This window comes from Streptomyces sp. NPDC038213 (assembly GCF_055600495.1).
In genome coordinates, this window is the sequence record NZ_JBVJYM010000026.1 from 55,337 (window position 1) to 111,902 (window position 56,566).

At 73.6% G+C, this 56,566-nt stretch carries 43 protein-coding genes and 2 pseudogenes (1 of these 45 only partly in view); 21 read left to right on the forward strand and 24 right to left on the reverse strand.

Going from position 1 to position 56,566, the window contains the following annotated elements; translation table 11 throughout:
• On the reverse strand, positions 1–131 hold the 5' end (the start) of the coding sequence (locus ACZ7JZ_RS27745) for a hypothetical protein (RefSeq protein ID WP_470943815.1). The gene continues 244 nt to the left of window position 1, outside the view; 131 of the gene's 375 nt are visible here — the first part of the coding sequence; the start codon lies at positions 129–131; its stop codon lies off the left edge, out of view.
• Between the two features lie 130 nt (positions 132–261).
• Between ACZ7JZ_RS27745 and ACZ7JZ_RS27750 the strand changes: the two genes are divergently transcribed.
• Positions 262–945 (forward strand): class I SAM-dependent methyltransferase, encoded by a 684-nt coding sequence (locus ACZ7JZ_RS27750; protein WP_470943816.1) that lies wholly within the window; start codon positions 262–264, stop codon positions 943–945.
• A gap of 298 nt (positions 946–1,243) precedes the next feature.
• Here the strand turns inward: ACZ7JZ_RS27750 and ACZ7JZ_RS27755 are convergent, their stop codons facing one another.
• A complete protein-coding gene (locus ACZ7JZ_RS27755) occupies positions 1,244–2,245 on the reverse strand; it encodes a PASTA domain-containing protein (RefSeq protein WP_470943817.1) in 1,002 nt (333 codons plus the stop codon).
• A gap of 340 nt (positions 2,246–2,585) precedes the next feature.
• On the opposite strand from ACZ7JZ_RS27755, the gene ACZ7JZ_RS27760 reads away from it, so the two are divergent.
• From ACZ7JZ_RS27760 to ACZ7JZ_RS27785, 6 genes are all read left to right on the forward strand, one after another.
• Positions 2,586–3,182 (forward strand): uracil-DNA glycosylase, encoded by a 597-nt coding sequence (locus ACZ7JZ_RS27760; RefSeq protein WP_470943819.1) that lies wholly within the window; start codon positions 2,586–2,588, stop codon positions 3,180–3,182.
• Positions 3,183–3,622: 440 nt separating this feature from the next.
• Positions 3,623–9,712 carry an RHS repeat-associated core domain-containing protein gene (locus ACZ7JZ_RS27765; protein WP_470943820.1) on the forward strand — a complete coding sequence of 2,030 codons (6,090 nt, stop codon included), beginning with the start codon at positions 3,623–3,625 and terminating at the stop codon, positions 9,710–9,712.
• A 189-nt stretch (positions 9,713–9,901) separates the two neighbouring features.
• Positions 9,902–10,366 (forward strand): hypothetical protein, encoded by a 465-nt coding sequence (locus ACZ7JZ_RS27770; protein ID WP_470943822.1) that lies wholly within the window; start codon positions 9,902–9,904, stop codon positions 10,364–10,366.
• Between the two features lie 72 nt (positions 10,367–10,438).
• Positions 10,439–10,882 (forward strand): DUF4259 domain-containing protein, encoded by a 444-nt coding sequence (locus tag ACZ7JZ_RS27775; protein ID WP_470943823.1) that lies wholly within the window; start codon positions 10,439–10,441, stop codon positions 10,880–10,882.
• The gene (locus ACZ7JZ_RS27780; RefSeq protein WP_470943825.1) at positions 10,879–11,715 is read left to right on the forward strand and encodes a DUF4253 domain-containing protein; all 837 of its coding nucleotides are present in this window, start codon (positions 10,879–10,881) and stop codon (positions 11,713–11,715) included. Before ACZ7JZ_RS27775 ends, ACZ7JZ_RS27780 begins: the two co-directional genes overlap by 4 nt.
• A 202-nt stretch (positions 11,716–11,917) precedes the next feature.
• The gene (locus ACZ7JZ_RS27785) at positions 11,918–13,285 is read left to right on the forward strand and encodes an MFS transporter (protein WP_470943826.1); all 1,368 of its coding nucleotides are present in this window, start codon (positions 11,918–11,920) and stop codon (positions 13,283–13,285) included.
• On the opposite strand, the gene ACZ7JZ_RS27790 is transcribed toward ACZ7JZ_RS27785, so the two are convergent.
• Positions 13,272–14,129: a hypothetical protein gene (locus ACZ7JZ_RS27790; RefSeq protein ID WP_470943828.1), complete on the reverse strand. Its 858-nt coding sequence runs from the start codon at positions 14,127–14,129 to the stop codon at positions 13,272–13,274. The genes ACZ7JZ_RS27785 and ACZ7JZ_RS27790 overlap by 14 nt on opposite strands.
• Before the next feature lie 70 nt (positions 14,130–14,199).
• Positions 14,200–14,838, reverse strand: coding sequence for a hypothetical protein (locus ACZ7JZ_RS27795; protein WP_470943830.1), 639 nt, complete (start codon positions 14,836–14,838; stop codon positions 14,200–14,202).
• 123 nt (positions 14,839–14,961) lie between these two features.
• Here ACZ7JZ_RS27795 and ACZ7JZ_RS27800 point away from each other — a divergent pair, with 123 nt between their 5' ends.
• Both ACZ7JZ_RS27800 and ACZ7JZ_RS27805 read left to right on the forward strand, forming a co-directional pair.
• Positions 14,962–15,660: a hypothetical protein gene (locus ACZ7JZ_RS27800; protein ID WP_470943831.1), complete on the forward strand. Its 699-nt coding sequence runs from the start codon at positions 14,962–14,964 to the stop codon at positions 15,658–15,660.
• Between the two features lie 34 nt (positions 15,661–15,694).
• Positions 15,695–16,273: pseudogene (locus ACZ7JZ_RS27805) on the forward strand (alpha/beta fold hydrolase); the annotation flags it as partial.
• A 137-nt stretch (positions 16,274–16,410) separates the two neighbouring features.
• Here ACZ7JZ_RS27805 and ACZ7JZ_RS27810 read toward each other — a convergent pair.
• On the reverse strand, positions 16,411–17,154 hold the full coding sequence (locus ACZ7JZ_RS27810; RefSeq protein ID WP_470943833.1) for a phosphate/phosphite/phosphonate ABC transporter substrate-binding protein: 744 nt from the start codon (positions 17,152–17,154) through the stop codon (positions 16,411–16,413).
• Between the two features lie 204 nt (positions 17,155–17,358).
• Between ACZ7JZ_RS27810 and ACZ7JZ_RS27815 the strand changes: the two genes are divergently transcribed.
• Entirely contained in the window at positions 17,359–19,947 is a 2,589-nt protein-coding gene (locus ACZ7JZ_RS27815) for a hypothetical protein (RefSeq protein WP_470943834.1), read from the forward strand.
• A 127-nt stretch (positions 19,948–20,074) separates the two neighbouring features.
• The gene (locus ACZ7JZ_RS27820) at positions 20,075–22,339 is read left to right on the forward strand and encodes an FG-GAP repeat domain-containing protein (protein WP_470943836.1); all 2,265 of its coding nucleotides are present in this window, start codon (positions 20,075–20,077) and stop codon (positions 22,337–22,339) included.
• Positions 22,340–22,381: 42 nt separating this feature from the next.
• Here the strand turns inward: ACZ7JZ_RS27820 and ACZ7JZ_RS27825 are convergent, their stop codons facing one another.
• From ACZ7JZ_RS27825 to ACZ7JZ_RS27835, 3 genes are read right to left on the reverse strand one after another with little or no spacing between them, the layout of a single operon-like run.
• Entirely contained in the window at positions 22,382–22,621 is a 240-nt protein-coding gene (locus ACZ7JZ_RS27825; protein ID WP_470943837.1) for a helix-turn-helix domain-containing protein, read from the reverse strand.
• A gap of 4 nt (positions 22,622–22,625) precedes the next feature.
• On the reverse strand, positions 22,626–23,210 hold the full coding sequence (locus ACZ7JZ_RS27830) for a DUF2975 domain-containing protein (RefSeq protein ID WP_470943838.1): 585 nt from the start codon (positions 23,208–23,210) through the stop codon (positions 22,626–22,628).
• A 42-nt stretch (positions 23,211–23,252) separates the two neighbouring features.
• A complete protein-coding gene (locus tag ACZ7JZ_RS27835; RefSeq protein WP_470943839.1) occupies positions 23,253–24,524 on the reverse strand; it encodes an MFS transporter in 1,272 nt (423 codons plus the stop codon).
• 38 nt (positions 24,525–24,562) lie between these two features.
• Between ACZ7JZ_RS27835 and ACZ7JZ_RS27840 the strand changes: the two genes are divergently transcribed.
• Positions 24,563–25,258, forward strand: coding sequence for a CGNR zinc finger domain-containing protein (locus tag ACZ7JZ_RS27840; RefSeq protein WP_470943840.1), 696 nt, complete (start codon positions 24,563–24,565; stop codon positions 25,256–25,258).
• Between the two features lie 3 nt (positions 25,259–25,261).
• Here the strand turns inward: ACZ7JZ_RS27840 and ACZ7JZ_RS27845 are convergent, their stop codons facing one another.
• Positions 25,262–25,519 (reverse strand): hypothetical protein, encoded by a 258-nt coding sequence (locus ACZ7JZ_RS27845; protein ID WP_470943842.1) that lies wholly within the window; start codon positions 25,517–25,519, stop codon positions 25,262–25,264.
• 165 nt (positions 25,520–25,684) lie between these two features.
• Between ACZ7JZ_RS27845 and ACZ7JZ_RS27850 the strand changes: the two genes are divergently transcribed.
• The 3 genes from ACZ7JZ_RS27850 to ACZ7JZ_RS27860 all read left to right on the forward strand — a co-directional run bounded on the left by ACZ7JZ_RS27850 (position 25,685) and on the right by ACZ7JZ_RS27860 (position 28,608).
• Positions 25,685–27,067, forward strand: coding sequence for a BtaA family protein (locus ACZ7JZ_RS27850; protein WP_470943844.1), 1,383 nt, complete (start codon positions 25,685–25,687; stop codon positions 27,065–27,067).
• Positions 27,064–27,873, forward strand: coding sequence for a class I SAM-dependent methyltransferase (locus ACZ7JZ_RS27855; RefSeq protein WP_470943845.1), 810 nt, complete (start codon positions 27,064–27,066; stop codon positions 27,871–27,873). Before ACZ7JZ_RS27850 ends, ACZ7JZ_RS27855 begins: the two co-directional genes overlap by 4 nt.
• A gap of 63 nt (positions 27,874–27,936) precedes the next feature.
• Positions 27,937–28,608, forward strand: coding sequence for a histidine phosphatase family protein (locus tag ACZ7JZ_RS27860; RefSeq protein WP_470943847.1), 672 nt, complete (start codon positions 27,937–27,939; stop codon positions 28,606–28,608).
• Here the strand turns inward: ACZ7JZ_RS27860 and ACZ7JZ_RS27865 are convergent.
• Genes ACZ7JZ_RS27865 through ACZ7JZ_RS27885 form a run of 5 tightly spaced genes read right to left on the reverse strand, consistent with a single transcriptional unit; the run spans position 28,592 to position 34,646 of the window.
• Positions 28,592–30,934: an MMPL family transporter gene (locus ACZ7JZ_RS27865; RefSeq protein WP_470943848.1), complete on the reverse strand. Its 2,343-nt coding sequence runs from the start codon at positions 30,932–30,934 to the stop codon at positions 28,592–28,594. The genes ACZ7JZ_RS27860 and ACZ7JZ_RS27865 overlap by 17 nt on opposite strands.
• Positions 30,931–31,719: a lysophospholipid acyltransferase family protein gene (locus ACZ7JZ_RS27870; RefSeq protein ID WP_470943850.1), complete on the reverse strand. Its 789-nt coding sequence runs from the start codon at positions 31,717–31,719 to the stop codon at positions 30,931–30,933. The genes ACZ7JZ_RS27865 and ACZ7JZ_RS27870 overlap by 4 nt, the downstream gene beginning before the upstream one ends.
• Before the next feature lie 10 nt (positions 31,720–31,729).
• Complete coding sequence (locus ACZ7JZ_RS27875; RefSeq protein WP_470943852.1) at positions 31,730–33,244, reverse strand: condensation/DUF1298 domains-containing protein; 1,515 nt, start codon at positions 33,242–33,244, stop codon at positions 31,730–31,732.
• Between the two features lie 11 nt (positions 33,245–33,255).
• Entirely contained in the window at positions 33,256–34,329 is a 1,074-nt protein-coding gene (locus ACZ7JZ_RS27880) for a beta-ketoacyl-ACP synthase III (protein ID WP_470943853.1), read from the reverse strand.
• The gene (locus ACZ7JZ_RS27885; protein ID WP_470943854.1) at positions 34,326–34,646 is read right to left on the reverse strand and encodes an acyl carrier protein; all 321 of its coding nucleotides are present in this window, start codon (positions 34,644–34,646) and stop codon (positions 34,326–34,328) included. Before ACZ7JZ_RS27885 ends, ACZ7JZ_RS27880 begins: the two co-directional genes overlap by 4 nt.
• Before the next feature lie 321 nt (positions 34,647–34,967).
• On the opposite strand from ACZ7JZ_RS27885, the gene ACZ7JZ_RS27890 reads away from it, so the two are divergent.
• The gene (locus tag ACZ7JZ_RS27890; protein WP_470943856.1) at positions 34,968–35,825 is read left to right on the forward strand and encodes an SDR family oxidoreductase; all 858 of its coding nucleotides are present in this window, start codon (positions 34,968–34,970) and stop codon (positions 35,823–35,825) included.
• Here the strand turns inward: ACZ7JZ_RS27890 and ACZ7JZ_RS27895 are convergent.
• The 6 genes from ACZ7JZ_RS27895 to ACZ7JZ_RS27920 form a co-directional block, all read right to left on the reverse strand.
• On the reverse strand, positions 35,818–36,129 hold the full coding sequence (locus ACZ7JZ_RS27895; protein WP_470943858.1) for a helix-turn-helix domain-containing protein: 312 nt from the start codon (positions 36,127–36,129) through the stop codon (positions 35,818–35,820). The genes ACZ7JZ_RS27890 and ACZ7JZ_RS27895 overlap by 8 nt on opposite strands.
• Positions 36,129–36,626, reverse strand: coding sequence for a DUF2975 domain-containing protein (locus ACZ7JZ_RS27900; protein WP_470943859.1), 498 nt, complete (start codon positions 36,624–36,626; stop codon positions 36,129–36,131). Before ACZ7JZ_RS27900 ends, ACZ7JZ_RS27895 begins: the two co-directional genes overlap by 1 nt.
• A gap of 124 nt (positions 36,627–36,750) precedes the next feature.
• Entirely contained in the window at positions 36,751–37,350 is a 600-nt protein-coding gene (locus ACZ7JZ_RS27905) for a hypothetical protein (RefSeq protein ID WP_470943860.1), read from the reverse strand.
• 318 nt (positions 37,351–37,668) lie between these two features.
• On the reverse strand, positions 37,669–37,953 hold the full coding sequence (locus tag ACZ7JZ_RS27910) for a hypothetical protein (protein WP_470943862.1): 285 nt from the start codon (positions 37,951–37,953) through the stop codon (positions 37,669–37,671).
• Positions 37,954–38,224: 271 nt separating this feature from the next.
• The gene (locus tag ACZ7JZ_RS27915; RefSeq protein WP_470943864.1) at positions 38,225–38,710 is read right to left on the reverse strand and encodes a hypothetical protein; all 486 of its coding nucleotides are present in this window, start codon (positions 38,708–38,710) and stop codon (positions 38,225–38,227) included.
• Positions 38,710–46,113 (reverse strand): ricin-type beta-trefoil lectin domain protein, encoded by a 7,404-nt coding sequence (locus ACZ7JZ_RS27920; RefSeq protein WP_470943867.1) that lies wholly within the window; start codon positions 46,111–46,113, stop codon positions 38,710–38,712. The genes ACZ7JZ_RS27915 and ACZ7JZ_RS27920 overlap by 1 nt, the downstream gene beginning before the upstream one ends.
• A 371-nt stretch (positions 46,114–46,484) precedes the next feature.
• On the opposite strand from ACZ7JZ_RS27920, the gene ACZ7JZ_RS27925 reads away from it, so the two are divergent.
• Positions 46,485–49,754 carry a DNRLRE domain-containing protein gene (locus ACZ7JZ_RS27925; protein ID WP_470943870.1) on the forward strand — a complete coding sequence of 1,090 codons (3,270 nt, stop codon included), beginning with the start codon at positions 46,485–46,487 and terminating at the stop codon, positions 49,752–49,754.
• Between the two features lie 128 nt (positions 49,755–49,882).
• On the opposite strand, the gene ACZ7JZ_RS27930 is transcribed toward ACZ7JZ_RS27925, so the two are convergent.
• Positions 49,883–51,610, reverse strand: coding sequence for an FG-GAP repeat domain-containing protein (locus ACZ7JZ_RS27930; protein WP_470943872.1), 1,728 nt, complete (start codon positions 51,608–51,610; stop codon positions 49,883–49,885).
• Positions 51,611–51,887: 277 nt separating this feature from the next.
• Between ACZ7JZ_RS27930 and ACZ7JZ_RS27935 the strand changes: the two genes are divergently transcribed.
• Positions 51,888–52,352, forward strand: coding sequence for a hypothetical protein (locus ACZ7JZ_RS27935; protein ID WP_470943874.1), 465 nt, complete (start codon positions 51,888–51,890; stop codon positions 52,350–52,352).
• Here ACZ7JZ_RS27935 and ACZ7JZ_RS27940 read toward each other — a convergent pair.
• Positions 52,333–52,791: an Lrp/AsnC family transcriptional regulator gene (locus tag ACZ7JZ_RS27940; protein WP_470943875.1), complete on the reverse strand. Its 459-nt coding sequence runs from the start codon at positions 52,789–52,791 to the stop codon at positions 52,333–52,335. The two genes, ACZ7JZ_RS27935 and ACZ7JZ_RS27940, sit on opposite strands and share 20 nt — an antisense overlap.
• Before the next feature lie 115 nt (positions 52,792–52,906).
• On the opposite strand from ACZ7JZ_RS27940, the gene ACZ7JZ_RS27945 reads away from it, so the two are divergent.
• A complete protein-coding gene (locus ACZ7JZ_RS27945) occupies positions 52,907–53,860 on the forward strand; it encodes an SMP-30/gluconolactonase/LRE family protein (RefSeq protein ID WP_470943886.1) in 954 nt (317 codons plus the stop codon).
• A gap of 11 nt (positions 53,861–53,871) precedes the next feature.
• On the forward strand, positions 53,872–54,396 hold the full coding sequence (locus tag ACZ7JZ_RS27950) for a GNAT family N-acetyltransferase (protein WP_470943877.1): 525 nt from the start codon (positions 53,872–53,874) through the stop codon (positions 54,394–54,396).
• Positions 54,397–54,459: 63 nt separating this feature from the next.
• Here ACZ7JZ_RS27950 and ACZ7JZ_RS27955 read toward each other — a convergent pair whose 3' ends face one another.
• The gene (locus tag ACZ7JZ_RS27955) at positions 54,460–55,041 is read right to left on the reverse strand and encodes a DUF1062 domain-containing protein (protein WP_470943878.1); all 582 of its coding nucleotides are present in this window, start codon (positions 55,039–55,041) and stop codon (positions 54,460–54,462) included.
• 258 nt (positions 55,042–55,299) lie between these two features.
• Positions 55,300–55,963: pseudogene (locus tag ACZ7JZ_RS27960) on the reverse strand (LysE family translocator).
• Between the two features lie 64 nt (positions 55,964–56,027).
• On the opposite strand from ACZ7JZ_RS27960, the gene ACZ7JZ_RS27965 reads away from it, so the two are divergent.
• Positions 56,028–56,444 (forward strand): ankyrin repeat domain-containing protein, encoded by a 417-nt coding sequence (locus tag ACZ7JZ_RS27965; RefSeq protein WP_470943879.1) that lies wholly within the window; start codon positions 56,028–56,030, stop codon positions 56,442–56,444.
• The last annotated feature ends 122 nt before the right edge of the window (positions 56,445–56,566 follow it).

Sequence of the window (56,566 nt, forward strand, 5' to 3'; positions counted from 1 at the left end):
TGCTCGGGCAGGCGCGGCGGCCAGGCCCGCCAGTCGAGCGCGCGTACGAGCTCCAGCTCCACCGGCCCGGTGGGCCGCCACAGGGTGGTGGTGGCGGGCGTCGTCGTCGCCGTCTGCCGGTCGCCGGTCATGGTGTTCGCCTTCTGCTGCTACGGGGAACCGCTGGGGAACCGGGACCTTACCGGCGCATGCCGGACGCGGCCACGGGGTTTCCCCACGGCAGCCCCCACCCGCGTCCGGCGGGACCTCTAAGGTGGCCCGATGCACCCAGACCCCACGCCGACCCCGGCCCCGCACGTAGACCGCCCCGCCGACCTCGACACCGTCCGCGATTCGTACGACCGCGTGGCCGACACCTACGCGCACATGGTGGCGACCACGGGGATCGGGGACATCCGGCGGCACCCGTGGCTGAAGGCCGCCGTGGACGCCTTCGCCGATACCGTGGACGGGCTCGGGCCCGTGCTGGACGTGGGCTGCGGGCCCGGCACGGTGACCGCGTACCTCGCCGGGCGCGGGCTCGACGTGTCCGGGGTCGACCTCTCGCCCCGCATGGTCGAGAACGCCCGGCGGCTGTACCCGCACTGCCGGTTCTCCGTGGCATCCGCCACCGAACTCGACCTGGCCGAGGGCTCCTTGGGCGGGGTGCTCGGCTGGTGGTCGCTGTTCAACCTGCCCCGCGAGGTGCTGCCCCAGGTCCTCGCGCTGTTCGCCCGCGCCCTCAGGCCGGGCGGCCAGTTCCTGACCGCCACCCACGTCGGCGACGGCGACGTCCTGCGCACCGAGGCCTACGGCGAGGTCCCCGTCCGCTGGACCACGCACCGCTGGCGCCCCGAACAGCTCACCGCCCTCATCGAACAGGCCGGCCTCCGCCCGGTCGCCGAACTCCGCCTCCCGGCGGACGAGCACACGGGCCCGGGAGTCGTGATCATGGCCGAGCGCTGAGCACCGCCGGCCGCGGGACACACCTGCCGGACGGTGGGCGGTGGGACGCCCCAGCCTGTCGGATGACCGGGAGGCCTCCTCAGGCGCTACCGCTACGGGCGCCCCCCTCCCCGCATCCTTGACATCCCGGGCTGGGGCATCGCCTACGTCGTCGGCCTCGCCGTCCTCGCCGAGGCGGCCGCCCTGATGACCGCAGTGACCTGGTCGTACACGCAGCAACACGGGGCAGGGGGACGGGCGTAGCGCTCAGTGCGCCACGGCCATCAGCTGCGCCCCGTCCCCTACCGCGGCCGACTCCCTACCGCCGCCAGCGTTCGCGGCCCGGGCCCTGGCAGGTGTAGACGGCGCCCTTCTTGCTGACGCCTGTCGAGCCGGGGGTGGAGCAGTACGCGCCGGGGGTGACGGTCGGGGTGCCGTCGCTGCCGGATGAGGAGGAGTCCGGGTCGGGGGCCTCGCGTGTGGCGGGGGGCGGGGTCGGGTCCGGGGGGAGGCGGGTGTCCGGGGCGGAGGGGCAGGGGGTGCCCGGGGACGCGAGCCACAGGCGGGTGGTCGTGGTGGCGGGGGTGCGGAGTTCCTCGCCCTCCTGGGGGGACTGGAGGCAGACGGTCCAGTCGCCCGGGTCAGCGGGGAGTTCGACGTCCGCGTATGCGCTCTTCGGTTCGAAGGAGCGGAGCCCGGCGGGCTTCAGGGTGTCCTGCGCGCGGTCGTAGCCCCTTCCCGTCACCGCCGGCATCTTCGGGAAGGGGATCGGGGCCCCGTCCTCGGCCGGGCAGGGCCATGCGGTGCGGGTGACCGCGAGGTCGACGGTGGGGCGGCCGCCGGCCCGGCGTTCGGCGAGCGCCTGGAAGCAGACCTTCCAGTTGCCGCGGTCCCATTGGCCCGCGTCCTCGGGACCGGCGTCGTGGGAGACCGCGTCGAACCCGGCGGCGCGGGCGGCGGCGTAGGCGGCCGCGAGGTTCTTGCCGACCAGGTCCGGCGGGGCGGCGGGCGCGCCGGTCAGCGCAGGGGACGGTACGGAGGAGGGAGTGGCGGAGGCTGCGGCGGCCGTCCCGGGCTTGGCGTCGGCTTCCGGCTTGTCCGGCGGCTCGGCCAGGAACGGGGTGATCATCCAGGCCCCGGCCACCAGGGAGCTGACGACCTTCGGGGCGGTCTTCCAGCCGCTCGTCCAGACCAGCACGATCCCCAGGGGCGGCAGCACCACCAGGAGCACAACGATCAGCGCCGGGTGCTGCCACCACCGCCGGACGGGGGCGGGGAAGGGCGGCGGGGGCGGCGGTGCGTACTGCGGCGGGTGGGTCATGGGGCGGCTTCCTCTGGCAATGCGTGTCACGAGCGCGCAGAGCGTACGGAAGATCCGGATATGACTACCCGTGGGTACGAATTCCGAGACGAGCCGCGCACCCCGCCGGCGGGATGCGGCCGGACCGGGGCTCGGAAGCTACCGCCTCCCCGGCCGGTTCTGCGGCCGATTCGGGAGAGTTCGCCCTCCCGGGCACCCGTGCAGCAGATCCGCCTCCGCCTGCCGGGCCCGGCCGCTACAGTCCCGGCATCCATCTCGGGAGCGGGGGCGGGCCATGGCGCGGCGGATGCGGGACGAGGGGTTTCGGGCCGGGCAGGTGCAGGGGCGGTACGCGCCGCACGTGCGCGCGGTGAACGAGCTGGTGGACGGCCTGCGCGAGCCGGAGGGGCGGGGCTGGATGCCGTACGTCGCACCCTGGCACGGGGGTACGGAGGCGCGGGTGCTGTCCGTCCTGCGGGATCCGGGGCCGAAGACGCTCGATGAGGGCGGGACCGGCTCCGGGTTCCTGTGCACGGAGAACGACGATCCGACGGCCGAGCTGCAGGCCCGGATCTTCGAGGAGGCGGGTATCCAGCCGTCCGACGTCACGCCCTGGAACGCGTACCCCTGGTACGTCAACCGTCCGCCGAAGGCCGCCGAACTCCGCGACGGGGCCGAGGTGTTGGCGCGGCTGCTGGGGCTGATGCCCAGGACGGAGGTCGTACTGCTGCAGGGCGGCGAGGCCCGGGACGTGTGGCGGCGGCTGACCAGGGCCCACCCCGACGCGGTCGCGGGGCGGGCACTGGAGGTGGTGGGTACGTACCACCCGGGGCGGCAGGCGCTCTTCGTACGGGACCCGGAGGAGCGGGCCCGGCGGGCCCAGCACCGTGTCGAGTCGTACCGGCGGGTGGGGCAGGTGCTGCGCGGAGGCGCAAGCGGCGCACGGGGACAGGGGTAGCGCCGCGCAGGGGCCGGGGCGGGGGCAACGGGAGGGGCAGGGGCAGCGCGCGACCGTCAGGAATTGTCAGGTCCGCGTCTAATTTCTCGGCACGCCCGCCCAATCACCCCCCTTGATGCACCGTCAATTTAACCGCAATCCAAACCACTTCGCAGTCGGAAATGAATCTTGGACTCTCAGTGACGATCCAAACCATTTCCGCGTGACGCAAGTCACTCACACCGCGAAGTGATTAGATGTCCGGTTTTAGACATCCATGATCGATTCATCCTGTGCCTTTTCTGTGCGCACCCGGGTTAACGTCCTCGCGATCATCAGTTTTTCCTCGTTCTTCGAGGTGTGCGAGTGCGATTGAATCTAGGGGGTGCCCGTTGATCAGCGATACGCATCGGCGCGGCCGTAAAATGCTGCGCTATATATCAGGCGGGCTGGTGCTTGCCATGTCCGTGACCGCGATGGAGGGGATGGCATCCGCCGCCGCCCAGCAGAACGCGGTCAAGGCGGCCGAGAAGGCCGTGGCGGCCGCCGCGCGGAAGGCGCCCGCCGCCGTGGCGCAGGCTGCCGACATCCCGTCGGCGCGGCTCGCGGCGCGGCTGTCAGGCAAGCGGGTGGAGGCGCTGTCGGAGCGCACCGAGTCCTCCACGACCTGGGTCAACAAGGACGGCTCGCTGACCAGCGAGATCTCCGGCGGCCCGATCCGCTTCCGCGACCCCGCCACCGGCGAGTGGCGCAACGTCGACGTCAGCCTGGCGGCCGGCGCGGACGGTTCCGTGGCCTCCAAGGCGCACCCCAGCGGGCTGCGCCTCACCGGCGGTACGGGGACCCGCGCTCCCTCTCTGAAGGCGGCGGCGAAGGCCCCGGCGACGGACCTGGTGACCCTGGGCGAGGGTGAGGACGCGATCACGCTCCAGTGGCGGGGCGGTCTGCCGAAGCCGGAGATCGACGGGACGCGGGCGACGTACGTGAACGCCGTGCCCGGCGCCGATGTGGTGGTCGAGGCCACCCGTACCGGCTTCGAGCAGTTCGTCGAGGTGAAGTCGCTTCCCGCGGCCGGGTTCTCGTACACGCTGCCGCTGCGCACCAAGGGCCTGAAGGTCACCGAGCAGAAGGACGGCAGCCTGCTCTTCACGGACCGCAGGTCCAAGAAGACGGCCACGATGCCCGCCCCGGTGATGTGGGACGCGTCCGTGGACCCGTCCTCCGGCGAGCACACCAACCGCTCCCGCGTCGCCATGAAGGCCGTCAAGGTCAAGGGCGGTGTCGACCTGGTCATCACCCCCGACGCCGAGTTCCTCGCGGACCCGGAGACCAAGTACCCGGTGACGGTCGACCCCTCGACCTCCACCCTCGGCAACCTCTTCGACACCTACGTCCAGCAGGGCGAGACCGTCGACTGGTCCGCCGACACCGAGCTCGACTTCGGCAACCCCGGCACGAAGAACGCCGACGGCACCTGGCGCACCGCCCGGTCCTTCATCACCTGGAACACCGCGCCCGTCGCCGACGCGCTGATCTCGTCCGCGACCCTGTCGCTGTGGAACTTCCACTCCGGCAACGCCCCCGAGTGCACCGGCCAGACCTGGGAGGTGTGGACGGCCAACAACGCCTCCACCTCCTCCCGCTGGACCACCCAGCCCTCGATGGTGACCAAGATGGCCACCTCCACCCAGACCAAGGGCAACCCGAGCTGCACCGCGGCCCCCGACGGCTGGATCACCGCGGACGTCAAGGACCTCGTCCAGCACTGGTCCAACAACAAGTGGGGCCACGCGGGCATGGGCCTGCGCGCCGCGGACGAGAACAACCTGAAGCAGTGGAAGCGGGTCAACTCCGCCAACGCCGCCTCGAACCCGCCCAAGCTGACGGTCACGTACAACTACCGCCCCCGCACGGGAACGAAGCAGGAGGCGGGCGCCCCCTTCTTCTCCTACGGCGGCGCCTACGTCGTGAACTCCACGACCCCGACGCTGCGCGACACCTTCATCGACGCCAACGGCGACAAGGTGCAGGGCGCGTTCCAGATCTTCGACAACGCCACCGGCGCCCAGGTCGGAGAGGTCCTGCGGTCCGGGTTCGTGTCCTCCGGACAGCCCGCCTCCGTCACCGTCCCCGCCGGGGTCCTGACCAACGGCAAGACCTACCGCTTCCGCACCTCCCCCTACGACGGCACCCACTACAACCTGGGCTGGTCCGCGGAGAAGACCTTCACGGTCGACACCACCGCCCCCTCCGCCCCCACCGGCATCACCTCCACCCACTACCCGCCGAACACCTGGGTCAAGGGCGCGGGCCAGGCCGGCACCTTCCAGGTCACCCCGCCCGCCACCGACCACAACTGGCTCGAGTGGTCCCTCGACGGAGTCACCTGGACCAAGGCCGCCACCGGCGGCACCGCCGGCGCCAAGGCCCTCACCGTCACCCCGCCCAAGGACGGCACCCACACCCTCCAGGTCCGCACCGTCGACAAGGCCGACAACAAGTCCGAGGCGATCGACTACACCTTCCACGCCGGACCCGGCGGCTTCGTCCAGCCCACCGAAGGCGAACGCACCGCCCGCCGCCTCCCCCTCACCGCCGAAGCCGACGCCACCAAGTACACCGCCGCCACCTTCTCCTGGCGCCGCTCCGCCGCCGACCCCTGGGTACAGATCCCCGCCGGGCACGTCACCTCCGGCGGCACCCCGCTCGGCTCCTGGCCCGTCCCGATGACCGGCGGCCAGAACACCCCCCTCGTCTGGAACACCACCGACACCGTCGACCCCGACGGCACCGTGCAGATCAAGGCCGACTTCACCGGCCCGAACTCCGCCGCGGGCGCCACCCAGCCGCTCACCGTGGTCGTGGACCGCAACGCCAACGGCGCCGCGTCCAGGGACGTCGGCCCCGGCTCGGTCAACCTCCTGACCGGTGACTACACCCTCTCCGCGAGCGACGTCGACGCGCTCGGCCTCGCCGTGGAGCGCACCGCCTCCTCCCGTACCCCGGGCAAGGGCGGCGCCCTGGAGGGCCAGGCCCCGATCTTCGGCAAGGAGTGGACCAGCGGCATCGTCGCCGAGCTGTCCGGCTCCTCCTACAGCCACGTCCGCAAGGTGTCCGACACGGCCGTGGCCGTGGTCGGCAAGGAGGGCGAGTCCACGCACTTCAGCGCGAACGCCGCCCGGACCGGCTGGATCCCGGAGCCCGGCGCCGAGGAGCTCACCCTCACCGGCTCGGTCGCCGGCACCTTCACGCTGACCGACACCGAGGGCAACTCCACCGTCTTCGCCAAGCCCGCGGGCGCCACCACCTGGCAGGTCAGCAGCAGCCAGAACGACGGCCAGGGCGACTCGGCCTCCGCGGTCGAGTCCGAGACCGTCGCGGTCGGCGGCAAGACCCTCGCCCGTCCGAAGCGCGTCTTCGCGCCGACCTCGGGCGCCACCGTCGCGCAGTGCAGGACCTCGGTCGCGACCAAGGGCTGCCGCGCGGTGGAGTTCGTCTACGCCACCGCCACCACCGCCGCCTCCGGCACCCTCGGCGACGTCTCCGGGCAGGTCAAGGAGATCCGCCTGTGGTCCACCGCGCCCGGCGCGGCCGCGGCCACCTCCAAGGCCGTACGGGCCTACGCGTACGACGCCGACGGCAGGCTCCGCGAGACCTGGAACCCGCTCCTCGGGCAGGCCACGGCCACCAAGTACGGCTACGACGCCGCGGGCCGGGTCACCGGCCTGACCCCCGCGGGCGAACTGCCCTGGACCTTCACCTACGGCCGGGCCGGCTCCGGCAGCACCGCCAGCGACGGCATGCTGCTGAAGGCCTCCCGCTCCGGCCTCAAGCAGGGCACCAAGGACGTCGAGGAGGGCACGGCCGCCACCAGCCTGGTGTACGGCGTCCCGCTCACCGGCTCCGCCGCCCCGCACAAGATGGGCGCCGCCGAGGTCAAGGCCTGGGGCCAGACCGACGCGCCGACCGACGCGACCGCCGTCTTCCCGGCGGACTCCGTCCCCTCCTCGCACGACGGCAGCGCCCTGACCGCCGGGAACTACGCCCGGGCCACGGTCCACTACCTCGGCAGCTCCGCCCGCGAGGTCAACAACGCCGCCCCCGGCGGCGACATCACCACCGCCGAGTACGACCGCTTCGGAAACGCGCTGCGCAAGCTGAGCGCCCGCAACCGCGACGTCGCCGTCGGCACCTCGCCGGCCGCGGCCGCCGCCCGCGCCGAGCTCGGCATCGGCTCCCTGACCGCCGCCGAGCGCGCCGAGCTCCTGTCCGCCCGCAGCGTCTTCGACGAGGACGGCACCCGCGAGCTGCAGGAGTTCGGTCCGCTCAAGCGGGTCGAGCTGACCGCCGACCTGAAGTCCGGCGCGACCACCCTGGTCGCCGCGGGCAGCTCCGTGACCGCCCGCCCGTGGACGGTCAACGAGTACGACGCCGGCCGTCCCACCGACGGCAGCGCCGTGGTCCGGAACCAGGTCACCAAGGTCACCACCGGCGCCCAGGTGCGCGAGCACCCCGGCGTCCAGGGCGAGCCCCGCACCGTCCAGACGGTCTTCGACTGGGCCAAGGGCATGCCGACCCGCACGGTCGAGGACCCGGACGGGCTCGCGGTCACCACGGTCGCCGAGTACGACGCCCAGGGCCGCGAGACCAAGCGGATCCTGCCCGGCGCCACGGCCTCCGAGGCCACCACGAAGGTGACGGCGTACTGGTCCGCGACCGGTACGGGCACCTGCCAGGGCCGCCCCGAGTGGGCCGACCTGGTCTGCTCCACCGGCCCGGCCGGCGCAGTCACCGGCGGCGGCTCCAACCCGTCCGCGCTGCCCGTCAGCACGGTCGAGTACGACTGGTGGGGCAACACCGCCAAGGTGACCGAGACGGCGAACGGCTCGACCCGTACGACCACGTACACGGCCGACGCCGCGGGCCGCCAGGCCACCTCCAAGGTCACCGGCGGGGTCGGCACGGCCAGCCCCGAGGCCGCGTACGAGTACGACGCGGTCACCGGCCGCGACACCAGGACGGTCTCGCCCACCGGCGGCACCCTGACCACGGCCTACGACAAGCTGGGCCGCCCGGTCTCGTACACGGACGCCGACGCCGGCACCACCACCACCGAGTACGACCTGCTGGACCGCCCCGTCAAGAAGGCCAACAGCATCCCGTCCACGGTGACCTACACCTACGACCACGCGGCCGAGCCGCGCGGCCTGGTGACCACGGCCACCGACTCGGTCGCCGGCGCCATCAGCACGGCGTACGACGCCGACGGCTCCGTCAGCAGCGAGCGCCTGCCCGGCGGCTACACCCTCAACCAGGCGCTCGACGCCGAGGGCAACGCCACCAGCCGCGTCTACACCCGCGACAGCGACGGCCTCGTCGTCCAGTCCGACAACGTCGCCCGCTCGATCCACGGGCAGGTGACCGCGGACTCGCAGGCCAGCGCCCAGCGGTACGGGTACGACGGCATCGGCCGCCTGACCTCCGTCGAGGACACGGCCGACGGCATCTGCACCGCGCGCACGTACACCTTCGACGCGCGCTCCAACCGCAAGACGCTCACCACGGCCACCGGCACCGCCGGCGCCGACTGCCCCACCAGCGGCGGCACGGTCACCTCGTACGCGTACGACAGCGCCGACCGGCAGGTGAACGCGGGCTACGCGTACGACGCCTTCGGCCGCACCACGGCCAAGCCCGGTGCGACCCTCGGCTACTACACCAACGACCGGGTCCGCCAGGAGACGGTCGGCAACCAGCGCCAGACCTGGGCGATCGACCCGAGCAAGCGCATCCGCTCCTGGGTCGTCGAGACCGGCGGCGGCTCCACCTGGACCGCCACCCAGTCGAAGACGAACCACTACGACTGCGCCTGCGACAAGCCCAGCTGGGTCGCCGAGGACAGCGCCGGATCCGTCACCCGCTACGTCTCCTCGGCGGACGGCGGCATCGCCGCCACCACCACGAAGACCGGCGGAACGGTCCTCCAGCTGAGCGACATCCACGGCGACGTCGCGGTCCAGCTCCCGCTGGCCGGCGGCACGCCGACCGTCCTCGACACCGACGAGTACGGCAACCTGCGGCCGGGCACCGAACAGGCCCGCTACGGCTGGCTCGGCGTACAGCAGCGCTCCGGGGACACCCTGTCCGGGCTGACCCTGATGGGCGCCCGCCTGTACGACCCGACCACCGGGCGGTTCCTGCAGAGCGACCCGCTCCCGGGCGGCGGCGCGAACGCGTACGGCTACCCGGCCGACCCGATCACCATGTACGACCTCACCGGCGAGTTCTGGGGCCGGGCGTGGAAGATCACGGTGTGTGCGGGTGCCGTGGCCTGGGTGCTCGGCACGGCGTACTTCGCCGCGGCCAAGGTGCGCGCGATCTGGCGGGCCATCAGGCGGATCGGCGGCATCCGGGCGGCGGTGAGCCGCGTGATGAGCGCGCCGAGCCGCTACCTGAAGATGCAGCGCATGGCGACGATCCTCATCACGACGGGTTCGGCCATCCTCGGCCTGGACTCCGTGTACGAGAAGTGCATCAAGGTGAAGTGGTAGCGGCCCCGGGCCGCACCTGCTGCACCTGCTGCACCTGCTGCACCTGCTGAATCGCAGCACCGCAGCACCACGGCCCCTGCCCCGTACGGCACACCCGTTCCGTACGGGGCAGGTGCCACCCCCGCCCCGGCCGCTCACCCCGGCCGGGGCGGGCCCGTACCCGCACCACAGGAGACGAGGCCACACGAGATGACCCACACGAGCGCCGCGGCCGCGGCAGCGGCCGGCAGCACGGCCGACCTGAACCCCGTACTGGTGAGCCTGCTGATGCTGTGGATGCTGGTCGGGCTGTCCTGCGTCGTGGCCGCCATCACCGTCTCCGTGCGCCGCAACCGGGCCGCGGCCCGGGACGGCCGGGCGCCCGCAACCGCCCCGCCTGCTGCGCCCGCGCCCTCGCCCGCGCCTGCGTGGAACCCCTTCCGCAAGCCGTTCTTCGAGGCGGCGGGGCTCGCGGCCCTCGTACACCTCGCGGTGGCCTGGCCGACCGGCCACCTCAGCGCCGGGTCCCTGACCTCCAGCGTGCTGCCCGTGGCCATGTGCGCCTCGGCCCTGGCCTACCTGCTGGCCATCCGGACCACCCCCGAGCGCGCGCTGCTCACCGCGTGCCTCTTCGCCGCCGCGGGCGCGGCCCTGAGCGGCGCGCTGCCCTCCTGAACCCGGGCTGGAAGGCCGTTGTCAGTCCCCTCTGCCACTCTGCCTGCATCGGCACCACGATGCGGAGAAACCATGGGCACTTGGGACATCGGTCCTTTCGACAACGACACCGCTGCGGACTTCTGCGGGCAGCTCGACGATGCGGCGCCCGACGCGCGCGAGGGCATCATCCGTGACGTCCTGTCCGTCGTCACGTCCACCACGGACTTCCTGGACTCGTACGACGCGGAGAAGGCCGTGGCGGCCGCGGCGCTGATCGCCTCGCAGTGCCCGGGCGGGGCGCCGGCCACCTCCGCGTACGCACCGGACGGCGGCCTCCCCGACCTGACCGGCCTGCGCGAACCGGCCCACCGGGCGCTGGAGCGCGTCCTCACCGAGCCCTCCGAGCTGTTGGAGCTGTGGGAGGAGGGCGACGCGGGCCCCTGGCGCGCGGGCATCCGCGAACTGCAGCGCGTCTGCGGGCAGCAGATACCGGTACCGGCCGAGTCCCCGCGGGCGGGCGGAGCCCCCCGGTGACCACGGACACAAGCACGGACGCGGGGGCGCGCGCGGACACGAGCACGGGCGCGGACGTCCGGCCGCCCCTGCGGCTGGGCGGCGGTCCGGCCACGGCCGGGGAGTGGCTGCGGGCGCTCGGGGAGCACGGGCACACGGGCCTGCTGCCGCTCCTGCTCGACGCCCTGGACCCGGACGACGAGGAGTTCCGCCCCTGGGGTTCGGGGGAGCTGATGCCCGACCGGATGTCCTCCCCCGCGGACCACGACCCGGCGGCCGTCCTCTCCGACTGGTGGACCGCGACGACCTCCGACGACACGGGCGAGCCGGGCGAGCCGGGCGAGCCGGACGAGCCGGACCACACGAACCACCCGGACCACTCAGCCGCCCCCGATCCCGAGACCGCCCCCTTCGGCCGTGCCTGGCCCGGTCCCGCACCCGCCGGGGAGCCTTCGGCCGACCCCGACCGGATAGCCGCCGAGTATGCGCGGGCCTTCCTCTCCTTCCGGCCCCGGACCCGTATGGGCCTGGTCCCCGCGGCCTCCGGCGCCGAGGCACTGGCCGCCGCGGGCTGGACCGGTCCGCTCAACCACGACAACGACACGGGCAGGATCGCCGCGGTCGTCCGGGACTGGGAGCACCGCTTCGGCGCCCGCGTGGTCGCCGTCGGGTTCGCCACGCTGCACCTCAGCGTGGCGGCGCCGCCGACCGGGGAGCGCGAGGCGCTGCTGGTAGCGGCGGAGCACTTCGCCTTCTGCCCGGACAACGTGCGCCAGGGCCAGGCCCCTTACACCCTCGCCGCGTACGCGGAGCGGATCCGGGGCGCGCACCAGTGGGACTTCTGGTGGGACTGAACCCGCCGTCCGCGGGCGGGGGTTCCTGCATCGGGCCGCACGGCGTCCCGGCGGCGGCCCACGGCGTGCAGGCCGTCTCCACCAGGCAGGCCGAAAGGCCCTCCCGGCCTGTCCGCGTGGTGCCTTCCCAAGCCCCCCTCCTGCGGGCAACGCTCTACGGAGGCCGAGCCGCAAGCCCTCGCCCCGCAGGAGGCGGATCCCGATGGTGCACCCCGGAATCCAGCCCGGCGCGCAGCCCGCAGGACCGCCCGGAGCCCTGGACGGGGCCGCCGCAACGGTTGCGGGGGCGGCGGCCCACCGGCGCCTGCGGCCCCTCGCCGCCGTGCTCGCGGCGCTGCTGGTGGCGCAGAGCGGTACGAGGATCTCGGGGATCGCGATCCCGTGGTTCGTCCTGGTCACGACCGGCAGCGCCACCCAGACCGGCCTGATCGCCTTCTGCGAGATGGGCCCGTACGTCGCCCTCAAGGCCTTCGCCGGACCGCTGGTCGACCGGGCCGGGCCGCGCCGGATCTCCTGGATCGCGGACGTGGTCAGCGCGGCCGCCGTGCTCCTGATCCCCCTGCTGCACGCGGGCGGTCGGCTGTCCTTCACCACCCTGGCCGTGCTGGTCGCGGTGATCGGGGCGGTGCGCAGTCCCGGGGACCTGGCGAAGGACGTGATGATCCCGGAGGCCGCGGCCCGCAGCCGCGTCCCCCTGGAGCGGGCCACCGGACTGGAGGGCGTGGTCGAACGCCTCTCCGGCACCGTGGGCCCCGCGGCCGGCGGCGCCCTGGTCGCCCTCGTGGGCCCGATGGCCGGCCTGGTGGTCAACGCGGCCTGCTTCACCCTGGGCACCCTGATCATCGCGACCGCCCTCCCCCGCGACATGGCCCGCCGCCCCCACAAGCCCACGTCCGCGGGCGCCGGCCACGAGGGCTACTGGCAGAGCCTCCGCCAGGGCCTCGCCTTCCTCCGCAGGGAGCCCCTGCTCCTCACCCTCAGCGCGATGATCTGCGTCACGAACGTCCTCGACGCGGCCTGCGCAGCCGTGTTCGTGCCCGTCTGGGCCAAGGAGTCGGGGCACGGGCCCGCCGCGATCGGCCTGGTGTGGGCGACGTTCAGCATCGCGGCCACGGTCGGCAGCCTCACCGCCGCGGCCCTCGCCCACCGGCTGCGCCGCCGACCGGTCTTCTTCCTCGGCTGGCTGGTCACGGGCGCACCCCGCTTCCTCATCCTCGCCACGGACGCCCCGCTGTGGCTGGTCGCGGCGGTCATCGCCGTCGGCGGCCTGGGCGGCGGCTTCATCAACCCGATCGTCGGCGCGGTGATGTACGAGCGGATCCCCCCGGACATGGTCGGCCGGATCCGCGGCCTCACCCAGGGCATCACCTGGTCCGGCATCCCCCTGGGCGGCCTACTGGGCGGCGCAGCGGTAGCCGCCGCAGGCCTGCCCCCGGTCCTCCTGACCGCCGCAGCCGTCTACTTCCTCACCACCAACCTCGCCTCTCTACGCCCGGAATGGCAACAAATGGACCTCCACCGCCGCCGTCCGGAACACCCCGCCCCAGCAGCTCCGGTCAGATCCCGATGACGGGGCGGACGCTCAGGCCCTCGCAGTCGCCGTCGCCCGTGTGTCCGTACACGAACTCGGTCATGGCGGGGTTCGTGTGGGCGGTGGCCAGGGGGAGCCAGGCGAGGAGGGTGCCGTAGCCCCCGCAGACGGACTCGCCGCCGTCGCCGCCGTGGACGGCCGTGCGGTCGCTCGTCACCTCCGCGCTGTACGTGTCGTACGCGATGCGCAGGCCCAGGGCGTTGGGGCGGGAGTGGGGGCCGGAGCGGTCCCCGTACGGGATGCGGTCGAGGGGGCAGGCGTCGCCCCAGTGGAACAGGGTGTCCGCCCCGGCCCCGCAGGCGTGCTCCCACTCGTCGGAGGTGGGCATCCGCAGTCCGCGGCCGGCCAGCACCTCCGGCATCACCGCGGGCTCGTCCGTGAGCTCCTCGTCCTCCACCGCCATCAGGACCGCAGGGAGCCGGACCCGCCGCCGCGGGCTCAGCACCTCGGCCAGGTGCTCCCGGAGCGTCGCCGCCTGCCCGAACCCGTTCGCCGCGCTCGCCGCGTAGTCCGCCTCCTGCCCGGGCTCCGGCCGCCACGCCTCCGCATCGAAGCCCAGCACGACCTCACCGCCCGGTACGAGTGCGAACTCCTGCCCCGCACGCTCGATCCGGACCCGGTGCAGCGCCCCGCCGCCCTCCTCCGGTCCCTCGACGGCCGCCACCTGCCCGCCCACGGCCCGAGCCGCCTCCTCCGCGAGGCGCCGGGCACCGGCCAGGTCGACGGTCCGCCACTGTTCGAGGGTCAGGCAGGAGAGCCGGGTGCCGGAGGGGAGGGATGAGGGCGAGGGCGAGTACGGGGAGAGGGGTGCGGAAGAGGTCATGGGGCGCAGTGTTGCAGGGGGGACTGACAACTCCCCCGCCACCGCTGCCGTTTCCGGCCGACGGCCCGGGTCAGGGGCGGATGAGGCGGGTCCGGGCGAGGATCGGCGGGGAGGTGGGATCGTCCGGCAGGACGACGAGGTACCTCCAGCCCCCGCCTCCCGCCCCCGCTTCCGATTCCGATTCCACCCCCGACTCGGCCTCCGCCACGTCGACTTCTGCCAGCCCGACGGGCCGGGCCCCGGCGGCTGCGAGGGCCTCCAGGGCCTCGTCCGCGGACCCGGCCCGGGTTCCGGAACCGGTGCCGGCGACCGGTCCGCCGAGCTTCGCCGCGTACGAGGCGGCAAGCCCCGCCCCCGGCCCGCTGACCCACGTACGCACCTCCGCGCCCCGGTGCAGCGCGGCGAGCAGGTCGTCCCGTACGGCTCCGGGTTCCGCGGACAGCAGCAGGCCGTACAGCCGTTCCGCCGCACCCGGCAGCGGGGGCGCAGCCTGCGCCGCCGCCCGGCAACGGCGGCACGCGTGCAGCGCTTCGGGAGTGAAGGCGTGCAGGTAGGCGGTGGTGCTCCGGGCCGAGATCCCGCACAGCGTCCCGCGCCGCGGCCCGACCGCGTGCTCGACCCCGGGCGCACCGGCCACCTCGCAGGCCCCGAACCGGGCGGGCTCCCGGCGTGCCGCGAAGGGCCCGCCGTCATCAGGGGAGTCGTTCACGGAGAGGAGGGTGCCACACCGCGTACGCGCCGAAGGCACTTGGGTACGGTGGGCGGACCCCTACCGCCCCGCCGATCCGCCGCTGCCTGTACCAGGGCCCGGCCCCACGACAGGAGTCCGCCCGTGCGCCGTCGTCCGCTGCTGCTCATACTCGCCCTGGCCGTTCTGGCGGGCGCGGCGGCCGCTGTGGCCGTATGGGACACGGGTCCCACGCGCGCGAGCGGGAAGCCGCTCACCATGGCGCAGCTGATGGCCGTTCTTCCGCGCGGAAAGGACGTTCCCGGCTACAGGGCGAAGTTCGAGCTCCCGGGTGTCGGGCGGGAACCCACCCCCACCCACCACTGCGGAAAGGTCTCGTTCGCCCTCTGGGCGCACGACCGGATGCCCCTCGCGTCCACCCGCGTCGTACTGACACCGGTCGAGACCGGTCAGGGCGACCTGCACGCGGCGGAGTCGTACAGCTACGCCCCGGCCGACGCACAACGGATCATGTCGGAGCTGCGGGCCTCGATCCCCGCATGCGCGCACTACAACACCTTCTACGCGGACAACTACCTGCGGTTCGGAACCCGCCCGGCGCAGCCGCAGTTCGACGTGGGCGACGATGTGGTCAGCTACCGCTTCCTGACGCCGCCGGAGGGGCACTTGGACCTCACCGGCTCGGGCGTCCCCCTGCCGCCGGGCCCGCTCCAGTCACCGGGCTTTCTGAGGACGTTCGTCCGGACGGGAGGTGTGATCACCTTCTACGGGGGCACGGTCCCGAAGGCGATCGCGGAGGAGTTCGACGAGCGGCTGCGGAAAGCGGCCAGCACCGGCGGCTGAGGACCGTCCCGGGGAGGTCCCTTAGGGTGCAGCCATGGCTAACTATGTGCTGGTTGCAGGTGCAAGGCTCGGGGCGTGGGCGTGGGATGACGTGGTGCCGCATCTGACGGCGGCCGGACACGGTGTCCACCCTCTGACGCTGTCCGGTCTCGCCGAGAAGCAGGGCGTGCCCGCAACGCAGCAGACCCACGTCCAGGACGTCGTCGACGAGGTCGAACGCCGGGACCTGCGCGATGTCGTCCTGGTGGGCCACAGCTACTCGGGCATTCCGGTGGGCCAGGCCGCGGAGCGGGTCGTGGACCGTCTGGCGGGCGTGGTCTTCGTCGACTCCAGCGTGCCGGCCGACGGCGAGCCGTTCGTCGCCTCCTGGCCGGACGGCGGGGTGATGATGAGGGCGTCGATCGCGGAGAACGGGGGGGGTCTGGCCGGTCGCGTCCGCGACCCACTTCCAGGACCACGGTCTCAGCGAGGAGCAGATCGACCGGATCGTCCGCGGCTCGACGCCGCACCCGGGCGCCACGCTGACCGAACCGGCGCGGCTGGAGCGGCCGCTCGGCGACCTCCCGGCCACGTACGTCAAGTGCACGCTCGGCGACCCCGAGCCGAGCGAGGACGTGGCAGAGCTGCTGGTGGGCGGGAACTGGCGGCTGGTCGAGCTGGACACCGGCCACTGGCCGATGTTCTCCCGGCCGCGCGAACTGGCGCAGATCCTCCTCGACGCCGTCGGGAAGTGACCCCGGTCCCCGCGGTTCAGCCGGTGAGCGCTTCCTCGGCGGCGCGGAAGGACGCCTCGACCGTCTCGGCGTCGTACGGTACGAAACCGGAGAAGAGGACCGGGGCGTCCCTCGCGGGCCGGTAGCCCAGCAGGAGGTCCAGGGCGGCCGTGCGGAGCCGGGCCGGAGCCTCGGTGGCGGCGATGAACAGCGGTGTCGGCAGGTGGTCCCGCCGGGCGATCACGCGGGTGCTTCCGGCGTTGGCCGGGTCCTTCAGCCAGACGTCCTCCTGGATGAACGTCGCATCCGCCGCACCGGCCACCACCGCCTGCACCTGCCCCTCGTAGGGCGGTGTGACGACGATGTCACCGAAGAACTCGTCGACGCGTCCTCCCAGGTCGTGGACCAGCAGGGTCGGCGCGAGGAAGCTCGTGGTGCAGAAGCGGTGGGCGATGGCGAGCCTCCGGCCGCGCAGTTCCGCCGGGGCGTCGACCCCGCTGTCCGCGGCGACGATCAGCACGCTCGGGATGCCGGTCGTGCCGTCCGCCGCGTACACGGCACTGGCGATTGGCTCGTAGGCGGGGTCGTTGCGCAGGTAGAAGTAGTTGAGTACGGGGAGGTACGAGAAGGTCGCCCGGTGCTCTTCGAGCGCCTCGGTCAGGGGAGCCATGTCGCCGTGGAATCCGGTGACGTCGATGCCGTTCTCCCCGATGAATGCGGACCATTGCGGCGAGTCGGTCTCCAGCCTCAGATTCGCGTCGTACAAGAAGGTCGCATTCATGGGTCCTCCCGCGGAGCTGGAGCGCGCGACTCACCCCTCCCGTCCAGTCTTGCCCGGCGCGAGAGGGCCTGCACGTCCTCGGCGGGGGCCGGTCCTCGGGGCGGGCGGGAAGAAGCGCGAACTGCCGTACAACCGTCCGGGCCCCTCGCAGGTCCAACCCCGTGATCGACAGCAGTTCACAGGGGAGAAGAGGTGTCCCGTTCCATGGGCGCACACACGCACGTACACGGCCGCAACCGCAGGCGCGGCCGTCCCGCGGCCGCGATGACCGTCGCCGCACTGATCGCCTCCGGCGGCCTCGCGCAGCCGGTGCTGGCCGCCACCGGCCCGGCCCTGACGAGCAGCGCGTCCGCGGGGGCCGCGCTGCCGCCCTGGAACCGGCCCGTCGCCCTGCCTGGCCACACCTCGGAGGCGTGGAAGACCCGGATCGCGATCGCGGCCGACGGAACCGCGGTCGCGACCTGGATGGCCAGCGGCAATGACCTCGCGGACTACATGTACGCCTCCATCAGGCCGCCCCACGCACGGAAGTGGAGCGCGCCGCAGAAACTCAACGACCAGGCCGTCACGTCCATCGACCTCGTGGCGGGCACCGACGGCAGCGTGACGCTGCTGTGGGCGGAGGGTTTCGACGACCCGGTCGGCTACTCCGGCCCCGACAGCCTGACCGCCGCCACCCTGCTGCCCGGCTCGACGACCTGGGCAAAGCACACGCTCCTGGAGCCCGGCAGCACGGGGGAAGACGACAACATCCAGTCCGCCCGGCTCGCAGCCGGTCCGCAGGGCACCGTGACGGCCGTGTGGGAGCGGGGCCGGCACCTGGACGACATGGGAAACACGGACTCCCACCGGACGATCAGCACCGCGAGCCGTACCGCCGACGGCACCTGGTCGGCCCCCGTCGACGTCGCCAGCGCGCCGGACCACGGGGTGGGTTCCCCGGACGTCGCGGTGGACACCCGCGGCACCGCCGTGATCGCCTACCTGGCCGACGGCGCCGCAGGCCGGTACACCGTCAAGACCGTCACCCGCCCCGGTCCGGCCGCCCCCTGGGGCGCCCCCGTGGCGGTGACGGCACCCGGCACGGTCACCGCCGCCCCCAGCATCGGGTCGGGCCCCGACGGCTCCCTCGCGCTGACCTGGCTGGAGGGCAACCCCAACGAGACCGCCAAGCGGGGTATCCGCGCCACCGTCCGCAAGCCGGGGGCGGCGGCCTGGGGCCCGGTCCTGAACGTCCCGTCGAACGCCCTCTTCGAGTCGGTTCCGTCGCCGGAGCCGCTGATCGCGCCGGACGGCGACGTGACGCTGGTGTGGCAGGACTGGGCCGGCGACCGGGACCGGGTCACCTCGGGCTTGTACACCGCCAGCCTGCGCGCCGGCTCCGCCGCCTGGGCCAAGGAGGCCTACCTCGATCTCGGCGGCCGCGACACCCGGCTGCAGAACGCCGCGATCGGCCCGGACGGCACCGTGCGCGTCCTGTGGGAGGAGGACATCACCGCGGGCGGCACCACCCAGCGCGTCCTGGGCCACGCGGCCCGCACCACCGCCGGCAACGCCTGGACCGCCCCCGGCACCGTCCCCGGCTCCGCCCGGCCCGCCGAGCCGCGGTCCCGCTTCTGGCAGGAGGGTGCCGTCGCCGCCGGCCCCGGCGGATCGGCCGCAGCGATGTGGGAGCACGACTGGAAGACCCTCCACTCCTCCGACACCCTCAGCGCGTCCCTCGCGGTGACGCAGGCCGCCGTCCCCGCTGCGGCCGTACTCGGGGGCAAGACCGCCGCCTGGGCCCCGGTCTGGACGCTGAACCGGCCCGCGGCCTCGTGGTCGGTCACCCTCACCGACCCCGTGACCCGCAAGGCCGTCCGCACCTACCAGGGCAGCGCCCAGGGGAACAAGGTCACGGCCGCCTGGAACGGCCGCACGGACGAAGGACCCCTGGCCCCGAACGGCCGGCTCGGCTGGACCCTCGAGGCCACCCCGGCCGACGGCGGCACACCCGTCTTCCTGGCCGCGGGCGAGGTCGCAGTGACAGGTGGTGCAGCGGTGCACCGCGACTTCGGCGGGAAGACCGGTACGCCCGACGGCACGGGCGACATCATGTCCGTCAACGGCACCAGCCTGCGGACCGCGTACGGGCACTCCGGGATCGACAACTTCAGCGGCAGCAGCACCACGACCGGCTGGCCGAAGGGCTTCCGCCCGGTCCCGTTCGGCGACACCAACGGCGACCGGTGCAACGACACCCTCGTCCGCCACCCCGACGGCACGATGCGCCTCTACACCCCCGCCTGCGGAGCCGCCCTCAAGCCCACCACCAAGCACAAGGTCCTCGGCAAGGGCTGGAACGCGTACGACGTCATCACCGGCGTCGGCGACATCACCGGCGACGGCCGTCCCGACCTCGTCGCCCGCGAGCCCAAGACCGGCCGCCTGTACCTCTACACGACCACGGCCGCGGGCATCCTCGCCCCGCGGGTGCTCGTGGGCAGCGGTTACAACGAGTACAAGAAGATCGTCGGCAGTAACGGCTTCCTGATGCTCCAGGACAAGGGCAACGAGCTCTGGCTGATGCGCAGCAAGTTCCACGGCACGTTCGAAGCACGCGATCTGTGGCAGAAGAACTGGGGCGCGTCCTACAACGCCCTGGTCTCCGTCGGCGACCTGACAGGTGACGGCCGCTCCGACCTCGTCGCGCGCGACACCACCGGCGCCCTCTGGCGCATGGACACGAACTCCGTCAACAAGCCCGTGCGCATCGGCACCGGGTGGCAGGTCTACACCGGCGGCATCCACTAACACCGCACACCGGCCCGGATGTCCGTACAGCCATCCGGGCCCCGCACCGGTCGAACTCCCGTGATCCGCAACGCCAACCGCTTGAGCGGCGGATCGGGCTCGGGCACGGGGAAAGGAAAGACGCCTGATGGGCGCACGCATACGCACGCAGAGCCGGCTGGCCGGCGCGGTCGCCACCGCGGCCTTGGTCATCTCCGGCGGGCTGGTCCCGCCGCTCCTGGCGGCAGGACCGGCCGCCGCCGCCCCGGCGCCGCCGTGGAACCAGCCGGTCACGATCGCCGGCACGGAGGTGGTCGCGGGCGGCCTCCAGCAGGTCGTCATCGCATCGGACGGAACCGCCGTGGCGGTGTGGCCCGAGATCGTCTCCGACGATCTGCCGCCGACCTACTACACGGCCGTACGGCCCGCCGGAGCACGGAGCTGGGGCGCCCGTACCGCCCTGCGGACGGACAGCGTCCACCCCGGCTCCATGCGCCTGGCCGCCGCCACCGACGCCACGGTGACGCTGATGTGGATCGAACCCGGCAGCGCTGACGACGGCGACGGCCCCGGCGACGGCGGCCCCTCCTCCCTCGTGACCGCCACCCTGGACCGGGGAACCTGGTCGCGGCAGACCCTGGTGACCACCGAAGCGGGCCTGGAGATCACCGATGCGAACCTCGCGGCGGGCCCGGCCGGAACCATGACCGCCGTCTGGTCCGCGCACCCCTACACCGCGGGAGGCGGCGAGCCCGCCGCCTCCTCGATCGGCACCTCGGACCGGGAGATGCACGGGGACTGGTCCGAACCCGCCGAGATCCCCCTCGACCGCAAGGGCCGGGTGCACGGCGCCGGCGTCGCCATCGACAACGCCGGGCTGACCGTCGTCGCCTACCTGAGCACCGACGCCACCGGGTCCTGGCTGGTGAGCACCACCCGCCCCGCCCGCGGCAAGAGCTGGCGCCAGAGCGAGTCCGTGGACTGGCTGGGCAAGAACGCCACGGCTCCCAAGCTCGCCTCCGGCCCCGACGGCACCCTCGCCATGGCCTGGACCGACGGCGTCCCCGGCTACACCGACGCCCAGGGGATCAAGGTGGCCGTACGGTCGCACGGGTACCGGTACTGGGAGCCGGCCGAGGTGGTCCCCTCGTACGGCCAGGAGACCCAGCCCGAAGCGCCCGAGCCTTTCGTCGCGCCCGACGGGGACGTCACCGTCGTCTGGCAGGACCGGCGGGAGGCCGGGGAGGGCACGATCACCGGCATCCAGACCGCCACCCGGGGCCGCAGCCCGGGGAGCTGGGGGCGCGAGGCCTACCTCGACCTGAAGGGTGAGGACGCCTCCCTGGTGGATGCCGCGATCGGCCCGGACGGCACGCTCCGCGTGCTGTGGGAGGAGAACGTCGGCACCGGCGCCTCCGCCCGCCGCGTGCTGGGCCACGCAACCCGGACCTCGTCCGACGACGCGTGGACCGCACCGGCCGCGCTGCCGGGGGCCCTCGGCGCCCTCCCGGCGGACCTCTCCCTCTCCGGCGCCGTCGCCGCCGGACCCCGCGGCACGGCGGCCGTGCTGTGGCACAAGGGGGACGAGGAGTCACCGCTGTTCGCCTCCGACACCTTCACCCCCGTCGTCGCGCACCGCGACTTCGGCGGGAAGGCGGGTACGCCGGACGGTACGGGCGACATCATGTCCGTGAACGGCACGAGCCTGCGGACCGCGTACGGGCACCCGGGGATCGACAACTTCAGCGGCAGCACGACCACCACCGGCTGGCCGAAGGGCTTCCGCCCGGTCCCGTTCGGGGACACGAACGGCGACCGCTGCAACGACACCCTGGTCCGGCTGGCCACCGGCGAGATGCGCCTCTACACGCCCGCGTGCGGGGCCGAGCTGAAGCCGACCACCAAGCACCGGGTGCTGGGCAAGGGCTGGAACGCCTACGACCTCATGACCGGCGTCGGGGACGTCACGAAGGACGGCCGCCCCGACCTGATCGCCCGCGACCCCAAGACCGGCGGCCTGTACTTCTACACCACCACCGCCTCCGGGATCCTGTCCCCGCGCGTCCTCCTGAGCACAAACTTCAAGAACTACAAGAAGATCGTCGGCACGGGCGACCTCAACGGCGACGGCATCGGGGACCTGCTCCTCCAGGACACCGGCAACGAGCTGTGGCGCAGCTACGGGCTCGGCAACGGCAAGTTCGGCGCCCGCACCCTCCTCGCCAAGGACTGGGGCGGCTCGTACAACGCCCTCGTCGGCATCGGCGACCTCACCGGCGACAGCCGCGCCGACCTCGTCGTCCGCGACACCGCGGGCGCGGTCTGGCGCTACGACGGCACCGGCCGCGGGACCTTCGGCGGACGCGTCAAGCTCGGCACCGGCTGGCAGGTGTACGCGGGAGGCATCCACTAGGCGGTACGGCCGCTCGGGCGGTGGCCCGGGCGGCCTTGCCGGTCACGGCCGGTCGTGGGTGATCAGGTCGCCCGGCTGGCAGTCCAGGGCCTCGCAGATCTTCGACAGGGTCGAGAAGCGGATGGCCTTGGCCCGGTCGTTCTTGAGGATCGAGAGGTTCACCACCGTGATGCCCACCCGGGCGGACAGTTCGGTGAGGGTCATGCCGCGCTCGGTGAGGATCTGGTCGAGGTGGATGCGGATGGAGTGGGGTTCCTCTTCGGATGCGGATGCGGCGGCCATCGGGTCAGATCGTCCCGTCCAGGTCCTCCTGCATCCGCGCCCCCTGCCGCATGACCGCCCCCATGATCACGGCGGCGAGGCCGGGCAGGAGGAGTTCGACCGGCCCGGCGAAGGCGGGGCCGACCCCCTCGTCGGGGACCATGCTGGCGACGAGCCAGGAGTGGGTCACGCCCGTTCCGTAGCCGGTCACGACCGTGCCGACGGCCAGCCACCAGCCGAGGAAGGTGAGCCGCCCGGCGGACTTCTGCGTGAACGGCCCGCTGTTGAGCATCGTGTCCAGCATCCGGGAGAACAGGATCAGGGCCACGGCGGCGAACAGCAGCCACGGGAGTTCGCTGCCGAGGTCCGCGGCGCGCTGTCCGGCGCTGGGGGCGTCCTGGCAGAGCCGCACCATGCTGCTGGAGGCCTTCACCCCCGCCGCGACGGGCAGTTCCCCGTCGAGTGCCGCGTTGGCCCAGTACCCCGTCTGCACGCAGACGGCGCCGTCGTCGGCGATGCGGAAGACCGCGGTGCCTATGAAGCTCAGCGCGCTGAGCAGTCCGAAGCCGAACGCCGCCGACGAGAGGATCCCCGTCATCCGCTTGTTCATCGAGCCTTGCCTCTCCCCTATCGAATATCGATAGGGGAGAGGTTAGGGGGCATATCGATAATCGACAAGTCCCGGGGTGGCCGGGGCGTCGGGAGCCGGTCGGGGCACCGCGAAGAAGGCCGCGGCGGCGAGGGCGGCCACGCCTGCCGCGCAGGTCAGGGCCCCGGGGACGGACCAGAGGGCCAGCGGTCCGCCGACCGCCGCCCCCAGGGCGTAGCCGGTGATCTTCAAGCTGGCGCCGGTGGTGAAGATCTGCGCCCGCAGGTGCGCGGGGGCCTCCCGGTGGCGTACGGCGAACAGGGCCGTCAGCTGCGGCCCTTCGCCGGCCCCGGCGAGGAGCAGCGCGGCGACCAGCGCGAGGGGATGCGCGTAGAGGGCCAGCAGCAGGGCGGCCGCCTGGAGGAGGGCGCTGGCCCAGACGACCGTGTCGGGGGCGAGGGCCCGCGGGAAGCGGGCGAGCGCGGCCCCGGCCAGCAGGGCGGAGACCGCCGTGCAGGAGAGGAGCGCGGCTCCGAGGCCGGGCCCGCCGAGGACGCTCGCGCCGAGGAGGGGGATGCAGGCCGTCATCATGCCCTGGGCGGCGCAGGAGAGTACGGAGGTGAGCGTCACCCGGGCGAGCGCGGGCCGCCGTACGAGCACCCGGAACCCGGCGACGAGGTCGGCCCCCAGGGCGCGTACGGGGTACGGGACCCCGCGCACCCCCGCCGCCGTCACCCCGCCCCCACTCGCGCCCGCGCCCCCACCCGCGGCGCCCGTACCCCCGGGCAGGAGCCAGGCCGCCGGGAGGGCTGCGGCGACCAGGGCGGCGGAGGCCGCCACCGCCAGCGGGGCGCCCAGGGCCTCGGCCGCGAGCCCGGCCAGGGCCGGGCCCGCGAGGCCCGCGGCGCTGAAGGTCATGCCGTCGAGCGCGTTCGCCCGGGGCAGGCGCGCGTCCGCGACCACGCGGGGGAGTTGGGCGGTCCAGCCGCCCGACAGGGCGGGTCCGAACAGGCCCGTCAGCACCGCGAGGCACAGCGTGGCGGCGAACGGCAGCCGCCCCAGGCCCGCGAGGACCGCCCCCAGCCCGGCCGCGTACAGAACGAGCGCCGCGGCCAGCAGGCGTCCCGGCCGCCCCGCCCGGTCCAGGAGCACCCCCAGGACCGGCCCGCCGACAGCAGCGGAGACCGTGACGGCCGCCAGCAGCGCGGAGGCCTCGACCACCGATCCGGAGAGGGCGAACCCCGCCAGCATCAGCGCCGGCCCCGACATCTCGTCCCCGGCCCGGGCGGCCACCGCCCCGGCGAGGTACGTACGCAGCGCGTAACGCTTTCCCATGAGCGGGACGTTACGGAGGTAACTCAAAACTCCACAAGATGCGTTACATTCGGCCCGTGTACCCCACCCCCGGTATCCCGGCCCCCGCATCCGCCGACCGGTCCACCCGGCACTCCGTACTGGCCACGGCCCAGCGCACCGCCGCCCTGCTCAACGCCCTCGCGGACGCGGACCCGGGCCGGAAGCCCGCTGCGGCCGCCCCGCCCTCCCCGGAGGCCCTCGCCGCCGTGCTCCGCGCCTACGGGGAGCCGGAGCCGGTCGAACTGACCCCCGCCGACGTCACCGCGATGCGCGCGGCGGCGGAACTCCTGCGCCCGGTCTTCGCCGCCGAGCACACCGACGGGGCCGCAGCCGCCCTCAACGGCCTCCTGGACAGGCACACCGGCACCCTCCGCCTCAGCTCCCACAGCGGCACCACCCCCTGGCACCCGCACCTCGACCGCGACGACGACGCCCCCTGGGACGAGTGGCTGCTCGCCTCCTCCTGCATGGCGCTGACCGTCCTCCTCTGGGACCACCAGCGCCCGCCCGGCCGGATCTGCGCCTCCCCCGCCTGCGGGAACGTGTTCGTCACCCAGGGCAGCGGCCCCGAACGCCGCTACTGCTCCCGCCGCTGCGCGACCCGCGAACGCGTCGCGGCGCACCGGCGCGCGCGGTCGGCGGCCGACGCGGACACGGGGACGGCCCCGGGGGCGGCCGCCGGGCCGGAGACGGCCGCCGGGCCGCCCGCCTGACCGTCAGGGGATCAGCAGCAGGGGCAGGGGCAGACGCGGCCGGCGGGGCCGTCGGGGCACCGGCCGCGGCGCCCGGGCGGCGCGCGGACCCCCCGCCCCGGAGCCGGCGGCGGCTGCGGTCGCGGTGACGACCGCGGTGGCGCCCACGGCGAGGGTGGTGATGAGGGCGACTGCCGCCCAGCCGACGGCAGTTCCGGCGGCTCCGGCAGCTCCGGCCGCCGGCGGTACGGGGAGCAGGGTCACGATCCTGGGTGCGGGCATGCCCGCATCGTTCCCGCACGGGCCGCAGGAGGCGGCCGCGGACGCGCGGGACGGGGCCGCGTCATCCGGCCGGGGCACGGAGCGCGGCCGCGGTTCGGCCGGGTGGCGCAATGTTCGCCCGGCGGGATTTCCCTCCGGGGGTGCCCGGCACCCAGGGTGGTCGCCGTGCCCTCCACCGCCCCCGCGCGCTCGTACTCCACCGCCGTGCACCCCCCTGCGCCCGCCGTGCACCCCGCGCCCCCGCCCCCGTACCCCTCGCCCGTCGGCCGGCTCTTCTCCGCGCTCCACGGCCGCAACCTGGTCTACAACGCCTGCTGGGAGGACCCGGCGCTCGACCGCGCCGCCCTCGGCCTCGGGCCCGGTGACCACGTCCTCGTCATCACCAGCGGCGGCTGCAACGCCCTCGACTACCTGCTCGCCGGAGCCGGCCGGGTCACGGCCGTGGACGTCAACCCCCGCCAGGGCGCCCTGCTGGAGCTCAAGCGGGCCGGCATCCGCCGCCTCTCGCACGGCGAGTTCTTCGAGCTGTTCGGGCGGGGCCGCTCGGCCCGCGCCCGCGAGATGTACGGGGACGCCCTGCGCGCGGAGCTGACCGCGCCCGCCCGCCGCTACTGGGACGGGCACATCGGCATGTTCGCGGGCAGCAGCGCCTCCCGCGCCGACTCCTTCTACTACCGGGGCACTTCGGGGCTGCTCGCGCGGGCGCTGATGCTCGTCCTGCGGCGCGTACAGGGCCTCGGACCGGCCTTCGAGGAGCTGTTCGCGGCGCCGACCCCGGAGCGGCAGCGGGAGGTGTACGAGTCCCGGCTGCGCGCCCCCCTGTGGACGGTGGCCCGGCTGGCCGCCCGCCCGACGGCGCTCTGCCTGGCCGGCGTACCGCCCCAGCAGCGGCGGGAGATCAGCGAGGAGTACCCGGGCGGGCCCGCGCGGCTCGTGCACGACGGGTTCGACGCCGTGTTCGGGCGGCTGCCGCTGGCCGACAACTACTTCTGGCGCGCGTACGTCATGGGCTCGTACACACCGGACTGCTGCCCCGAGTACCTCAAGGCGGAGAACTTCGCCCGGCTGCGGGAGGCCCTGCCCCGGCTGGAGGTGCGGACGGGGACCGTGACGGCCTACCTGCGCGGGGAGGGCCGCGCAGGCAGGGGCGGGGCGCGGGCCAGCGGCCCGGCGGGCGGCGGGTCGGCTGTGAACGGCCCGCCAGCGGAAGGCGGTTCGGCGGCGGGCGGGGTGACCGGTGTGCCTGGCGCGGCTGGCGTTTCAAAGTTTGTCCTGCTCGACCACATGGACTGGATGGGGTGGGCCGACCAGCCCGCGCTGGCCCGCGAGTGGCAGGCGATCCTCGGCGCCGCCCGCCCCGGGGCCCGGGTCATCTACCGCAGCGCCGGACTCCGCACCCGCTACCTGGACCCCGTGCGCGTGGTCCACGAGGGCCGTACGCGGCGCCTGGTCGACCTGCTGCACCGGCACCCCGAGCAGGCCCGCGCGCTGCACCAGCGCGACCGGGTCCACACCTACGGCAGCTTCCACATCGCGGACCTGCCGTGACGGCCCGGACCGCCCAGGGCGCCGGGAGCACGGCCGGCGGCCTCCGCGGGGAGCTGCGCACGGTCCGCCACATGGTGTTCCCCCGGACCCGCGGCACCACCGCCGCCGAGCGCATGGAGTCGTACTACGGGCCCACCGCGCACGTCTACGACGCCTTCCGCGCCGACGACCGGCTGCTGCACGGCCGCCGCGAGCTGATGCGGATGCTGCCGCTCTCGCCGGGCGACCGGGTGGTCGATCTGGGCGGCGGAACCGGCGCCAACATCGAGCACCTGGAGGAGAGTTCGCGCTCCGCGTGCAGCCGCATCACGGTCGTGGACGTGTCCCCCTCGATGCTGCGGGTGGCGCGCGGGCGCATCGAACGGCACGGGTGGCGCAACGTCGAGGCGGTGGCGGGGGACGCGACCCGCTACCGGCCCCCGGAGGGGACGGAACCCGCCGACGTGGTGGTCTTCTCGTACGTGCTGACGATGGTGCCGGACTGGTTCGCGGCCGTGGAGCGCGCGTACGCGCTGCTGCGGCCCGGCGGCACCCTCGCCGTCTGCGACTTCCACGTCGCGCGCAGGCGCCCGGCGCCGGGGATGGCCCGGCACGCGCTGTGGCGGCGGCACCTGTGGCCGCTGTGGTTCGCGCACAACGACGTGTACCTGTCCCCCGACCACCTGCCCTTCCTCCGGGCCCGGTTCGAGACCGTCCACCTCTCGGAGCGGCTGGCGCGGGTCGCCTACCTGCCCGCGCGCGTCCCGCACTACCTCTTCCTCGGCCGCAAGCCGACCGCCGTACCGGCACCGAGCCCGTCTCCCTAGCCGTACCAGTCCAGTCCAGTCCCGTCACCGCAGACCTGCCCCCGACCCCGGAGGACCGCCGCCGTGCGCCTGCTCCTGATCCGCCACGGCGAGACCGCCGCCAACCTCGAGCACCTCCTCGACACCGCCGCCCCCGGCTCCCCGCTCACCCCGCAGGGCCTGCGGCAGGCGGCCGCGCTCCCCGCCCTGCTGGCGGCGGCCGGGGAGGACGTACGCGCCCTGTACGCCTCCCCGCTGCCGAGGGCCCGCGGGACCGCGGCCCCGCTCGCGGCGGCCCTCGGCCTGGAGGTCCGGCTGCGGGAGGGCCTGCGCGAGCTGGCGGCGGGCGCGTACGAGGGCCGCGGCGACGCCGAAGCCGTCGGCGCGTACCTGCGCACGGCCGTGGCCTGGGCCTCGGGCCGTACGGGGCTGCGGATGCCGGGCGGGGAGGACGGGGCGGAGTTCCTGGCCCGGTACGACGCCGTGGTGGCGGAGGCGGCGGGCTGCGGGGCGGACACGGTGGCGGTGGTGGCGCACGGGACGGCGTTCCGGGTGTGGACGGCCGCGCGGGTCGCCAACGTGCCGGTGGAGTTCGCCACGGCCCACGAGGTGCCGAACGGGGGCGTGGTGGTGCTGGAGGGGGATCCGGGGCGCGGGTGGCGGGCGCTGTCGTGGAGCGGGGCGGCGGTCCCGGCGGCAGCCCCGGCCGGGGAAGCGGAGGTACGGGCGGGCGCCGGGGTCAGCGGGAGGGGGTGACCTCCGGACGGGGCTCCGCCGCGGGGGCTCCGCTCGTGGCTCCCCCCGCGACTCCCCCCGCGGCTTCCTTCCGGCGGAGCCCCGACGGCAGCGACGGCAGCCACCAGTTCGCCCGCCCCATCAGTGCGATCAGGGCCGGTGCGAGCACCAGCCGGATCAGGGTCGCGTCCACGGCCACGGCGACGGCCAGGGTCACCCCGACCACCTTGAGGAGCAGCAGGTCGGAGGCGGCCAGCGCCGCCATCACCACGGTCAGGACCAGCGCGGAGGCCGTGAACAGCCCGGCCGTCCGCTGCACCGCCCGCGCCACCGCCTCCCGGGTGGTCGCACCCGCCGCGCGCTCCTCGGCGGTCCGCGAGAGCAGCAGCACCTCGTAGTCCATCGACACCCCGAAGGCCACGCACAGCACGAGCACGGGCACCAGGGTGTCGGTGACCCCGGTGACGGCGAACTCCCCGAGGAGCCCGCCCCCGTACCCCTGCTGGAAGACCAGCACCAGCACCCCGAAGGCCGCGGTCAGGCTCAGCAGGTTGAGCGCCAGGGCCTTCAGCGGGAGCAGCAGGCTGCGCGTGCACCAGGCGAGTACGGGCAGGGTGGCCGCGGCGAGGAAGGCCAGGGCGGCGGGCAGCCGGCCGCCGATGCCGTCCTGGAGCTCGGCGAGCCAGGCCTGCGTACCGCCGACCAGGACCGGTACGGGGGCGGGGACCGCCCGTACCGCGCGGGCGGTGTCCGCGCCCTCCGGGGTTTCGGGGCCGACGTCGGTGACCACGGCGGCCCAGGTCCCGGCGGCGGAGGCGTACGGGCGGTGCTGCGGGCCGGGGGCCTGGCGCAGGCGGCCGCGGGCGTAGCTGCCGGTGGCGGTGTGGACGGCGGTGACGTGGGGGGTGGTGGAGAGGCGGCGGGCGTAGCCGTCGAGCGCGCCGTTCCCGGGGCCGTTCCCGGGGCCGTTCCCGGGGCCGTCAGCGGGGCGGGCGGTGAGGCCGGGGAGGACGACTTGGAGGGGGTGGAAGGCGAGGTAGTCGAAATCGGTGCGGAGGGTGTCGGTGGCCCGGCGCTCGGGGGCGGCGGCGGGCAGGGCCCGGTCGTCGAAGGTGCCGAAGCGGACCCCCGCGAAGGGCAGGACGAGGGCGCCGAGCAGGACCGCCGAGCCCAGGGCGGCGGCGAGGGGGCGGCGCATGACCGCCTGCCCGGCGCGGTACCAGCGGCCCTCCTGCACCGGCTCCGGTCCGCGGGCGGGCCGCCTCCGGCGGGTCCGGCGCGGGCGCCGGTCGATGCGCGGGCCGAGCAGCAGCAGGGCGGCGGGCAGCGCGGTCAGGGCCAGGAGGGCCCCGGCGCAGACCACGGCGATACCGCCGTACGCGACCGAACGCAGCATGGACTGCGGGAAGAAGAGCAGGGCGGACAGCCCGGCGACCACGGTGAGGGCCGAGCAGACCACGGCCCGGCCGGTGGTGCGGACCGCGGTGGCGAGGGCGGCGGCGAGCGCGGCGCGGTCGGACCGGCCGCCGCAACCGGTGCGCCGCCGCTCCTCGCGGTAGCGGGACAGCAGGAAGAGGCTGAAGTCGATGGTGAGGGCGAAGCCGAGGGCGGTGGTGAGGTTCAGCGCGATGACGGACACCTCGGTGTACCGGGCGAGTTGGCCGAGCAGCGCGGTGGCGGCCGCGACCGCCGTCAGCCCCAGGAGCAGGGCGAGCAGCGCCGCGGCGGCGCTGCCGAAGACGGCCACGAGCACGGCGGCCGCGAGCGGGGCGGCGAGGAGTTCGGTGCGCAGGAGGTCGGTGCGGCTCTGCCGTTCGATGGCGAGGCCGACGGGGGTCGGCCCGGTCGCGGCGACGGTCAGCGGCCCGTGCCGGCCGGTGAGGGCCCGCACCACCGGCTCCACGTCGCGCAGCGCCGTCGCCTCGGAGGTGGCCACCCGCAGCAGGACCAGCGCCGAACCCCCGCTGCGCCCGCGGAGGTTCGGGTCGCGCTCCGTCCAGTACGAGCGGACGGAGACCACCCGGGGCAGGCCGCGGGCGCGCGCGGTGAGCGCGGTACCGGCCCGTACGACGGCGGGATCGTCGACGCGGGGGGCCGTGGCCACGAGGGTGACGGTCGGGTTCCCGGCGCGGAACTGCGTGGTCAGGAGCTCTTCCGCGCGGGCGGAGGCGGCGCCGGGGGCGGTGGTCCCGCCGTGGTGCAGGCGCTCGGCGGCGCCGAGGGCGAGGACGGCGGAGAGGAACAGCAGGAGGACGGCGGCGGAGAGGGTCCGTACGGGGTGGCACAGGGGCAGGGGCAGGGACGAGGGCGGGGGCGGGGCTTCGGGGCGGGCGGGGCCGCCCGTCACCGGGCCGCGCCTCGTCCGTGCGCGGATGCGGATGCGGATACGGACGCGGACGCGCCTGTGGGGGCTGATGGCCGGGCGGCGGGGCGGGCCGCGAAGGAGTCGACGTACCGCTGCCCGGAGAGTTCCGCGATCGTCCGCATCAGCAGCAGCGTGAGCTCGCGGAGCGTCGCGGCGCTGGGGAGGCCGTCGGGCCGGGCCGGACGCCGCCGGAACTCCTCGCAGGGCAGCGGCTCCCCGAACCGCACGGTGACCGGGTGCGGCCGGAGCCCGGAGCGGCCCACGGGCTGGACGCGGTCGGTGCCGGTGATCCCGAACGGCACCAGCGGCGCCCCCGACAGCAGGGCGAGCCCGGCCGCTCCGGGCCGCCCGCGGTGGAGCAGCCCGTCCGGCGAACGCGTCCCCTCCGGGTAAAGGGCGAGCGCCGCGCCGCGGTCCAGGGCGGCCGTACCGGTGGCGAGCAGTGCGCGGGCGGCCGCGGGGCCGCCCTGCCGGTCCACGGGCAGCAGGCCGAGGCCCGTGCACAGGGCGCGGGTGAGGAGGCCGGTGGGGCCGGGCATGTGGAAGTACTCCTGTTTGCCGAGGAAGACCAGGCGGCGCCGGGGCAGGGCGGCCATGAGGAAGAAGGTGTCGCAGGCGGAGAGGTGGTTGCCGGCCAGGACCACCGGCCGCCGCTGCCCGTCCCGCGGGTTCCCGTGCGGGACGTGGTGGGCGCCCTCGACGGTGGTCGGGCAGAGGGTGGCGGAGGCGAGGCGCATGAGGGCGCGGGCGGTCCGGTACGTGGTCACGGGCCCGGCCTCAGCGGGCGGAACCGGAACGACTGCTCGAACGGCTTCCGGAACGACTGCCGGAACCGCCGGAAGCGCTGTCCAACCGGGCCGCGGAGACCACCCCCAGCCCCGCCGCCGCGGCCAGGACGTCGAGCCCCGCGCGCCAGTGCCGGGCCACCGTCCGGGCCCCCGGGACGGCCGCGTCCGCCGTGAAGGCGCAGACGGCGAGCTCGCGCCCCAGGGTCAGGGCGGACTGGTGGGGGAAGTGGGCGGGGAGGCAGTTCAGCCCGGTGACCTGGAGGGCGGTACGGCCCCCGAAGCCGAGGTCGGCGACCGAGGACAGGACGGTGGTCTGCATGCCGCAGCGGGCGAAGATGCGTTCCGACAGGGCCCTCGTACCGGCCGGGCCGAACCGGTCCAGGGAGGCGGCGAGCGCCCAGCGCACGGCCGGGTCGCGGTAGCGGGCGGTCTGCCGGGAGATCCGGCGGGCCCGGCGCACCAGGTCGTCCTCCCGCCAGGGGACCTTCAGCAGGGCCACGGAGAAGCGGTTCCCGGCGTACGGACCCGGCTCGGTCGGCCCGAGCGCGATCGGCAGCCCGATCCCGCGGGCCGAGCGCCGCCGCTCCTCCGTCCAGCCGGTGGTGTCGAGTTCCTGCGCGGCGTGCGAGAGGGCGGCGAGGTGCAGGTCGAGCACGGAGCACTCCAGCCGCCGGGAGGTGGCCCGCAGCCGGTCCAGCGGTACGGCCGCCCGGGACAGCAGCAGCCGCCCGGCCCGCTCCCCGTCGAGCAACGGGCGCCGGGGCGCGGGCAGCAGCAGCGGTACGGACGCGGCGGCCGAACGGGCCTGCCCGGCGAGCCGCGCCGCGGCCCGCGGCCGGACCCCGCCGGCGCCCGTACCCGTACCCGTACCCCGCCCCGTGTCGGCCCCGGCCCCGGTGCGCGCGGGGACCCCCGCTGCCCTGCCGCCGCCGCCCGCTCCGAAGAGCAGGCGCATGAGCCGGACGACGCCGTTGCCGTCGTGGAGGGCGTGGTGCCCGCGGTAGCAGAGGAGGTAGCGGCCCGGGGCGTGGCCGTGGACCAGCCAGACCCCCCAGGAACGGCCGGGCTCCCCGGGCACGCGCACGTTGAGCAGCGCGTCGTACGCCCCCTCGGCCCCGGCCTCGGCCTCGGCACCGACACCGGCCTCGTCCCGCCCCGCGGTCCCCCGCGCCGCCTTCCCGCCCTTCGCGCCGCCGGGCCCCGCGGCCCCGCCCGCCCGGGGCACCACCAGCTCGAACACCCGCGTGGACAGGTCCGCCGCAGCCCCCGCGAAGGGGCCGACCGCCTCCCCGCCGGCGGTCCCGGCCACCGGCCACAGGGTCGCGAGCCGCTCCCGGACGTGCGCCCGCACCTCGTCGAGGGACGGGCGCGGGCCGTCCATCTCCAGGACGGCGCCGATGTGCAGCTCGTGCCCGGCCCCCGCCCGCTCCATCTCCTCGATGACCCGGTCCACCGCGGGGAACACCCCGGGACCCGGACCCGTCCGCACGCTCGTATCCGTCATCTCTCCCCCTCTCAACCGCGGTGCAGCCGGGGCCAGACCAGGCTGGTGGCCCCCCAGGTCAGCCCGGCGCCGAAGGCCGCGACCACGACCCGGTGGCCGGGGCGCAGCCCGCCCTGCGCGTGGGCGTGGTCGAGGAGCAGGGGGACGGAGGCGCTGGTGGTGTTGCCGACGCGCTCGATGTTGGAGACCCAGCGGTCCTCGGGGACGCCGAGGCGGGTGGCGAGGGCGCGCGAGATGCGGGCGTTGGCCTGGTGGATGGCGAAGCGGTCGACCCCGGCCAGGTCCCAGCCGGTGCGGGCCGCGGCTGCGGTGACGGCGGCGCCCATGTGCTCCATGGCCCGTTTGAAGACCTCGCGGCCGTCCATGCGGAGGTGGGCGCTCGGGTGGGCGCCGTCGTACGCGTAGCGGGTGAGCGAGCCGCCCGCCGGGATGTGGATCAGGTCGGCGAGGGGCCCGTCGCCGTCGCTGCCGAGGACGAACGGACCCAGGGCGCCCGGCTCTTCGGGGTCGCCGGCGCGCAGGACGGCGGCTCCGGCCCCGTCTCCGAAGATGGGCGCCGTACCGCGGTCGTCGGGGTCGAGTACGGCGGACATGGTGTCCGCGCCGATGACGAGGACGCGGGTGCAGGTGCGGGCCGCGATCAGGCCGGCGGCCGCGGAGAGGGCGTACACGAATCCCGAGCAGGCCGCCGACAGGTCCAGGGCGGCCGCGCCCCGCAGGCCGAGGCGGGCCGCGACGGCGGGGGCGGTGGAGGGGCAGAGCCGGTCGGGGGTGGCGGTGGCGAGCAGGACGGCGTCGACGGGCGGGGTCTCGCCCTCCGCCGCCTGGGACTTGAGGGCGCGGGCGCCAGCCTCGACGGCCATGTCGGCGGTCGCGGACCCGGGTGCGGCGCGGTGCCGGCTGCGTACGCCGGTCCGCTGGTGGATCCAGTCGTCGGTGACCCCGAGGCGCCCGGCGATCTCTTCGTTCGCGACCTCGGTGGGGGGCAGCCAGGATCCGAGCCCGCACAGGACGGCGGCGGGTGCCGGGCCGGGGCGGGCGGGGGTCCGCCGGGCGGCCGGGCCGGGACCGGTGGCGGCGGTCACCGGCCGGCCGCGGGCGCGAGCCGGACGTCCGCCGGGGCGGACCGGGCGTCCGCGCGGACCCGTTCGGCCACGTACGCGGCGATCTCGCCTACCGTGCCGAGCGCGTACAGCTCGTCCTCGTCGAGGGCGACGGCCCACCGCTCGTGGACGATGAGCACGAGCTCGGTCACCGCGAGCGAGTCCAGCCCGGCCTCCTCCCCCGTGGCCCCGGGGTGGATGTCCCCGGCGGGCAGCCGCAGGGTCTCGATCATGGTCTCGCGCAGCCAGGCGTACATGACGTCGGCGGACGCGGATGTGGGCGTGGACGTGGGTGTCACGGGTCCTCCTCGTGGACGCATCCCGGCCGAACCGGGTGCCGGGCGCCGCGGGGCAGGTACGGACCTCTGTACGAGCCGCTGTTCCGAGGGGAGTTGCCCCACCCTCGCCGGCCCCGCTAGCGGAACCCAACCTTCCACACCCGACCCGCCCCACCGCCCCCACGATCACTCCACTGCACCCACACCCCGACCCCCGGACACCGCCCACAGCACCCGAACGGCGGCACGCGGGACCCGGCCCGGGCCCCGCACTTGACCTCAACCTTGCTCGAGGTACGAGAGTCGTGCCATCGAACGGCGAGACGACACACGGAGGTTCCAATGACGAAGATCCTGGTGACCGGTGCGACCGGGAGGGTCGGCGGCGCGGTGGCGGCCCGGCTGCGGGCGGCGGGCCTCCCCGTACGGGCCCTCGTGCGGGACGGGGCGGACCGGCTCCCGGCGGACGTGGAGGCGGTACGCGGCGATCTCGGCGCCCCGGCCTCGCTGGACGCGGCCCTGGAGGGCATCGACGCGGTCTTCCTGGTGTGGCCGTTCCTGGGGGCCGAGGGCGCGGCGGACGTGGTCGACGCGATCGGGAAGCACGCGCGGAAGGTGGTGTACCTGTCCTCCGCCGGGGTCGGAGCGGGCGAGGGCGGCCGCGACGGGGCGGGCGGGGCGATCACCGAGTTCCACACGGAGCTGGAGCGCCTGGTCGAGGCCTCCGGCCTGGAATGGACCGCGCTGCGGCCCACCGGCTTCGCGGGCAACACCCTGGGCTGGGCGGAGCAGATCCGCACCACCGGTACCGTACGCGCGCCGCTGGCGGCCCTGGCCCGCCCGCTGATCCACGAGGCGGACATCGCCGCGGTCGCCGTGCACGCGCTGACGACCGGGGACCTGGCCGGGGCCCGCCCGGTGATCACCGGGCCCGAACGGGTCACCCAGGAACGGCAGGCGGCGCTGATCGGCGAGGCGCTCGGGCGGCCGGTGCGGTTCGAGGAGGTGCCCCTGGAGGAGGCCGCCGCGGAGATGAGGGCCGCGGGCTACCCGGCCGTGCTCGTGGACGCCGTCCTGCCGGCCCAGGCGCGGATGCTCGACGCACCGGAGCCGGTGAACGACGAGGTGGAGCGCATCACGGGCACTCCGGCCCGCCCGTTCCGGCAGTGGGCGGCGGACCACGCGGCGGACTTCAGCTGACGGCTCCGGCGGCTCCCGCCCCGGCCGGCGCCGATCCCGCCGGTCCCGCCGCCTCGGCCGCTCCCCCGCCGCCCGCGGCGGCTTCCGCTTCGCCCTCGGGGCCGGGTTCCCAGCGCAGCAGGTCGCCCGGCTGGCAGTCGAGCACCTCGCAGAGGGCGGCCAGGGTGGTGAAACGTACCGCCTTGGCCCGCCCGTTCTTCAGGACCGCCAGGTTCGCCGGGGTGATCCCGACCCGTTCGGCGAGTTCGCCGACGGACATCTTCCGCCGCGCCAGCATCACGTCGATGTCGACGGCGATCGGCATCAGATCACCTCTTCCAGCTCGGCCTCCATCTGCGCCGCCGCGCGGTCGCGGTCGACGGCCTGGGCGAGCAGCAGCCGCAGCACGAGCACGATGAGGGCGACCCCCAGTACCGCGACGACAGCACCGCACAGCAACAAGATCATGCCAGGCGGTACGGCCTCGCCCGGCGCCAGGAGGAGCCCCAGTGCGCAGAGCAGGACCGCGGCCGCGACGAGGGCGCCGATCACGATGTGCACGTAGCGGAAGGCCGCGGGCGAGAAGACGGTGCCCCGGCGCACCATCGCGACCAGCTTCCAGACGCACACGGCGACGACCTGGGCGGCCGCGATCCCGAGGACCAGGATGCACAGGATCGGGACCCGCAGGTGTTCGAGCTCCCCTCCCGCCTCGTCGAGGTCGGTCCCCAACAGGGGCACGAGCACCGCCTGGACGAACAGCGACCCCCCGATCAGCACCACGATCACCGCGCGCAGCGCGAGCACCGCCAGTCTTCCCATCACCGTCACCTTTCTATCGACCGACGATGAGAATCTATCGATATTCGATAGCCGCGGCAAGCGCTGAGCCCGCCCTCCGGACACGGGACCGGGGGGCGGGCTACCGGTGGCAGTGGCGGGCCGGTCAGGTCCGGCTGATGTTGTACGCGAAACCGCTGCCGACGCAGCTGCCGGTCCGGTACTGGCTGGTGATCACCCAGCCGGCCGGGATGGGCGAGAAGGAGCACACGGAGGCGAAGTTCGAGCCCGCGGTGTTGCTGATGTTGTACGCCACCCCGCTGCCCGCGCAGCTGCTGGTCGAGTGCGAGCTGCTGACGACCCAGCCGGTCGGAATCGGCGAGAAGGAGCACACGTTGGCGAAGTTCGAGCCCGCCGTGTTGCTGATGCTGTACGCCACCCCGCTGCCCGCGCACCCGCCGCTGGAGTAGGAGGTCCCGACCACCCAGCCCGCCGGGATCGGGGAGAAGGAGCACACGACGAGGTAGTTCTGCCCGGCCGAGTCGGCGATCGTGTACGAGACCCCGGTGCCGGGGCAGCCGCTGCTGCGGTACGAGCTGGTGATGACCCACCCGGCGGGTATCGGGGAGTTGGAACAGACGGTCGCACTGCCGGCGGCGGCCCGCTGCGGCGCGGCCTGCGCCGGCGCGGCCGCGACGGCCGTCACACCGAGCAGCACGAGCACGACGGCCGCCAGGTGCGCGACACGGTTCCGTAAGGTCTTCAAGATCGCCTCGGATTCCCTCCGCACGACTGCTGCCGGGCGGAGACGGGGGTACGGGTAACGGGGTTGTCGGGACAACGGACGATGACGGGGACGACAGCCGAAATCACTGGCCATCACCCAACACTCCGTTTATCTCGCCCGAAATGGTGTCAGAGTTGCCCTTGTGACACCAGTGACGTCCTGGCCGGGTTAGCCCCCCGTACGAGCCACCAACCGGCGCCCCTGCAACCCCTGTTGGCGCACTACTGGCGGCCGACCGCCGGCCCCTGTGACGATCCGTCCAGACGCCGAGTCCGGGTGGGACACTCCCCACCCCCCTCACCCGGCCGCAACCGCGTCGATCCCCGCCTCCCGCAGCCGGCGCGCCAGGAACTCGACCTCGGGCAGGGTCCCGACGTACCGGTCCGCAACCACCTCGCCCGACACGGCACGGGCTTCAGCCATCCCGAGCCCCAGCCCGGCCCGCAGCACCCGCATCACGGCAGCAGGCCGGGCGGACGGATCCACCCGCAACGTGACCGGCCCGCGGCCGGAGCCGCCCCCTGCCGCTCCGGCGCCCGAACCCGACCCGGCGAGCAGCAGCGCCCGCACCTCCGCTGACACCTCACCCCCGCACACGGCCGCCCCAAACCCGCAGCCCCCGCAACTCCACTCCTCGTCCCAGCGCAACCCGCCACCCACCAGAGCCTGCACCCCCAGACACTCCGCCTCCCCAGCGCACTCGGGACACACAACGCGGTACCGCAGGCTCACGAACACGCTCTCCCCCCGCCACTTCCAACCCCTCTACGTGACCCGCTCTGGCCCTCTTAGGCAGACGTACAGCAGCGGCCCCACCGGGAATTCCCAGTGGGGCCGCTTTCGCCTGGTGGTGCTAGTCGGGGTCCGGTGCGGACATGAAATCCTTCATGGCTGCGAGCACCGGTGCGAGGTCCCGGCGGTCGAAGGCCGCACCTTCCAAGTGGACGAGGACTCTCGCGGTCTCGCCGGACTCCGGTTGGCTCCTGCGTAGTTCGGCCACACACAGGGCAAGAGCGCGGGCTACGTACTCCCCTGCATCCGTTTCACCTGCGCCGCGGTCCTCGCCACCCGTCGGCAGGGCGGCGGCGAGGGGGGGTGTCGCCAGGATGATGCCCGGGGCTCCGTCCTCCCGGGTGTTCCGGAGTGCCTGCGCGATGCCAACGCTCGGGGTGCCGCCGTAGCGGTCGTGAGCGAGCGGGAAGTTCAGGACGGCGGCATCGCAGTCCCAGCCGGTCTCGGGGACCGATCCGACCCTGAACTCGACACGGGTCAGGCCGCCAAGCGCTTCCCGACAGGCCGCCACGGCACGTTCCGTGGCGGCCGCTACTACGTACTGCATCAGCAGCCCATGTTGATGCTCATACCGGTCATGATCGAAGGCCTCCCGAGGATCTTCAGCTCATCGTTGTTGAGGGCTACGCCGCCGTCGATCACGTCGGCCGTGTAGGCCATACGGGCGCCTTCAGGGAGGTCCGAGACCTTCACCGTCGTGCGGATCATGGTGTAGGGGCCCTCCTGAGGGTAGGAAGCGTACGCCCTGCGCGAGTACTCAGCCGCACCCCTCTCCGTGAAGGAGAAGTACTTGACGCCCTGCGGGCTGTGCCAGGTGCGGTTCTCCTGGATGTCTGCGAGCTCGTTGTCCGTGACACCGCGCCACAGGTGGATCTCGTCCGGGCCGGGCCTGCCGCTGTTGTGGACCAGGACCGGCGTGTCGCCTGCCAGGACGTAGTAGGTGTGGAGCTTCGCAACGGTGAGGTTGTACGTCTCCGCGCGGGTCGTGTACTTGCGGACGGCGGTGACCTTTGCGGGGGTGCCCTCGTCGGTGCGGAGGGTGCTGCCCGCCTTGAGGTCGGCCGCGCTGAGCCACTTCTGCTGCGATTCGGACCAGAAGGGGTGCTCCGCCGTCGTCGTGATGGTCTTGACGCCCTGCGGGGTCGCGACGGAGACGTCGGCGTAGGCCTTGTCGTCGGCCGTGAAGATCACGGCCACGACGGGCTGGGCCGAGGTTTCACCCGTTTCGGGGTCGGTGGCCAGTACCTCGTCGCCGTTCTTCAACTCCTCGATCGGCTTGGTACTGCCGTCGGCGAGCTGGACCTTCGTACCGGGGACGAAGCTGTTGTTCTTCTTGGTCGGACAGGCCGTGGGGCTCTTGCCCGTGATCCAGTCCCACAGTTTGCCGCCCTTGCGCTTGGCCGCTGCCGCGTCTCCTGCGATCGGGACGAGTGCGACCAGGCTCCAGCCCGCTTCCTTCCAGTTTCCCTCGAAGGCGTAGACCACTCCGTTGAGGACGTCGGAGGCGGCGCCGAGGCCGGGAACGAAGCCGCCCGCGTCCAGGGTGAAGTGGATCTGCTCCGAGGTCAGGCGCTTGGCCTTGCCCGGCTTCCACTTGCCGCACCCGCCGCGCATGCAGGTGCGGTGCTCCTCCGTCTTGGTGTAGCTGGAGCCGGCCTTGCGGCCGCCGTAGCTGTTGACCACCGTGACCGTGGTGCGGGTGGTGAGGGTTTCGGTGACCTTCGTGTCGCGGTCGTTGTACGTCCAGCCGCCGGGGCCGCCGGACCACCAGGCGTCGTTCGCCTTGAGGTACGCGGAGTCGTTGCCGTCGGCGGTGATGATCGGCTTGAGGCCGTCCGGGTCCGCGAGGGAGACCGGGTTGCCGTTGGCGTAGGTGTACCCGTTCATCTGGAGCGGGTCGGTGATGTCGATGACCGGGTCGACGGAGAGGAAGCGGCCGGTGCCCGAGTCGTACTCGCGGGCGCCGATGTGGGTGAGGCCGGTGCTCTGGTCCTCGATGCCGGTGCCGAGGAAGGTCCGGCTGCCGGGCCACCAGGACGGCTGGGCGCCGCGCGGGTTGCCGTAGACGTCGGACTTGCGGCGGTGGACCCACTGGTTGGGGCCCTGCTCGATGGCGACGGTGGCCGTGTTGTGGTGGTCGCTGACGAGGAGGGACAGGTGGTGGCCGCCGGCGTTGCCGAAGGTGCGGCGGACGGTGGTCGGGGCGCCCGGGGAGCCGTAGTAGCGCTGGGCGTCGATGGCCTGGCCGGCCTTGTTGACGGTGATCTCGGACTCGCCGAGGTAGAGGGTGCGGGCGCTGCCCGTCTCCTCGATCAGGCGGTTGCCCGCCGCGTCGTAGATGTAGGTGGTGGTGTCGCCGAAGCTCCACTGCTGGTTGGGGCCGCCGGCGCACTGGTAGACCAGCAGGTCGGCGCCGTCGGTGGTGTTGCCGCCGGAGATGTCGATGCAGCCGTTGGAGGCGGCGTTGTAGAGGGTCTTGTCGCCGGGGCGGAAGACGAACTTCTGCTTGGCGCTGCCGTCGCAGGCCATCAGGCGGGCGTTGCCGCCCTCGTTGCTGAGGCACTTGCCGAGGGACCGCAGGGTGTCGCCGGTGAGGCGCCACTGCTGGGCCTTGGTCTCGTTGCAGGTCCAGATCTGGACGGCGGTGCCGTCCGCGGACCGGCCGCCGTCGACGTCGAGGCACTTGCCGTTCATACCGCTGACGGCGACGGCCCCGATGCCGGGGCTGGTGGCGGAGACCAGCTTGTTGCGGCGGTCCCACACCAGGTTCTGGGTGTCTCCGCCGATGGTGCGGCGGGTGGTGTTGCCCGCCCTGTCGTAGGCGTACGTCGACCGGGAGGTGACCGTCGAGTTGGTCTCGCGGGTGGTCTTGTCGGCGGTGGCCATGGTGTGCGGCTGGGTGATGACCGGAGGCTGGGCGCCGCCGGCGGCCTGCACGCCGTGGGTGTAGACGGTCTCGTCGTCGAGGGCCGCGTTGACGAGGTCGTGCTCGATCAGCTTGGTGCGGTTGCCGATCGCGTCGAAGCGGTACGACTGCCAGTAGCCGTCTCCGTCGGGGCCGGCGGTGACCTCGGCGAGGGAGGGTCCGGCGCACGCGGAGGTGCGGCCGGTCCAGGCCTCGGTGAGCTGGCCCCGGGCGTCGTAGGCGAAGCACTGCCGGTCGACGGATCCGCCGGGGCGGGTGTCGGTGACCGAGGTCGGGTTGCCGGCCACGTCGTACGTGTACGAGAGGGCGGAGACCCGGTGGTCGCCGGGGGTTTCGCGGTCGGTGAGCGCCTGGGTGACGCGGCCGGTGTTGCGGTCGTAGAAGTTGGTGGTCCACACCCGCTGCGGGGCCTTGCCCGAGGCGGTGCGCAGCACCTGGCCGGTCGGGCTGTAGACGGTGTCCGCGGTGTACCAGCCGAGGCCGGACAGGGTGACGGGCATCCCGTTGGCGTCGTGGCGGGTGACGAGCCGTTCGGCGGCGAGGCCGCCGGGGGTGGCGGGCAGGGTGCGGGTCTGGACCTTGCCGGTGGCGGTGTAGGTGGTGCCGTAGGTGTAGGTGCCGGAGAGGCCCTTGGTGGCGGCGGTGTCCGGGATGGTGGTCTTGCTGCCGGTGGGCCGGTACTCGGCGTCGTAGCCGGTGACCTCGTCGGTGACGGCGAGGGAGCCGGTGTGCCGGGTGGCGGCCACGGGCATGCCCTTGGCGCCGGGCAGGGTGTCGTAGGTCCAGGTGGCCAGCAGGGTGCCGTTCCAGTCGTCCTCGACGGTGGAGGTCTTGCGGCCGAGCTTGTCGTAGTAGACGAAGGTCTTGCGGTTCTCGGCGTCGGCGGCCCAGACCTGCTGGTCGAGGTTGTTGTAGCCGAAGGAGGCGGTGCCGGCGTCGGGGTCGGAGGACGCGGTCATGCGGCCGCGGGCGTCGTGGGTGTAGGTCCAGGCGTTGTTGTTGGCGTCCTTGACCTCGGTGAGGTTGCCGCGGACGTCGTAGGCGTAGCGGGTGTTGGACCAGGTGGTCAGGTCGGTGGCCGTGTACTGCTGGTTGAGGGTGGTGCGGCCGAGTGCGTCGGTCCAGGTCTTGGCGGCCCGGCTGCCCTTGAGGGGGGTGGTGCCGTCGGCGGACATGGCCGTGCGGGTGAGGGTCCAGTCGCCCTCGTACTTGCTGGTGACGGAGTCCTTCGGGTCGTCCTCGTGGAGGGTGGTGACCCGGACGGGGCGGCCCTGTCCGTCGTACGCGGTCTCGGTGGAGCGCGGGATCTGGAAGACGGTCTCGGGGACGAAGATGTCCGTGCCCGGCTCGCCCTCGGCGTGGTACGGGTGGTTGGCCTGGCGGACGGTGCCGTTGGCGTTGTGGAGGGTGTCGGTGACGAGACGGCCGCCGCCGAGGGCCTCGGTCTGGGTCTGGCGGGGGCGCAGGAGTCCGTCGTAGAGGGTGACGGAGTCCTCGTAGGTGCCGCTGTCGCGCAGGGTGCGGGTGGTGACGGCCGGCGGCTGGTGCTCGGAGAGCCGGTACTCGAAGGTGTAGGCGGCCTTGTCGGAGGCCGGGTTCTGCGCAGTGGTCCAGATGGACGCGGCGCGGCCCAGGTTGTCGTACGCGGTGGTGAGCTTGCGGTCGTTGGCGTCGGTGACCTGGAGGATCGTGCCGCGCGCGGGGTCGGCCTTGACGGTGCTGGTGTGGCCGAGGGGGTTGGTGGTGGTGACGTTGAACGCGGCGCCGGTGGGCGGGCTGAACGCGATGGTGGTGGCGTTGCCCGCGGCGTCGTAGGTCTTGGCCTGGCGGCCGAGGGCGTCGTACTCCACCTGCGAGGTGGTGATCCAGCCGGTGCCGGCGCCGTCGTGGGTGTCGGTCTGGCGGGGGAGGCCGCGTACGGGCGCGGTGCCGAAGGCATTGAGTGCGTCGTACGAGGTGCGGGTGTCGCTCAGCAGGGTGCCGGTGGCGCTCTGGGCGCAGTCGCCCGCGGTGGAGCGGATCCGCTGGGGCAGGCCGACGAGGTTCTTGTCGGTGTTGTGGACGTACGTGGTGGTGGTGCAGGTCTGCTCGGTGGTGGTCCAGCCGCCGGTGCCGTTGGGTACGACGGCCTCGGTCTGGACGGTCTGGGGCAGGCCGTGCTCGGTGTCGACGGTCGTCCTGGTGCGGACCGTGCGGGAGGTTCCGCCGCTGATGGACTGGATGGAGTCCGTGCGGGAGGAGCCGGTGCGGTGGGCTTCGAGCGGGGTGGTGCCGTCGCGGGGCCGGGAGCCGGTCTTCTGGCTGTAGGGCCAGGCCAGGGTGCGGGAGGAGACGGCGCCGCCGGCCTTGGTGTAGGTGATCGTCTCGGCGGCCTGGCCCTGGTACTGGGGCAGGTCCTCGCCGAGGGTCTCGGTGCCGGTGGAGTCCTTGACGGTGACGGTGGCGCGGCCGGCGTCACCGGACATGCCGCGGAAGTAGCGGGTACGGGTCTGGGACTGCTCGGTGGCGTCGGGGGCTCCGGCCGGGGTGGTGGTCAGGCCCTTCTTGACCAGCACGCTGGCGTACCCGCGCCACTCGCTGTAGGTGCGCAGCTCGGGCTTGGTGAACTCGTCGTCGTTCTTGGCCCAGGCGGCGCCGCCCTCGTACTCGTACGAGGTGGTGGTGTCGGGCTGGCGGGCGACGCGGTCCTTCTCGGTGACGCTGTCGACGACGTACTTGTTGAACCACTCCAGCGGCGGCTTGTCCAGGTCCGCGTCGGGCGACCAGTGGACCGGGTGGCAGCGGGTGGTGTTCTCCTCCGGCTTGGGGTGGGTGGTGCCCACCGCGCAGGGCGCGGAGTAGGCGACCCGCAGCTCGCCGCCGGTCTCGGTGCGGACGGTCTCGACGCGCAGGCGGTCGAAGTCGGGGGTGGCGTCGGTCGCGCTCTTGGCGACGCGGTTGGGCATGTCCTGGACGTTGGCCAGGAAGGACACCGGCGGGAGGGTGGTGCTCAGCTGGTTGCCGGCCTCGTCCTTGGCGGTGCCGTAGCCGGTGCGCGTGACGGACTCCAGCCACAGGGGCGGGTGGGTGTCGGTGCGCTGCTTGGGGAAGGACTGGGCCAAGGACCAGCGGTCCACGAGGGAGAGGGCGGTGGAGCCCTCGGTGCGCTGGCCGTAGGTGGTGACGGCGGTCAGGCGCTTGCGGGACCAGAAGGTGGGCGCCGAGACGTAGCAGTTGGTCGCGGAGGCCTTGCAGTGCAGCGTGGAGGGGGTGTCCCACCAGGGCTGCTTCTTCTCGTAGTTCGTCGACTCGAAGTCGGCGTCGGAGCACTGCGAGGAGCCCTCCTTGACGCAGCGCTCGGCGACGGTGAACTCGACCTTTCCGGCGGGGGCCCCGCCGAGGTCGCCGGCACGCAGGCCGTAGGAGATCGCCTTCGGGTAGCCGCCGCGGATGTAGGGGACCTTCTCCTTGAACTTGCCGTTCTTGGCGTAGTGGTTGGTCTCGCGGGCCCAGTCGACGACCATGGCGTTGCCGTGGACGTCCTCGACGTAGTCGAGGTTCCAGCGCCAGCCCTGGGTGCAGGAGGAGTTCGCGTAGGCGCTCTGGTGGCAGGGCTCGCCGGCGTGGTTGCCGAAGACGGGCGCGGTGAAGACGGAGTCGGTGACGGCGCGGGAGCCGGCGCCGTCGACGTCGTGGCGGCCGAAGTGGTAGCGGGTACCGTCGCGGGTGGTGACCACCCAGTACTCGCCGTCCTTGGCGCCGTTGGCGACGGAGGCGTCGGTCTTGCGCTCGACCTTGGCGCCGTCGTCGTTGGCGGGGATCCAGCGGCCGGTGGCGGAGTCGCGGACGAGCTCGGTGGTGGCGCCGCCGAGGGACATGACCACGTTGTCGCCGGCCCAGCAGAGGTCCGACTTCTTCTTGTCGGTGGCGTTGTCGTTGTTCGGCTTGGAGGGCACGGCCTTGCGGTCGTCCTCGCAGGAGCGGTAGCGCCGCTCGATGTAGCCGGGGTGGTAGTCCCAGCCGTCGCCGATCCAGGAGGCCTGCCCGTTGGCGGCGGAGGTCTTGTCGTCCACGGACTGCGAGGAGTAGCCGAGGGTGACCTTCGGCGCGGGGCCGGCGGGCGGGGCGGGCACGCTCAGCGGGTACGTCCAGGAGAAGCCGCCGCCGCTGCCGCCGGCCGACCAGGTGCCGGACGGGGAGAGGGAGGTGGCCTTGTACGTGCCGCCCGCGCCGGAGGCGCCGTCGGAGGCCGCGAGGACGACGGGGCTGCCGCCGGACATCGCGGACATGCCCTGCGCGGGGGCGGTGGCGGGGTCGATGGTGGCGCGGACGGTGCCGGTGCTCGGGTCGTTGGTGCTGGGCACGTCCTGTGCCTCGGTGCACTCGGGGAGCTCCGGGGTGGTCAGGAAGCACTCGGGGAGCTGCTTGAGCTCCAGCCGGGTGGACCACTCGGTGCCGTAGAGGTCCTCGAACTTCTCGTAGTCGAGCTGGACGTCGACCGGGGTGGAGCCCTGGGCGGGCGGGGTGACCGTGATGATGGCGCCGTCGACGGCGGCGGCCTCGGTGGCCGTGCGGGTCTCGACGGCGACGGACCAGGTCCCGGTGGGGGCCGGCGGGGCCGGCTCGGCCTCGGTGGGCGTGGCCTTGCCGATGCTGACGGGCAGGGAGCCGGCCTGGACGAGGGTGTCGCCGGTGGACGCGGTGAGCGCGACGGCGGCGCTGCCGCCGGCCGGGGGCGCGGTCTTGGCGGGCTCGTACTCGGCGGGCGGCTGGGCCGGGGCGCCGGACCAGCCGGCGAGCTTCGCCGCCTCGACCTCGTCGAGCTTGGCCTGCATGTCCTGCTGGAGACCGGGCAGGACGACGCCGCTGCGGTCGCCGGGAGAGGCGGCCAGTGCCTGGTTCGGCAGCAGGGTGGCGACGAGCAGCGCCGAGAGCGCGACTCCGGTCTGACGTGCCGTACGCCGGTGCCGGGCCGTGCGGCCGCTCCCGGCTGATGCCTTCCCGTTTCCGGGCAGGCGGAATTGATGCGCCGAGAACGGCGACATGAGAACCCCCACGCTCTGCCGGCGCCGCCGTTTCAACCGGAGCGCACATGGCAGGGAAATGACAAATTGCCAGCTGATTCTTAGGGCAGCGTGGTCCGAAAAGCCATAGGCGGCGGCACTCTGTGACTCTGATCACTTACCGTGATCGAATAACGGTAAATTCCGGCACTCAGCGACAAATTGACCCTCTGAAAGGGTGCTGGGCAGATGACGAATCACGCTGCGTGGTCCATGCTCACCTCGCACATTTACGCGCGGAAGCGGTTGGCGGTAGGAGAACCGGAATCAGATTCGGAACACCCCGCCCACAGACCGCGAACGCGATTTACCGAAGGCGGCGAAGCGCCGCCCGAGGGGGGAGAAAAGCAAGCGTGGCTGCGAGTGAGTCCGTGGACGAGAGTCCGGCAACGGCAGTGCCCACACAGGAGGTTGCGGCGGGTGGGGCACGCCCGCAGGAGGCGGCCCGGCCGCGCCGCCGCCGTGCAGCGGGGGCCCTGGCCGCCCTCCTGGCCGTCGCGGTGGCCGTACCGGTGGGGGTCCGGCTCTCCGGACCCGAAGACCCCGTGGGGTCCCCGAAGGCCGATGCCGCACCCGGGGTCGGGAGCACAGGGCCCCTCGGCGCACCCGAGGCGATCCGCCGGGCGAAGAAGACCGGCAAGGCGGTGGAGGTCACCGCGGACCGCACCGAGAACATGACCGTCTGGGCCCAGCCCTCCGGCCGCCTCAAGGCCACGGTCCACAGCAGCACGGTCCGCGCCCGGGTCGGCTCCGCGTGGAAGCCGATCGACACCGACCTGGCGCGGGTCGAGGGCGGGTACGCGCCCAAGGCCGTGAACGGGCGCCTGCTGTTCGCGGGCGCGAGCAAGACCGGCGCCCCCGCGGCCGGCACCGGCCAGCGCGCCTCGCGCACCGTCCGCACGGCAGTTCCCGCGGCCCCCGCCCCCGCGGAAAGCCCCCTGGTCAGCCTCACCGTCGACGGCCACACCATGACGGTGTCCTGGCCCGGCGCCCTGCCCGAGCCCGTCGTCGACGGCCCGCGCGCCCTCTACGAGGAGGTGCGGCCCGGCATCGACCTGGTCATGACCGCCCAGGACGGCGGCTACTCGCACCTCCTCGTGGTCAAGGACCGCAAGGCCGCCGCCGACCCGCTGCTGCGCGAGCTGAACTACCGGCTGGCCTCCCCGACCCTGAAGTTCCGCCTCGACAAGGTCTCCGGCGCGCTCAGCGCCCGCGACGCCAAGGGCAAGGAGGTGGCGGGCGCGGCCTCGCCCCTGATGTGGGACTCCAGCGGCAAGGTCGCCGCCACCGCGGGCGAGCGCCCGGCCCCGGCCGCGCCCTCCGCCGCCGCCCGCCGGCACCCGACCCTCGCCCTGCCCGGCCTGAAGGGCGCCGAGGGCGCCCGTACGGCCGTCGCGAAGGCGGCGCTCACGGGCGGCAGGCTCGCCCTGCGCCCCGACCGCGCCCTGCTGGACGCCCCCGGCACCGCGTACCCGGTCTTCATCGACCCGTCGTTCAAGGGCCACAAGCACTCCTGGACGCACCTGTACAAGACGTCCGGGAACAGCAGCTTCTACAACGGCCAGAACTTCAACGCCTCCGGCACCAACGAGGCCCGCGTCGGCTACGAGTCCACGACCGGCGGCACCTCCCGCGCCATCTTCAACTTCTCCTTCGGCTCGGAGCTGCACGGCGCCGGCATCAAGTCCGCCCGGGTCCGCGCCCTCCAGACGTACGCCTGGTCCTGCAGCAAGCGGGTCATGGACGTGTACTCCACCCCGTTCATCTCCTCCTCCAGCACCTGGAACAACACCAGCACGTACTGGGGCAAGAAGGTCGCCAGCGAGGACGCCGCGTACGGCTACAACAGCTCGTGCCCGGACAACTGGATCGCGCCCGACATCAAGGGCCTGGTCACCGAGGCCGCCAACGGCCGCTGGGGCGCGCTCTCCCTCGGCTTCAAGGCGCCGAACGAGTCCGACCCGTACTACTGGAAGAAGTTCATCGCCAACGGCGAGACCGCCCCGTACATCGAGATCGAATACAACAAGATCCCGGACATTCCGGTCGCCGCGAACATGAGCACCTCCCCCGGAGGCGCCTGCCTGACCAGCGGCAACGGCACCAGCATCGGCAAGACCGACCTGACCTTCCAGGTCAAGGGCACCGACCAGGACGGCAACCTCAAGCAGGTCCAGATCGAGATCTGGGACGCCGCGAGCGGCCAGAACATCTGGAACGAGTGGCTCTGGCCCAACAGCGAGGGCGTGGTCACCAAGCAGCTGCCCTGGGACAAGTTCACCTCGGGCCGCAAGTACTACTGGCTCTCCCGCACCACCGACTGGGACGGCTCGTGGTCCCAGGGCAGCGGCCCCCTCGACTCCGGGGGCGGCGGCTGGTGCACCCTCACCGTGGACCACACCGCCCCGCCCGCCCCCGCCGTCCGCTCCGCGCACTTCCCCGCGCCCGGCCCCGACGGCGCGGTGTGGAGCTCGGCCCCCGCCGGCACCCCCGACCAGTGGATCGAGGTCCTCGGCAACGGAGCCAGGACGGAGGACATCCGCGAGTACCAGTGGAGCCTGAACCGCCCGACGTACGACCAGAAGACCTGGGTCTGGGACGCAGGCCTGGCCCTCGCCTCCATCAAGCTCAAGGTGGACTCCGCGGGCCCGAACGTCCTGTACGTCCGTACGGTCAGCAAGGCCGGCAACATCTCCGCGCCGACCGAGTACCTCTTCTACGTCCGCCCCCGCGCCGGCCTCGACAAGCCGGGCGACGTCACCGGCGACGGCTACCCCGACATCCTCGCGGTGGACGCGAACGGCAACCTGCGCACGTACAACTCCGAGCCGAACGGCGACACCGACGCCTGGATGCCCGGCGCGGTCGACGGCGACAAGCCGGCCCCGGCGGGCTACTGGAAGACGCAGAACGGCCGGCCGGTCCTGATCAGCCACTCCGTGGACTGGTTCCCCGGCGACGGCATCACCGACCTGGTCGCCCGGATGCCCGACGGCAAGCTGTACGTGTACCCGGGCGACGGGGCGGGCCGCTTCGACATCGCCCGCCGCATGGAGGTCCTGCTGCCGGCCGGCTCCCCCGACATGGGCACCCTCGACTCGCTGGTCACCACCGAGGACGTGACGGGCGACGGCCTGCCCGACGCCTTCGCCCGCATCGGCGACGCCTTCTGGGCCTTCACCGGCTACACCGGCGGCTCGTTCACCGAGTCCCGGCGGCTGTCGGCCACGGCCTGGCTGAAGCGGGACATCGTCGGCGTCCGCGACATCAGCGGGGACCAGGTCCCCGACCTGATCTTCCGCGACGACAACGACCCCAACCGCGGCCTCGCCCTGCGCAGGGGCAAACCCGGCGCTGCCGGCGGCGTCGACCTGGCCTCCCTCGGCTCCGCCGCGGCCTCCGCGGACGCCAAGGACCTCACGTACGGCACCACGGGCTGGGGCCGCGCCGCCACCCCGAAGATCCTCGGCACCCCCGACGCCAGCGGCGACGGCATCCCGGACATCTGGGCGGTCAGCAACATCGGCCACCAGTTCCTGATGCGCGGCGGCACCACCGCCTGGCTCGGCGACGCGAGCGGCCGCGACGAGGACGACTGGCACACCTTCCTCACCATCGGCTGACCCACCCGGACCACCGGACCCTCCGGAAACCACCGAGCCGCCGCGGCCCCGCCCCCACACCGAGTGGGGAGCGGGGCCGCGGCGGCTCCGGCCTGTTCAGGCCCCGGACGTGCCGGAGCGCACGGCCATCAGAGGATCGTGTTGTAAATGTTCCAGCCCGCACCGATCCTCGTCCGGACCGCGAACGGGGCCGAGGCCTTGCCCGTGCCCTTGTACAGCCACAGCACCCCGTACGCGTCCCGCGCCACCGCGTCGGCCCTGCCGTCGCCGGTGAGGTCACCGGCGACGGACAACTGCCCGAAGGCCCCCCAGCCCGCCCCGACCCGCACCTTCGGAGCGAACGGCGCCGCAGCACTGCCGGTCCCCTTGTACAGCCACAGCACCCCGGCGGCGTCCCGCGCCAGCAGATCGGGCTTGCGGTCGCCGGTGAGGTCTGCACCGCCGTTGAGGGAGTTGAAGACGCCCCAGCCGGCGCCGATCTTCACGCGCTTGGCGAAGGGCGCGGCCGGGTTCCCCGTGCCCTGGTGCAGCCACAGCACACCCGTCTTGTCCCGGCCGAGGAGGTCGGACTTCCTGTCGGTGTTCAGGTCACCCGCGCCGGCGATGAGGGAGTACGTGTTCCAGCCGCCGCCCACCTTCGTGCGGGGCGCGAAGGACTTGCCCGTCCCGGCTACGCGGGAGTGGAGCCACAGCGTCCCGGAGGCGTCCCGGCCGACGGTGTCACCACGGCCGGGAAGGCGGGTTCCGGCGGCGTAGGCGAGGTCCTCGGCCAGGGGCTCCAGGCGGGTGACGGCCGTGTAGGTGTTCCAGCCGCTCCCGATCGCACCCGGGACCGCGAAGGGCTTGGCCGCACTGCCGGTGCCGTCGTACCGCACCAGGACGCCCTTGGAGTCCCGGGCGAGGAGGCCGTGGCGGTCGTGGCGGGGGCCGGTACCGACCGTGAACGTGCCCTCGGAGCTGACCAGGGCCTCGTCGGGGGTGCCGCCCGTGTAGATGTCGTAGGAGGTGCGCGCCTCCAGCGTCCACGTGGGGAAGCCGGCGGGCACGGTGATCGCGTACTCGACCGTGTGCACGCCCTCGGGCGCCCGGCAGGTCATGTTGTAGACGCGGCCGACGACCTGGCCGGAGTTGACCTCGCAGGTCACGCCGGCGCTCGTCTTCACCGCGCTCATCCGGATGTCGGCCGGCCGCCAGGAGGGCTGTCCTGCGCCGAGGCCGAAGTACAGGGACAGCGCACCCCTGTCCTGGGCGCGGAGGGTCAGCTTCTGCACCACCGTCCGCCCTGCGGGCACGTGCGGGAGGCTGTAGGCGACGGAGTTGCGCGCCGCGTGGGCGAGCGTCTTCACCGTCATCTTGGCAGCGCCGTGCGTGTCGCCCTTCGGCGTGGTCGACGCGGTCCGGGCGGCCTTGACGCCGGCCGCGATGTCTCCCCCTCGGGGAACGTAGGCGTAGCCGACGTGGACCGTGCTGAGGTCGGCAACGCCCTTGTTCACGAGCCAGTGCTGGCCCGGGTAGGTGGTGTTGCCGAGCACGTCGCAGGCGTAGACCTGAGCGGCCCCTGCCACGGGTTCGCACTCGTCGGGATCGGCCGAGATGACGGACGCCACCTGCGCGACACCGGCTCCGGAGCCGTCGAGCGGCTTGGTGGAGTACGCGTAGATCAGGGTGCCCTTGAGGGAGCCGGATTCGAGTCGGGGCGCGGGGCCCCAGTGACCGCCCGGGTAGGTGACCGCATCGGCCGTGCTCAGCCGTACTGCTTCGTCGGCGCGGGCCGGAGTGCCGGCGAGGGTGTATCCGGCGGCCAGCGCGATCGCGGTGGCTATGACCGCGGTGCGGGGGCGCGTTGACGTGAACAAGGGGATCCTCCTGGAGGCAGCGGCCCCGGCATTATGCCGGGGCCGCTGGTGTGCGTATGAGGGCAGGGCCCGTCAGAAGATGCGGGTGATCGCCGTACGATCAGCGAGGGCAGCGGACAGGGGGCAGGAGATGGCAGCAGGGGCCGGATGGCAGCGGAGTGCCGGTGGCCGGGGCCGGGTGGCGGCGGGCGCCCTGCTGCTCGGTGCTGTGGCGGTGTCAGGGTGTTCTGGGGGCGGACGTTCATCGGAGACCGTCGGCGGCGGGTCGCCCTGCGCCGTGCCCGTTGTGTTCCAGCTCGGGGCCGGGTGGAAGGCCAAGGACGGGGACTTTCGGCTGCGGACGGTCGCCTTCGAGGAGAAGTGCGAGCTGGAGGTGGGTGCGGGGGAGGACCGTGTGCTGTTCGCCGCACACCTGGCGACTCCCGGGGTGCGGGCCGCCACGCCCCTTGCCGCCATGGACGCCCTCGAGGGGGTGGGCATGGCCAACTACGGCGAGTACCACAGCGACTGGAAGCGGGAGGTGGTCGACCTGCCGGCCGGGCCCGCCGCCGTGCTGCACAGCCGGGTGTCGCTGCCGGATCCCGCGATCCCCGTGTACCGGTACTACCGCCTGGTGGTCATGACCCCCGAGGGACCGGTGGCCCTTACGGCCTCGGGGCCCGATGCCGCGGTGTTCCGGGTGTTCCGGTCCGTGCGGGAGTCGATCCGGTCCGCGCCCCTTTCTACGCCTCCGGCTTCGTGAACGCCGCCGGGTCCACCGGGCGTTCGAAGAAGGTTTCCAGGACCACCGTGGCCTGGGTGCCGCTGACGCCCTCGATGGCGTAGAGGCGGCGCAGGACGTCCTGGAGCTGTTCGGTGGTTGCCGTGCGGACCTTGACGAGGACCGAGGCGCTGCCTGCGATGACGTGCGCCTCCAGGATCTCGGGCAGGGCCGCGAACTCGGCTGCCGAATCCCCCATCCACGCCGTCGAGTCGACCATCACGTACGCGAGGACGGCGCTGCCGACCGCGGCCGGGTCCACGTCGGCGACGGTGCGCCGGATGACGCCGTTCGCGCGGAGTTTGCGTACGCGCTCGTGGGTGGCGCCGGCGGACAGGCCGACGGTCTCGGCGAGGGCGGCGTAGGACTGGGTGGCGTCCTGCTGGAGCTGTGCCAGCAGCAGGCGGTCGATGCGATCCACAACTCTCCGTTCGGATTCTTCTTGTGGAGACCATATCTCATGCGGCAATCTCATGATCAAGCCGAAGGTTGTTCATGTGAGTGCAGATGGGGAGGACGGGATCTTGCTGTACGAGATGTTTGACGACCGGTTCCGCACCGGGCGGTGCATGAACGGCGACGCCGCGCTCGAGGTGCTGTACACCGGCTGCCGCTGGGCGGAGGGGCCGGTGTACCTGCCCGCGTGGCGGCAGCTGGTCTGGAGCGACATCCCGAACGACCGGATGCTGCGCTGGGACGAGGAGACCGGATCGGTCTCGGTCTTCCGCCGCTCCGCCGGGCACACCAACGGCAACACCCTCGACCGCGAAGGCCGTCTGATCACCTGTGAGCAGGGCAACCGCCGGGTGACGCGCACCGAGCACGACGGCTCGGTCACGGTGCTCGCCGACCGCTGGCAGGGCAAGCGGCTCAACAGCCCGAACGACGCGACGGTCAAGTCGGACGGATCGGTATGGTTCTCGGACCCGGACTTCGGGATCAACAGCGACTACGAGGGCTACCGCGCGGAGGGCGAGATCGGGGCGAACAACGTCTACCGGATCGACCCGGTGAGCGGGGAGGTCCGCATGGTCGCCGACTGCTTCGGCGCTCCGAACGGGCTGGTCTTCTCCCCCGACGAGCGGCAGCTGTACGTGTCCGACACCCGGGCGGGGTTCATCCGCGTCTTCGACGTGCGGGAGGACGGCGGCCCGGGCGGCACCACCCTCTCCGAGGGCGAGGTCTTCGCGACCGCCGGCAACGCGGGCGGCCCGCGCCCCGACTCCCGCTTCGACAACCTCCGCTTCGACGACGGCGGCCGGCTGTGGGCGGCGGCGATGGAGGACGGCGTGCACTGCTACGACCCGGACGGCACGCTGCTCGGACGCCTGGACGTCCCCGAGTGCGTCTCCGACATCTCCTGGGGCGGGGCCAAGCGCAACCGCCTCTTCATCACGGCGGAGACCAGCCTGTACTCGGTGGTCATGGCGGTCACGGGCACCCACCCGACGGGTCCGGGGCACCGGCCGTGGGCGGCTGCGGCGCGGTGACAGGACTTCCGGTGAGCGGGGCGTCCGTATCCGTCCGGGAGCGGTCGGCGGCCGACCTCGGCGCGTGCGTGCGCGTCCTCGCGGAGGTCCACGAGCGTGACGGCTATCCCGTCAACTGGCCTTCTGCACCCCCCACTTGGCTGTCGCCGCCCGCACAGCTCGGCTCCTGGGTGGCGGAGCTCGACGGCCGCATCGCCGGGCACGTGGGCCTGTGCCGCAGCGGTCCGGACGAGGTCTCCCCTGCCCTGTGGAGCGCCTCGGCGGGGGCGGACACGGAGGCGGTCGGGGTGGTCGGCCGGCTGTTCGTCTCCCCCTCGGCCCGCGGGCACGGGATCGGGGCGCTGCTCATGGCGCGGGTGACGGAGGAGGCGCGGGCCCGCGGGCTGCACCCCGTACTCGACGTGGTGGCCACCGATACCGCCGCAGCGGCGCTGTACGAACGGCTGGGCTGGCGGCTGCTGGGCACGGTGGAGCAGGAGTGGGGGCCGGGGCAGCGGGTGTCCGTACGCTGCTACGCCGCGCCGCCGCCGGACTGACCCCGTCCCGGAACCGGGACGGGGGCCGGCTCCACGACGGGGCAGGGACGGGGTCAGGGGCGCTCAGCGCTTCAGGAGGAAGGTGAAGTCGTCGGAGAGGCGGCCGTCGAGCCGTACGGCCGACACGATCCGGCCCTCCCCGAGCAGCCGCTCCACCTCGGCCCGCGGGAGGCCGAAGCCCTCGGCGATGAGCCGCACCGGCCGGACGGGGATGCGGGCCGTGAAGCGGACCAAGACCTCCGTCGCCTCGTGGACCCCGGCAGCGGTAGCGGGCGCGGAATCGGTAGCGGTAGCGGGAGCGACTTCGGTTTCGAGGCGCCAGGCGCCCGCCCAGTCGAGGGCGATGCGGTTGCGGCGCCGTACCGTGGGGTCCTGGAGCAACTCGGCTGCCAGAGAGGGGTCGTTGGCGTGCGCCCGGTCGAGCAGCGCGGGCGGGATGGAGCGGACGTGGGCCCGTTCCAGGACGCTCAGCTTCGCCGTGTCCCCGCACCCCGTGCACAGCACGAGGAGCCAGACGTCGAGCAGTTTGTGGTGGGCGTTGACGCGGAATTTCCCGTGGGCCCGGAAGCGCTCGGATCCGCACGCGGGGCAGCGGCGGCGGACGAGGGGCAGGCGGGTGGGCACGACGGCCCAGGTTTCGAGCACGGAGGTACACCGGTTTCGTGTGAGAAGAACGCAGCAGGAAGGGGCGCGGCACACGGACGGGCGGGCGGCAGGCAGCGGGAAGCTGCCGGTCGGCCGGTGGCCGTGGCGCGCGACGGTTCAGCGCTCGGGGTGTCTCACACGAGGTACAACGGCGGATCCTTCGTCAGGCGAGGTGGTCAGACGGCACGCTAGCTGCGGGGGCCGCCGTTCCTCCACCGATTATTCGGGCGGGCCGACGCCCGCTGCCGCCCCGGCGGGTCAGTCGCCGAGGGCCAGGCGGATGCCCAGGCCGGCGATGACCGTGCCCGTGATCCGGTCGAGGAGGCGGCGGGCCCCCGCCGTGCGGAGCCAGCCGTGCAGCAGGCGGGCGAAGCCGATGAGGACGGCCGACCAGAGCACGCCGAGGAGGGCGTGCAGGGAGGCGAGGGCCATGCCGGTGGTGAAGTGGTTCGCGTCGGCCGGGATGAACTGGGGCAGTACGGCCACGTAGAACGCGCCGACCTTGGGGTTGAGCAGGTTCGTGAGCGCGCCCTGCTGCCAGCCGCGGGCGAAGGAGTCCGCGAGGGCGTGCGGGCCGAGGGGGGTCTCCGGGGCGGAATCCTGGGCGGGGCCGCCCGGTTCCGGCGTGCGGCGGAAGGTGTCGCGCAGCATCTTCGCGCCCATCCACACCAGGTACGCGGCCCCGGCCCACCGCAGTGCCGTGTACGCGAGTTCGGAGGCCGTCAGCAGGGCCGTCACGCCGAGGGAGGTGAGCGCGCCCCAGGCGAGGATGCCGGTCTGGATCCCGAGGACGACCCCCCCAGGCCCGCCTGCGCCGCCCGAGCGCGGAGGTGCGCAGGACCAGGGCGGTGTCCAGCCCGGGGGTCAGGGTGAGGAGGCCCACCACCAGGGCGAAGGACCACAGCGCCGTGCTCATAGCCATGCCGCGGAGCCTACGACACGGGGCGGGCGCGCCGGCTCCCGGTCGCCGACTACCCTGCGCTGCCATGAACCGTAGACGGCAGAAGAAGCTGACCCGCGCGCTCGTCGACGCCGCGACGTTCGGCCGCGCCTCCCGCGTGCGTGCGCTGCTGCGGGCCGGGGCGCACCCGGAGGCGGCCGACACCGAGGGCACGACCCCCTTGTACGCGGCTTCCGTGCAGGGGTCGGCGGAGACCGTCCGCGTCCTGCTCGCCGCCGGGGCCGCCCCCGACACCGAGAGCGGGCGCGGTACCGAGGGCACCCCCCTGTGTGCGGCGGCCTGTTGGGGCCATGCCGACGCCGTCCGCGCCCTCCTCGCCCACGGCGCCGACCCGAACCTCCGCGAGGACCTGGGCACCGGCCGCTCCCCGCTGGACTGGGCTCGGGCGGGCCCGTACCCGGAGACGGTCGGGCTGCTGGTGGAGGCGGGGGCGCGGCGGTAGGGCGTCCTTGTCCTCCTCCGGGCTAGTCCCAATGTTGGTGACTTAAGTTCTGTCCTGCCGAGTGATGGTGACGGTGTCAGGTGCGGGTGGTGTCCCGTTGCGATGCTCGGCTCGTTTGAGCG

Coding starts and splice junctions, on each gene's coding strand:
- ACZ7JZ_RS27965 (WP_470943879.1), top strand. CDS start 56,028: ATGAACCGTAGACGGCAGAAGAAGCTGACCCGCGCGCTCGTCGACGCC.
- ACZ7JZ_RS27920 (WP_470943867.1), bottom strand. CDS start 46,113: ATGTCGCCGTTCTCGGCGCATCAATTCCGCCTGCCCGGAAACGGGAAG.
- ACZ7JZ_RS27900 (WP_470943859.1), bottom strand. CDS start 36,626: ATGGGAAGACTGGCGGTGCTCGCGCTGCGCGCGGTGATCGTGGTGCTG.
- ACZ7JZ_RS27895 (WP_470943858.1), bottom strand. CDS start 36,129: ATGCCGATCGCCGTCGACATCGACGTGATGCTGGCGCGGCGGAAGATG.
- ACZ7JZ_RS27890 (WP_470943856.1), top strand. CDS start 34,968: ATGACGAAGATCCTGGTGACCGGTGCGACCGGGAGGGTCGGCGGCGCG.
- ACZ7JZ_RS27755 (WP_470943817.1), bottom strand. CDS start 2,245: ATGACCCACCCGCCGCAGTACGCACCGCCGCCCCCGCCGCCCTTCCCC.
- ACZ7JZ_RS27750 (WP_470943816.1), top strand. CDS start 262: ATGCACCCAGACCCCACGCCGACCCCGGCCCCGCACGTAGACCGCCCC.
- ACZ7JZ_RS27845 (WP_470943842.1), bottom strand. CDS start 25,519: ATGCCCGCACCCAGGATCGTGACCCTGCTCCCCGTACCGCCGGCGGCC.
- ACZ7JZ_RS27765 (WP_470943820.1), top strand. CDS start 3,623: ATGTCCGTGACCGCGATGGAGGGGATGGCATCCGCCGCCGCCCAGCAG.
- ACZ7JZ_RS27840 (WP_470943840.1), top strand. CDS start 24,563: ATGCGTTACATTCGGCCCGTGTACCCCACCCCCGGTATCCCGGCCCCC.
- ACZ7JZ_RS27875 (WP_470943852.1), bottom strand. CDS start 33,244: ATGACGGATACGAGCGTGCGGACGGGTCCGGGTCCCGGGGTGTTCCCC.
- ACZ7JZ_RS27835 (WP_470943839.1), bottom strand. CDS start 24,524: ATGGGAAAGCGTTACGCGCTGCGTACGTACCTCGCCGGGGCGGTGGCC.
- ACZ7JZ_RS27820 (WP_470943836.1), top strand. CDS start 20,075: ATGGGCGCACGCATACGCACGCAGAGCCGGCTGGCCGGCGCGGTCGCC.
- ACZ7JZ_RS27825 (WP_470943837.1), bottom strand. CDS start 22,621: ATGGCCGCCGCATCCGCATCCGAAGAGGAACCCCACTCCATCCGCATC.
- ACZ7JZ_RS27915 (WP_470943864.1), bottom strand. CDS start 38,710: ATGCAGTACGTAGTAGCGGCCGCCACGGAACGTGCCGTGGCGGCCTGT.
- ACZ7JZ_RS27815 (WP_470943834.1), top strand. CDS start 17,359: ATGGGCGCACACACGCACGTACACGGCCGCAACCGCAGGCGCGGCCGT.
- ACZ7JZ_RS27785 (WP_470943826.1), top strand. CDS start 11,918: ATGGTGCACCCCGGAATCCAGCCCGGCGCGCAGCCCGCAGGACCGCCC.
- ACZ7JZ_RS27945 (WP_470943886.1), top strand. CDS start 52,907: ATGTTTGACGACCGGTTCCGCACCGGGCGGTGCATGAACGGCGACGCC.
- ACZ7JZ_RS27770 (WP_470943822.1), top strand. CDS start 9,902: ATGACCCACACGAGCGCCGCGGCCGCGGCAGCGGCCGGCAGCACGGCC.
- ACZ7JZ_RS27810 (WP_470943833.1), bottom strand. CDS start 17,154: ATGAATGCGACCTTCTTGTACGACGCGAATCTGAGGCTGGAGACCGAC.
- ACZ7JZ_RS27775 (WP_470943823.1), top strand. CDS start 10,439: ATGGGCACTTGGGACATCGGTCCTTTCGACAACGACACCGCTGCGGAC.
- ACZ7JZ_RS27790 (WP_470943828.1), bottom strand. CDS start 14,129: ATGACCTCTTCCGCACCCCTCTCCCCGTACTCGCCCTCGCCCTCATCC.
- ACZ7JZ_RS27830 (WP_470943838.1), bottom strand. CDS start 23,210: ATGAACAAGCGGATGACGGGGATCCTCTCGTCGGCGGCGTTCGGCTTC.